Source organism: Reyranella sp. GW821-FHT12G01 (assembly GCF_058806575.1).
Window position 1 is genome coordinate 1,440,969 of sequence record NZ_JBXAPV010000001.1, and the last position, 55,473, is coordinate 1,496,441.

55 protein-coding genes (2 of these 55 running past the window's edge) are annotated in these 55,473 nt (G+C 66.6%); 42 read left to right on the plus strand and 13 right to left on the minus strand.

Annotation, left to right across the window (positions count from 1 at the left end):
- Positions 1 to 610 carry the 3' portion of a sterol desaturase family protein gene (locus tag AC1RP5_RS07140; protein ID WP_493109927.1) on the plus strand. The gene continues 542 nt to the left of window position 1, outside the view, so 610 of the gene's 1,152 nt are visible here — the last part of the coding sequence; the start codon falls outside the window, past its left edge; the stop codon is at positions 608 to 610.
- Here the strand turns inward: AC1RP5_RS07140 and AC1RP5_RS07145 are convergent.
- Positions 594 to 1,757 (minus strand): YbfB/YjiJ family MFS transporter, encoded by a 1,164-nt coding sequence (locus AC1RP5_RS07145; protein ID WP_493109928.1) that lies wholly within the window; start codon positions 1,755 to 1,757, stop codon positions 594 to 596. The genes AC1RP5_RS07140 and AC1RP5_RS07145 overlap by 17 nt on opposite strands.
- A 71-nt stretch (positions 1,758 to 1,828) precedes the next feature.
- On the opposite strand from AC1RP5_RS07145, the gene AC1RP5_RS07150 reads away from it, so the two are divergent.
- Positions 1,829 to 3,430, plus strand: a complete 1,602-nt coding sequence (locus AC1RP5_RS07150; protein ID WP_493109929.1) for a lysine--tRNA ligase — start codon at positions 1,829 to 1,831, stop codon at positions 3,428 to 3,430.
- 10 nt (positions 3,431 to 3,440) lie between these two features.
- Entirely contained in the window at positions 3,441 to 4,097 is a 657-nt protein-coding gene (locus tag AC1RP5_RS07155; RefSeq protein ID WP_493109930.1) for an ureidoglycolate lyase, read from the plus strand.
- Here the strand turns inward: AC1RP5_RS07155 and AC1RP5_RS07160 are convergent.
- Positions 4,072 to 4,719 (minus strand): TetR/AcrR family transcriptional regulator, encoded by a 648-nt coding sequence (locus AC1RP5_RS07160; RefSeq protein ID WP_493109932.1) that lies wholly within the window; start codon positions 4,717 to 4,719, stop codon positions 4,072 to 4,074. The two genes, AC1RP5_RS07155 and AC1RP5_RS07160, sit on opposite strands and share 26 nt — an antisense overlap.
- An 83-nt stretch (positions 4,720 to 4,802) precedes the next feature.
- Between AC1RP5_RS07160 and AC1RP5_RS07165 the strand changes: the two genes are divergently transcribed.
- Both AC1RP5_RS07165 and AC1RP5_RS07170 read left to right on the plus strand, forming a co-directional pair.
- Positions 4,803 to 5,729, plus strand: a complete 927-nt coding sequence (locus AC1RP5_RS07165; RefSeq protein ID WP_493109933.1) for a sterol desaturase family protein — start codon at positions 4,803 to 4,805, stop codon at positions 5,727 to 5,729.
- A 56-nt stretch (positions 5,730 to 5,785) separates the two neighbouring features.
- Positions 5,786 to 6,511: an SDR family oxidoreductase gene (locus tag AC1RP5_RS07170; RefSeq protein ID WP_493109934.1), complete on the plus strand. Its 726-nt coding sequence runs from the start codon at positions 5,786 to 5,788 to the stop codon at positions 6,509 to 6,511.
- Between the two features lie 175 nt (positions 6,512 to 6,686).
- On the opposite strand, the gene AC1RP5_RS07175 is transcribed toward AC1RP5_RS07170, so the two are convergent.
- Positions 6,687 to 7,655, minus strand: coding sequence for a ketopantoate reductase family protein (locus AC1RP5_RS07175; RefSeq protein ID WP_493109935.1), 969 nt, complete (start codon positions 7,653 to 7,655; stop codon positions 6,687 to 6,689).
- Between the two features lie 92 nt (positions 7,656 to 7,747).
- Between AC1RP5_RS07175 and AC1RP5_RS07180 the strand changes: the two genes are divergently transcribed.
- Positions 7,748 to 8,251 carry a pyridoxamine 5'-phosphate oxidase family protein gene (locus tag AC1RP5_RS07180; RefSeq protein ID WP_493109936.1) on the plus strand — a complete coding sequence of 168 codons (504 nt, stop codon included), beginning with the start codon at positions 7,748 to 7,750 and terminating at the stop codon, positions 8,249 to 8,251.
- A 27-nt stretch (positions 8,252 to 8,278) separates the two neighbouring features.
- Here AC1RP5_RS07180 and AC1RP5_RS07185 read toward each other — a convergent pair whose 3' ends face one another.
- Complete coding sequence (locus tag AC1RP5_RS07185) at positions 8,279 to 8,488, minus strand: YMGG-like glycine zipper-containing protein (RefSeq protein WP_493109937.1); 210 nt, start codon at positions 8,486 to 8,488, stop codon at positions 8,279 to 8,281.
- 91 nt (positions 8,489 to 8,579) lie between these two features.
- Here AC1RP5_RS07185 and AC1RP5_RS07190 point away from each other — a divergent pair, with 91 nt between their 5' ends.
- The 3 genes from AC1RP5_RS07190 to AC1RP5_RS07200 all read left to right on the plus strand — a co-directional run bounded on the left by AC1RP5_RS07190 (position 8,580) and on the right by AC1RP5_RS07200 (position 11,452).
- A complete protein-coding gene (locus tag AC1RP5_RS07190) occupies positions 8,580 to 9,155 on the plus strand; it encodes a hypothetical protein (protein ID WP_493109938.1) in 576 nt (191 codons plus the stop codon).
- A gap of 41 nt (positions 9,156 to 9,196) precedes the next feature.
- A complete protein-coding gene (locus AC1RP5_RS07195; RefSeq protein WP_493109940.1) occupies positions 9,197 to 9,490 on the plus strand; it encodes a hypothetical protein in 294 nt (97 codons plus the stop codon).
- Positions 9,491 to 9,799: 309 nt separating this feature from the next.
- Positions 9,800 to 11,452 (plus strand): flavin-containing monooxygenase, encoded by a 1,653-nt coding sequence (locus AC1RP5_RS07200; protein WP_493109941.1) that lies wholly within the window; start codon positions 9,800 to 9,802, stop codon positions 11,450 to 11,452.
- Positions 11,453 to 11,498: 46 nt separating this feature from the next.
- Here the strand turns inward: AC1RP5_RS07200 and AC1RP5_RS07205 are convergent, their stop codons facing one another.
- Positions 11,499 to 13,232 carry an N-acyl-D-amino-acid deacylase family protein gene (locus tag AC1RP5_RS07205; protein WP_493109943.1) on the minus strand — a complete coding sequence of 578 codons (1,734 nt, stop codon included), beginning with the start codon at positions 13,230 to 13,232 and terminating at the stop codon, positions 11,499 to 11,501.
- A 152-nt stretch (positions 13,233 to 13,384) separates the two neighbouring features.
- Positions 13,385 to 14,020, minus strand: coding sequence for a hypothetical protein (locus AC1RP5_RS07210; protein ID WP_493109944.1), 636 nt, complete (start codon positions 14,018 to 14,020; stop codon positions 13,385 to 13,387).
- 266 nt (positions 14,021 to 14,286) lie between these two features.
- On the opposite strand from AC1RP5_RS07210, the gene AC1RP5_RS07215 reads away from it, so the two are divergent.
- Positions 14,287 to 15,351: a type III polyketide synthase gene (locus AC1RP5_RS07215; RefSeq protein WP_493109945.1), complete on the plus strand. Its 1,065-nt coding sequence runs from the start codon at positions 14,287 to 14,289 to the stop codon at positions 15,349 to 15,351.
- Positions 15,348 to 15,851 (plus strand): isoprenylcysteine carboxyl methyltransferase family protein, encoded by a 504-nt coding sequence (locus AC1RP5_RS07220; RefSeq protein ID WP_493113305.1) that lies wholly within the window; start codon positions 15,348 to 15,350, stop codon positions 15,849 to 15,851. The genes AC1RP5_RS07215 and AC1RP5_RS07220 overlap by 4 nt, the downstream gene beginning before the upstream one ends.
- Here the strand turns inward: AC1RP5_RS07220 and glsA are convergent.
- From glsA to AC1RP5_RS07235, 3 genes are all read right to left on the minus strand, one after another.
- The gene (gene glsA / locus AC1RP5_RS07225) at positions 15,845 to 17,662 is read right to left on the minus strand and encodes a glutaminase A (RefSeq protein WP_493109946.1); all 1,818 of its coding nucleotides are present in this window, start codon (positions 17,660 to 17,662) and stop codon (positions 15,845 to 15,847) included. The genes AC1RP5_RS07220 and glsA overlap by 7 nt on opposite strands.
- 76 nt (positions 17,663 to 17,738) lie before the next feature.
- Entirely contained in the window at positions 17,739 to 20,732 is a 2,994-nt protein-coding gene (locus tag AC1RP5_RS07230) for an ATP-binding protein (protein WP_493109947.1), read from the minus strand.
- Positions 20,733 to 20,793: 61 nt separating this feature from the next.
- Complete coding sequence (locus AC1RP5_RS07235; protein ID WP_493109948.1) at positions 20,794 to 21,651, minus strand: branched-chain amino acid aminotransferase; 858 nt, start codon at positions 21,649 to 21,651, stop codon at positions 20,794 to 20,796.
- Positions 21,652 to 21,694: 43 nt separating this feature from the next.
- On the opposite strand from AC1RP5_RS07235, the gene AC1RP5_RS07240 reads away from it, so the two are divergent.
- The 25 genes from AC1RP5_RS07240 (at position 21,695) to AC1RP5_RS07360 (ending at position 45,830) form a co-directional block, all read left to right on the plus strand.
- A complete protein-coding gene (locus tag AC1RP5_RS07240; RefSeq protein ID WP_493109949.1) occupies positions 21,695 to 22,561 on the plus strand; it encodes an EamA family transporter in 867 nt (288 codons plus the stop codon).
- 123 nt (positions 22,562 to 22,684) lie between these two features.
- Positions 22,685 to 22,984: a hypothetical protein gene (locus AC1RP5_RS07245; protein ID WP_493109950.1), complete on the plus strand. Its 300-nt coding sequence runs from the start codon at positions 22,685 to 22,687 to the stop codon at positions 22,982 to 22,984.
- Between the two features lie 201 nt (positions 22,985 to 23,185).
- Entirely contained in the window at positions 23,186 to 23,653 is a 468-nt protein-coding gene (locus AC1RP5_RS07250; protein ID WP_493109951.1) for a hypothetical protein, read from the plus strand.
- Positions 23,654 to 23,746: 93 nt separating this feature from the next.
- Positions 23,747 to 24,643 carry a dihydrodipicolinate synthase family protein gene (locus tag AC1RP5_RS07255; RefSeq protein ID WP_493109952.1) on the plus strand — a complete coding sequence of 299 codons (897 nt, stop codon included), beginning with the start codon at positions 23,747 to 23,749 and terminating at the stop codon, positions 24,641 to 24,643.
- A gap of 121 nt (positions 24,644 to 24,764) precedes the next feature.
- Positions 24,765 to 26,276, plus strand: a complete 1,512-nt coding sequence (locus tag AC1RP5_RS07260) for a UxaA family hydrolase (RefSeq protein ID WP_493109953.1) — start codon at positions 24,765 to 24,767, stop codon at positions 26,274 to 26,276.
- A 229-nt stretch (positions 26,277 to 26,505) separates the two neighbouring features.
- A complete protein-coding gene (locus AC1RP5_RS07265; RefSeq protein WP_493109954.1) occupies positions 26,506 to 26,712 on the plus strand; it encodes a cold-shock protein in 207 nt (68 codons plus the stop codon).
- Between the two features lie 3 nt (positions 26,713 to 26,715).
- Complete coding sequence (locus AC1RP5_RS07270; RefSeq protein WP_493109955.1) at positions 26,716 to 27,174, plus strand: GNAT family N-acetyltransferase; 459 nt, start codon at positions 26,716 to 26,718, stop codon at positions 27,172 to 27,174.
- Between the two features lie 10 nt (positions 27,175 to 27,184).
- Complete coding sequence (locus AC1RP5_RS07275; protein WP_493109956.1) at positions 27,185 to 28,585, plus strand: amidase; 1,401 nt, start codon at positions 27,185 to 27,187, stop codon at positions 28,583 to 28,585.
- A gap of 79 nt (positions 28,586 to 28,664) precedes the next feature.
- Positions 28,665 to 30,779 carry an adenylate/guanylate cyclase domain-containing protein gene (locus AC1RP5_RS07280; RefSeq protein WP_493109957.1) on the plus strand — a complete coding sequence of 705 codons (2,115 nt, stop codon included), beginning with the start codon at positions 28,665 to 28,667 and terminating at the stop codon, positions 30,777 to 30,779.
- A gap of 3 nt (positions 30,780 to 30,782) precedes the next feature.
- A complete protein-coding gene (locus AC1RP5_RS07285; RefSeq protein WP_493109958.1) occupies positions 30,783 to 31,478 on the plus strand; it encodes a methyltransferase domain-containing protein in 696 nt (231 codons plus the stop codon).
- Between the two features lie 7 nt (positions 31,479 to 31,485).
- Positions 31,486 to 33,150, plus strand: a complete 1,665-nt coding sequence (locus AC1RP5_RS07290) for a transporter substrate-binding domain-containing protein (RefSeq protein WP_493109959.1) — start codon at positions 31,486 to 31,488, stop codon at positions 33,148 to 33,150.
- Positions 33,147 to 33,770 carry an ABC transporter permease gene (locus AC1RP5_RS07295; protein ID WP_493109960.1) on the plus strand — a complete coding sequence of 208 codons (624 nt, stop codon included), beginning with the start codon at positions 33,147 to 33,149 and terminating at the stop codon, positions 33,768 to 33,770. Before AC1RP5_RS07290 ends, AC1RP5_RS07295 begins: the two co-directional genes overlap by 4 nt.
- Positions 33,771 to 33,806: 36 nt before the next feature.
- The gene (locus AC1RP5_RS07300) at positions 33,807 to 34,790 is read left to right on the plus strand and encodes a tripartite tricarboxylate transporter substrate binding protein (RefSeq protein WP_493109961.1); all 984 of its coding nucleotides are present in this window, start codon (positions 33,807 to 33,809) and stop codon (positions 34,788 to 34,790) included.
- Positions 34,791 to 34,794: 4 nt separating this feature from the next.
- Positions 34,795 to 35,670, plus strand: coding sequence for an SDR family oxidoreductase (locus tag AC1RP5_RS07305; protein WP_493109962.1), 876 nt, complete (start codon positions 34,795 to 34,797; stop codon positions 35,668 to 35,670).
- A 33-nt stretch (positions 35,671 to 35,703) separates the two neighbouring features.
- On the plus strand, positions 35,704 to 36,231 hold the full coding sequence (locus AC1RP5_RS07310) for a superoxide dismutase family protein (protein WP_493109963.1): 528 nt from the start codon (positions 35,704 to 35,706) through the stop codon (positions 36,229 to 36,231).
- Positions 36,232 to 36,293: 62 nt separating this feature from the next.
- A complete protein-coding gene (locus tag AC1RP5_RS07315) occupies positions 36,294 to 37,331 on the plus strand; it encodes a D-cysteine desulfhydrase family protein (RefSeq protein WP_493109964.1) in 1,038 nt (345 codons plus the stop codon).
- A gap of 4 nt (positions 37,332 to 37,335) precedes the next feature.
- Positions 37,336 to 38,199 carry an SDR family NAD(P)-dependent oxidoreductase gene (locus tag AC1RP5_RS07320; protein WP_493109965.1) on the plus strand — a complete coding sequence of 288 codons (864 nt, stop codon included), beginning with the start codon at positions 37,336 to 37,338 and terminating at the stop codon, positions 38,197 to 38,199.
- Positions 38,200 to 38,216: 17 nt separating this feature from the next.
- Positions 38,217 to 38,915 carry a peptide-methionine (S)-S-oxide reductase MsrA gene (gene msrA, locus AC1RP5_RS07325; protein ID WP_493109966.1) on the plus strand — a complete coding sequence of 233 codons (699 nt, stop codon included), beginning with the start codon at positions 38,217 to 38,219 and terminating at the stop codon, positions 38,913 to 38,915.
- Positions 38,916 to 39,120: 205 nt separating this feature from the next.
- Positions 39,121 to 40,101, plus strand: a complete 981-nt coding sequence (locus tag AC1RP5_RS07330; RefSeq protein ID WP_493109967.1) for a Bug family tripartite tricarboxylate transporter substrate binding protein — start codon at positions 39,121 to 39,123, stop codon at positions 40,099 to 40,101.
- A gap of 106 nt (positions 40,102 to 40,207) precedes the next feature.
- Complete coding sequence (locus AC1RP5_RS07335) at positions 40,208 to 40,588, plus strand: DUF4345 domain-containing protein (RefSeq protein ID WP_493109968.1); 381 nt, start codon at positions 40,208 to 40,210, stop codon at positions 40,586 to 40,588.
- 38 nt (positions 40,589 to 40,626) lie between these two features.
- The gene (locus AC1RP5_RS07340) at positions 40,627 to 42,540 is read left to right on the plus strand and encodes an AsmA family protein (RefSeq protein WP_493109969.1); all 1,914 of its coding nucleotides are present in this window, start codon (positions 40,627 to 40,629) and stop codon (positions 42,538 to 42,540) included.
- 197 nt (positions 42,541 to 42,737) lie between these two features.
- A complete protein-coding gene (locus AC1RP5_RS07345) occupies positions 42,738 to 43,028 on the plus strand; it encodes a hypothetical protein (protein WP_493109970.1) in 291 nt (96 codons plus the stop codon).
- A gap of 20 nt (positions 43,029 to 43,048) precedes the next feature.
- Positions 43,049 to 44,083, plus strand: a complete 1,035-nt coding sequence (locus AC1RP5_RS07350; RefSeq protein ID WP_493109971.1) for a fatty acid desaturase family protein — start codon at positions 43,049 to 43,051, stop codon at positions 44,081 to 44,083.
- 42 nt (positions 44,084 to 44,125) lie between these two features.
- Complete coding sequence (locus AC1RP5_RS07355; RefSeq protein WP_493109972.1) at positions 44,126 to 45,343, plus strand: CaiB/BaiF CoA transferase family protein; 1,218 nt, start codon at positions 44,126 to 44,128, stop codon at positions 45,341 to 45,343.
- A gap of 22 nt (positions 45,344 to 45,365) precedes the next feature.
- Positions 45,366 to 45,830 (plus strand): nuclear transport factor 2 family protein, encoded by a 465-nt coding sequence (locus AC1RP5_RS07360; RefSeq protein WP_493109973.1) that lies wholly within the window; start codon positions 45,366 to 45,368, stop codon positions 45,828 to 45,830.
- On the opposite strand, the gene AC1RP5_RS07365 is transcribed toward AC1RP5_RS07360, so the two are convergent.
- Positions 45,831 to 46,457: a class I SAM-dependent methyltransferase gene (locus tag AC1RP5_RS07365; RefSeq protein ID WP_493109974.1), complete on the minus strand. Its 627-nt coding sequence runs from the start codon at positions 46,455 to 46,457 to the stop codon at positions 45,831 to 45,833.
- 133 nt (positions 46,458 to 46,590) lie between these two features.
- On the opposite strand from AC1RP5_RS07365, the gene AC1RP5_RS07370 reads away from it, so the two are divergent.
- The 5 genes from AC1RP5_RS07370 to AC1RP5_RS07390 all read left to right on the plus strand — a co-directional run bounded on the left by AC1RP5_RS07370 (position 46,591) and on the right by AC1RP5_RS07390 (position 52,134).
- Entirely contained in the window at positions 46,591 to 47,931 is a 1,341-nt protein-coding gene (locus tag AC1RP5_RS07370; protein ID WP_493109975.1) for an ABC transporter substrate-binding protein, read from the plus strand.
- 31 nt (positions 47,932 to 47,962) lie between these two features.
- On the plus strand, positions 47,963 to 48,871 hold the full coding sequence (locus AC1RP5_RS07375; protein ID WP_493109976.1) for a carbohydrate ABC transporter permease: 909 nt from the start codon (positions 47,963 to 47,965) through the stop codon (positions 48,869 to 48,871).
- A 4-nt stretch (positions 48,872 to 48,875) separates the two neighbouring features.
- Positions 48,876 to 49,718, plus strand: a complete 843-nt coding sequence (locus tag AC1RP5_RS07380) for a carbohydrate ABC transporter permease (protein WP_493109977.1) — start codon at positions 48,876 to 48,878, stop codon at positions 49,716 to 49,718.
- A gap of 161 nt (positions 49,719 to 49,879) precedes the next feature.
- Positions 49,880 to 51,175 carry a tetratricopeptide repeat protein gene (locus AC1RP5_RS07385; protein ID WP_493109978.1) on the plus strand — a complete coding sequence of 432 codons (1,296 nt, stop codon included), beginning with the start codon at positions 49,880 to 49,882 and terminating at the stop codon, positions 51,173 to 51,175.
- Positions 51,176 to 51,186: 11 nt separating this feature from the next.
- Positions 51,187 to 52,134 (plus strand): FecR family protein, encoded by a 948-nt coding sequence (locus AC1RP5_RS07390; protein WP_493109979.1) that lies wholly within the window; start codon positions 51,187 to 51,189, stop codon positions 52,132 to 52,134.
- Here the strand turns inward: AC1RP5_RS07390 and AC1RP5_RS07395 are convergent.
- The 3 genes from AC1RP5_RS07395 to AC1RP5_RS07405 all read right to left on the minus strand — a co-directional run bounded on the left by AC1RP5_RS07395 (position 52,131) and on the right by AC1RP5_RS07405 (position 55,183).
- The gene (locus AC1RP5_RS07395) at positions 52,131 to 53,276 is read right to left on the minus strand and encodes a sugar ABC transporter substrate-binding protein (protein WP_493109980.1); all 1,146 of its coding nucleotides are present in this window, start codon (positions 53,274 to 53,276) and stop codon (positions 52,131 to 52,133) included. The two genes, AC1RP5_RS07390 and AC1RP5_RS07395, sit on opposite strands and share 4 nt — an antisense overlap.
- Before the next feature lie 68 nt (positions 53,277 to 53,344).
- On the minus strand, positions 53,345 to 54,688 hold the full coding sequence (locus AC1RP5_RS07400; protein WP_493109981.1) for a sensor histidine kinase: 1,344 nt from the start codon (positions 54,686 to 54,688) through the stop codon (positions 53,345 to 53,347).
- 81 nt (positions 54,689 to 54,769) lie between these two features.
- Complete coding sequence (locus tag AC1RP5_RS07405) at positions 54,770 to 55,183, minus strand: RidA family protein (RefSeq protein WP_493109982.1); 414 nt, start codon at positions 55,181 to 55,183, stop codon at positions 54,770 to 54,772.
- A gap of 107 nt (positions 55,184 to 55,290) precedes the next feature.
- Between AC1RP5_RS07405 and AC1RP5_RS07410 the strand changes: the two genes are divergently transcribed.
- Positions 55,291 to 55,473, plus strand: partial view of a nuclear transport factor 2 family protein gene (locus AC1RP5_RS07410; RefSeq protein WP_493113307.1) — the 5' portion only. The gene runs 180 nt beyond the window's last position; the window shows 183 of its 363 coding nt (coding positions 1-183); its start codon is at positions 55,291 to 55,293; its stop codon lies beyond the right edge, outside the window.

Sequence of the window (55,473 nt, forward strand, 5' to 3'; positions counted from 1 at the left end):
GAACTTCGCCATCCATAGCCTGTTCGGCTGGTTGGTCTGGGCACCGTTGCAGAAATGGGTGGGCGGCCTGCCGTTTTTTGCGGCGCTGTTCCTCGTGCTGCTGGTCGCCGACCTGGTCCAGTACTGGACTCATCGCGCCTATCACGAGATTCCGTTTCTGTGGCGCTTCCATGCGGTGCATCACAGCGCCGAATACATGGACTGGATGGCGGGCTCGCGGCTCCATCTGTTCGAGCTGCTCACGACGCGCGTGTCGATCCTGGGCGTGCTCTACGTGCTGGGCTTCAGCCAGGCGGTCACCGACGTCTACATCGTGATCGTGGGCTTCCAGGCGGTGTTCAACCACGCCAACGTCCGCCTGCCCGCGATCTTCGGCAAGGCGCCGCTCAAGTGGCTGATCGTGACGCCCGACTTCCATCACTGGCATCACAGCTCTGAACGCGAGGCGATCGACCGTAATTACGCCGCCCATTTCGCCTTCATCGACTACATCTTCGGCACGGCGGTGAAGTCCGACCGGCGCTTCCCCGGCAAATACGGCGTGCTGGGCGACTACATGCCCAACGGCTTCGTGCGCCAGCAACTCTTCCCCTTCACGTGGAAGGGCTGAGCGCGCGCCGTTTCGCGTCGGCGACCAGCGACAGGATCGCCGCTGCCACGAGAGCGGCGACGGCTGCCAGCAGCGGCGTCGTGAGGCTGCCGGTCGCCTCGTAGATGTAGCCCGCGAAGGCGGGCCCGAAGATCTGGCCCAGGCTGAACGCCACGGTGACCAGCGCGATGCGGCCGCGCGGATCGCCGCCGCCGGTGCGAGCGGCGATCAGGCCGAGCGCCGTCAGCCCCATGAAGGTGCCGCCAACCAGCGCCGTCGAGATCAGGATGCTCGCCGGATGGAGCCACAGGGCGCTCGCCGCGACTCCGGCCGCTTCCATCAGGCTGACGATCGCGTAGATGCGCAGGACGCCCCAGCGCCGGCCGAGCCCCGTCCACAGCGCCACCGATGGCGCCGCGCAGAGGCCGAACAGCACCCAGACATAGGGTTCGAGATGGGCGATCGACGCCGTGCCGCGCACCATGTCGACGATGAAGGTCGCGGTGATGACGTAGCCGAAGCCGAACAGGCCGTAGGCGCCCAGCAGTGCCACGAAGTCCGCCGAGAGGCGCGTGCGGCCGCCCTGTTGTGCGGCCCCAGCCGCCGTTTCGTCGCGCGGCACCAGCCAGACCACGGCGAGGCTTGCGATTGCGGCCAAGGCGGCACTGGCGAACCACAGCGTCGTCCAGGCGGCGCCCGCTTTCACGAGCAGCGCCACGATGGCGGCCGAGACGGCGATGCCGGTCCCGACGCCCGCGAAATGCACGGCCGAGAGGGCGCTGTTGCCCGTCGCGGTGAGCCGGTCGATGACCAGCGCAGAGCTGAAGATCAGCGCGAAGGCGCTGGCCGCGCCCGCGACGAAGCGCAGGCCGAGAAAGACCGGCATGGCGGTCGTGAGGCCCATGCCGATCAGGCAAATCGCAGTGACCGCGAGCGAAGCCAGCAGCCAGGAACGTCGGCTGCCCGGCAGTCGCACCGCCGCCAGCACCGCGCCGAAGAGGTAGCCCATGAAGTTCGCCGAGGCGATCAGGCCGGCCTGCGACTTGGTGAGCGGGATTGCCTCGACCATCGGCGGCAGGATCGGCGTGTAGACGAAGCGGCCCACGCCCATGGCCGCGGCCATCGCCAGCAGGCCGCCGAAACTGAGCAAGAGTGCACGTTTGTTCATGGCAGGGCGCGGCACTTTGGGACGTTGGTGCAATTGACGCAAATCGCCCTCGCACCTAGTTTCCCCGATCCATGTCTCACATCGAACGCACACTTGCCGAGGCCGCACGCGCGTGGCCATTTGAAGAAGCCCGCAAGCTCGTCGCCCGTACCGGCGGCAAAGCGCCGGCGAAAGGCTATGTGCTGTTCGAAACCGGCTATGGGCCGTCGGGTTTGCCGCATATCGGCACGTTCGGCGAGGTCGTGCGCACGACGATGGTGCGCCAGGCGTTCCGTCGCCTGTCCGACGTGCCGGCCCGGCTGTTCTGCTTCTCCGACGACATGGACGGCCTGCGCAAGGTGCCGGACAACGTGCCGAACAAGGAGATGCTGGCGGCCCATCTCGGCAAGCCGCTGACCTCGGTACCCGATCCGTTCAGCAACGAGCATCCGAGCTTCGGCGCGGCGAACAATGCCCGGCTGCGGGCGTTCCTCGATTCGTTCGGCTTCGAGTACGAGTTCCAGTCGGCGACCGATTGGTACAAGTCGGGCCGCTTCGACACGATGCTGCTCGCCATGCTGCGCCACTACGACGAGGTGCAGTCGGTGATGCTGCCGACGCTCGGCGAGGAGCGCCGCGCGACCTACTCGATCTTCCTGCCGATCTCGCCCAAGACAGGCCGCGTGCTGCAGGTGCCGGTGATCAAGACCGACGCCGATGCCGGCACCATCGTCTATCGCGACGAGGACGGCACGATGGTCGAGACGCCGGTGACCGGCGGCAACGTCAAGCTGCAGTGGAAGGCCGACTGGGCCGGCCGCTGGTTCGCGCTCGATGTCGACTACGAGATGTACGGCAAGGATCTCATCTCCTCGGCCGAACTCTCCGCCAAGATCGTGCGCATCCTGGGCGGCAAGCCGCCGGAGGGCTTCAACTACGAGCTCTTCCTCGACGAGGAAGGCAAGAAGATCTCCAAGTCGAAGGGCAACGGCCTCTCGGTCGAGGAGTGGCTGCGCTACGCCTCGCCCGAATCGCTGTCGCTCTACATGCACCAGCAGCCGCGGCGCGCGAAGCGCCTGCACTTCGACGTGATCCCGCGCGCCATCGACGACTATCTCTCGCTGGTCGAGAAGCTGCCGAACGAGGAGCCGGCGCGCGCGCTGGAGAATCCGGCCTGGCACATCCATGACGGCACCGCGCCCGCCAACTCGGCGGCCGGCGTCACCTTCGGCATGCTGCTGAACCTCGCGGGCGTCGCCAACACCGAGGACAAGGACGTCCTCTGGCAATACCTGCGCCGCTACGTGCCGGGCGCCACGCCCGAGAACGCGCCCTATCTCGACCGGCTGCTCGGCGGCGCGGTCGCCTACTACCAGGACTTCGTGAAGTCCTCGAAGAAGTTCCGCCTGCCCACCGACAAGGAGCGGCCTGCGCTGCAGGATCTGCTCGATACTCTGCGCAAGACGCCCGAGGACGCGACCGCCGAGGTCATCCAGGACGAGGTCTACGAGGCCGGCAAGCGTCACTTCGCCAAGGAAGAACTGCGCCAGTGGTTCAAGGCGCTCTACGAGGTGCTGCTCGGCAGCGAGCAGGGGCCGCGCATGGGCGCCTTCATCAAGCTCTACGGTCGCGACAATGTCGTGAAGCTGATCGAGCGCGCGCTGGCCGGCGAGGATCTGGGCAAGGCTGCTTAGGACGAGCGATATGAGCGACGGCGTTGTTTTCGATTATCTCAATCCGGACATTCCCGAAGGGCTGAGGCTACTCGATGTACCGCTGATCCGCGCCAATCGCGACACGATCAAGGGTTACGGCGAGGTCGTGCGCGACCCCAAGAAGCAGAAGATCGAGATCGTGCCGTGGCCGCTCAACGGCTCGCGCAAGCTCGACGCCGGCACCGGCATCGAGGGCGGCACGACCGAGGGCATCTTCGCCTGCGAGTGGCGCGACAACGAGCTGATCGGCCGCAACGAAGCCGTGGGCGGCCACTATGTCATCGGCTTCCGCGACCTGCCCGAGATGGTCCGGCCCGGCGTGAAGCTGAGCAAAGGCCGCGTGCTGCTGTGGCATTGCAACTATCATCCCGACGGCGGGCAGCTCTTCTGGCCGCTCGACGGCAAGCCGTTCGTCGTGCCGGTCGCATTGCCGGGCGACGACCTGAAGCCCGAGACCTTCAAGGCCTTCTGGTCGGACGGCAGCGTCGGCATCTACATCCATCCCGGCATCTGGCACGAGGGCGTGTTTCCGGTGAACGAGACCGGCCGCTTCTTCGACAAGCAGGGCAAGGTGCATGCGCGGGTGAGCTGCGATCTCGCGCGCGAGTTCGGCGTGCTGCTCAACGTGCCTCTGCCGCACGGCTGATCGCGCCGAGATAGGCGACGATCATCCGCACGATCTCGTCCTCGAAGCTGCGGCTGGCGAGGAACGGCTGCTCCTCCAGCACCGCGGCGCGGACGACCCCCATGAGGGCGCGCGACACCACGAACACCTGTTCAGCCTCGAGCGGACCCAGCAGCGAGTTCGGCCCGCGTCCCACCATCTCGCCGGCGCGGGCGATGAAGGCGGCGACCGGCGCCATCAGGGTGATGCCGCCGTCCTGCGATAGGATCGCCTGGATAACCGCCTTTCGGGCGCGCTGGCGGCCGCGGAAGGCGTGGATGATCGCGCGCACCATGGCGCGGATGCGCCCTTCGATCGAGGGATCGACCTCGCCCTGCAGCGCGCGCGCCACTTCGGTCAGGGCCGTTTCCATCTCCCCGCGGGCGAGCGCCATCAGCAGTGCGTTCTTGTCGGCGAAGTACTGGTAGAGCGTGCCGATGCTCACGCCCGCCCGTTCCGCCACCGCGTTGGTGGTGAAGGCGGCGACGCCGCCCTTTTCCAGAACCTGAGCCGCCGCCTCGACGATCGAGGCCACGGTCTGCGCCGCGCGCGCCTGGCGCGGGTTTCTTCTTTTGGTTTCAACGGGTTGGCGGCGGCTGGGCATGGCGGCACCGGTCGGGGGAAGGCGAGTACGAGAATGTGAGCATCGCTCATATATTCGAGAGCGGCAAAGGCAAAGGAGTCGTCATGCAGGCCCTCGGCACTCTCTACCTCTTCATCCTGCCCCTGGTGATGGGCGCGGCGCTGGTCGAAGGCATCTGGCAGTCGCGCACGCGCGCCGGGGCCGCCGGAGCCTACGACTGGAAGTCGTGGGCCTGCTCGCTCGCTGATCTCGCCGGCCGCCGGCTGCTCGCCTTCATTCCCTATACGCTCGCGGCACCCTGGCTCGGCTGGATGTACGAGCATCGCCTGTTCACCCAGTCGCTCGACAATGTCGGCTCGGTGCTGCTGCTCTTCATCGGCCTGGAGTTCTTCTATTACTGGTTCCACCGCGCCAGCCACACGGTGCGCTGGTTCTGGTCGTCGCACTCGGTGCATCACTCGCCCAACCAGTTCAACTTCGCCGCCGCCTATCGCCTGGGCTGGATCGGCCGCTTCACCGGCACGTCGCTCTTCTTCACGCCGCTGGTGCTGCTGGGCTTCACGCCGGAGACCGTCCTGACGGCGCTGTTCCTGAACCTGCTCTACCAGTTCTGGATCCATGCCGACTGGATCCCGAAGCTGGGCTGGCTCGAATATGTGCTGAACACGCCCTCGGCCCATCGCGTCCACCATGCGCGCAATCCCGAGTATCTCGATGCCAACTATGGCGGCGTGCTGATCGTGTTCGACCGGCTGTTCGGCAGCTACGTTGCCGAGCGTGACGACGTGAAGTGCGACTTCGGCCTGGTCTCGCCGGCCGCCTCGTCGCGCAATCCGCTGGTGCTGAACTTCGGCCCGTGGATCGGCCTCGTGAAGGACCTCGCCTCGGCGCGGTCGGTGCGTGAGGCCTGGCTGTTCCTGTTCGGCCCGCCGGGCTGGCGGCCCGACGGCAAGGGTCTCACGGCCGCCGAACTGCGCCGGGCCCACGCCTTGCGGACCGAGGCGGCTCAAGCTCAGCCAGCCATGACTTAATCTCCCTTGAGTCGCCCGATCCTGCTCGACAGATTGGGCGGCAAAGGAGAAACGCCATGGCGAAGGACAAGGTCTGCGTCGTGATCGGCGCGGGCGATGCGACGGGCGGCGCCATTGCCCGTCGTTTCGCGCGCGAGGGCTACACCGCCGTCGTGACGCGCCGCAGCGCCGACAAGCTCCAGTCGCTGGTGGCGCGCATCGTGGAAGAGGGCGGCAAGGTCCATCCGTTCGGCTCCGACGCCCGCGACGAGGCCGAGGTCGAGCGGCTGTTCCGCCAGATCGAAACCGAGATCGGCGAGATCGAGGTCTTCGTCTTCAACATCGGCGGCAATGTCCGCTTCGACATCCGCGACACCACCCCGCGCGTCTATCGCAAGGTCTGGGAGATGACCGCCTTCGCGGGCTTCCTGACGGCGCGCGAGGCTGCCAAGGCGATGGTGCCGCGTGGGCGGGGCACGATGCTCTTCACGGGCGCGACGGCCTCGGTGCGCGGCGGTCGCGGCTTCTCGGCCTTCGCCGGCGGCAAGCATGCGGTGCGGGCGCTGGCGCAGTCGATGGCGCGCGAGCTGGGGCCGCAGAACATCCATGTCGCGCACGTCATCGTCGACGGCGCCATCGACACGGAATGGATCAAGACCAATTTCCCGGATCGCTACAATGCCGGCCCCGACGCGATCCTCAATCCCGACGACATCGCCGAGACCTACTGGCAGCTCCACCAACAGAAGCGCAGCGCCTGGACCTTCGAGATGGATATCAGGCCGTGGAAGGAGACGTGGTAGCTGCTCACGGAACGGCGAGAGCGGTTATATAAACTCCGTCGTCTCGACCGGAGCGCCGTAGGCGCGGAGTGGAGAGACCTTCTCTCCACCAAAAGCCGGCTTGTCGTCGAGAGAAGGTCTCTCCACTCCGCCTCGCTGCGCGAGGCTCCGGTCGAGACGACGGGCTGTACTTATTCTACGCCGCCGCCCGCAGCTTCAGCAGCGACAGCATCATGTCGATGGTCGGCGTCGCCACGCCGGCCAGTTCGCTGAGGTCGGCGATCGAATCGGCCAGCGCGTCGATCTCGAGCGGCTTGCCGGCCTGAAGGTCGGTCAGCATCGACATCTTGTGATCGCCGAGCCCGACCGTGAACTCGATGCGCTTTTCCATCGGCGTCGCCATGGTCGCGCCGAACTTCGCGGCGACCGCCTCGGCCTCCGTCATCATGCGGCGCGCGATTTCGACGGCGCCGGGGCTGCGGCCGATGCCGCCATTGTCGGCGAGCGTCAGCACCGCGATCGGGTTCCAGGTGAGGCTGTTGATCATCTTGGTCCAGATCTCGGCGCGGATATCGGCTTTCACCGGCGCCTTGAGGCCCGACTCGTTCATCGCCGCGCTGAGCGCAGTGACGCGGGCTGAGCTGGACCCGTCGGGCTCGCCCAGAGGCAGGTAGCAGACCTCGTTCTCGAGATGCGCCACGCCAGGCTCGGGCACGACGCCGCCCGCCCAATAAGCGCAGCCCAGTGCACGCTCGGGGCCGAACATCGACCATTGCCGGCCGCCCGGATCCATGCGCTTCAGCCGGCTGCCCTCGAACGCGCCGGCAAGCTTGTGAAAGAACCAGTAGGGCGCGCCGGTGGTCGGCGGGATCAGCGCGGTCTTCGGCCCCAGCAGCGGCGCGACCTTGTCGAGCACCGACAGATACTGGTGCGTCTTCAGGGTGATGAAGACGACGTCCTGCGGGCCGAGCTGCGCGGGATCGTCGGTCGCATTCACCTTCACGGTAAAATCCTGGTGCGGGGAGACCAGGCGCAGACCGTTTCTGCGGATGGCGTCGAGATGGGCGCCGCGCGCGATCAGGCTCACTTCGACGCCTTTCACGCGTGCGAGATGGGCGCCGATGATTCCGCCGATCGAGCCGGCGCCGTAGAGGCAGATTTTCATGGCGCCCAGCCTAGAGCCTTCACGGTCTGTGCGGAACTAGTGTCCCTTGCGGTCGTTGTGTCGCGAACCCCTGGGAGAGAGGAGGACCCGCCATGACCGCGCAGACCGTCGACACCAGCAAGCTCTGGGACATGATCAAGGATATCCGGTTCGGCATGCTGACCGTGCGCGGTGCAGACGGACGTCTCTACGCGCGACCGATGACGACGCAGAACGGCGAGGCCGACCGTGGCGGCGTCATCTGGTTCTTCATGTCGCGCTCGGGCCAGCCGGTGGCCGACATCGCGACGTCGCCCGACGTGAACGTGGCTTACGCCGATCCCGCGTCCGACAGCTATGTCTCGGTCTGCGGCGCCGCGCGCGTCGTCGACGATCCGGTGAAGAAGCAGGAGTTGTGGAGCGCGGCCGCCAAGGCCTGGTTCCCCGGCGGCGTCGACGATCCCGATCTGGCGCTGGTGGCCGTCCTGGTGGCCGAGGCCGAATACTGGGACGTGAAGGCCAACAAGGCCGTGCAGATCTTCAAGCTCGCCAAGGCCGCGGTGACCGGCGAGCCGCCGGCCAACCTCGCGGAGCACCGTCGCGTCCGCATGCGCTGACGCGACGGCTTTCGCTTTTTCGATCTTCTAGCGGCGCGGCGTCGTGGCCGCGCCCACGCCGGCGCCCACAGCGCCGCCGACCAAGGCACCTGGCAGTAGGCCGATCGGCGTCAGCGCGCCGATAAGGGCGCCGGTGCCGGCGCCGATGCCGCCGCCCGTTACGGCTCGCTGTCCCCACGTGTCGCCGCAGGCGGCGAGGCTGAGGGCCAGGACGGAAACGGCGATGACTTTCAGCATATTGAACTCCAGTTGCCACACGGGAACCCGGCCTCGCGGCATCGCGTTCGCCGCGCATACAACGAACCAGATTCGTGTAAAGCTCCCACAAATGGCTCGTTTCCGGTGTGTCCTCGTGGTGACCATCCTGCTGCTGGGAGCGGCCCTGCCGGCGCGCGCCCAGACGGTCGGTGGCTTCGACTACGCGCCGGAGTACGACTTTTCAGAATTCTGGGCGGCGACCGATGGCCGGCCGTTCCGGGTCGTCCTCGCCGGCAATCCTTTTCCGCAACTGCCCGTCGAAGAGGTGAAGCAGAGGCTGTTGCCGGTGATGCAGGCCAACAAGCCGCGTCCCGCGCTCACCTTCACCTACCAGCAGCCGGCCGACGAGCCGCGTCCCGACTACTGGTTGGCGCTGGTGTTCGATCCCGCCAACGATCTCACGGCGGCGCGGGTCTGTGCGCGGCAGATCTTCCTGAAGCCCGCCACCGCGCCGCGCACCCCAGGCCGCGTCTATGTGTTCGGGATCTACTGCCGCAACGATTTCCCGCTGTCGCAGACCACCGCCTGGACGCAGGCCAACGGCCCCGAGGATCCGCGGCTGGGGCAGATGTTCTCCCAGCTCTTCCTCACCCTGTTCGACGAGCGGCGGCGGCTGTTCCCGTTCAATCCGTGGTTTGCCCGCTAGCCGATCCGGCCTAAGAGAGAGGCAACTTCAGGGGGATCTCTTTGGGCACCGACGTTGAAATCTGGATGCTGTTCGCGCCGTTCTGGCTGCTCGGCATGTTCGCGGCGCTGGGCGCGCTCTGGCATTTCGTGCAGTTCCTGACGGTGCACGGCAAGGCCCATGCGGCGGGGCATGTCCCGAAGAAATATGCCGTCGGCACGCGTCTGCACCCGCATGAAATGACGGCGGAGGGCCGCCATCACTTCAATCGGGCGCAGGTCGCTTTGATGGTGTGCGTCGGACTGTGCGTACTGGGGCTGGTGGTCGGCGTTGCGTGGGCGCTATGGCGGGGCTAGGTCCCCACCATCAATCGGCCACCAGCCCCACGACCTCGTAATGGCCCGGATCCGCGGACGGACCTGCCACCAGGACTTGCTGGTCGCAGGCGCTCAGGACCAGAACGAGCAGACCGAGGGAAGCTAAGACCCTGCGGAACATGGTGAATTCCTCCAACTGCCAGAGGAACGCCGCCTTTCGCTGTTTGGTTGCCGGTATTTGCATCTTCCGCCTGTGGGCAGGTTCCTCCTGACGGTACAGTCGGTTACGGCCCGAAGCGCCACCGCCGTTCCCGCGCTATGATCGGGAAAATTCAGCGAGGAATCGTCATGAGCATCGCAGCCGAAGCGACACGCGCGCTTGAGACCGAAGGTACGGCCGAGCAGTGGGATGCCATCGTGATCGGCGCCGGCCTGTCAGGCATGTACCAGCTCCTCAAGTTGCGCCAGATGGGCTTCAAGGCGCGCGTCTACGAGGCCGGCGGCGGCGTCGGCGGCACCTGGTACTGGAACCGTTATCCCGGTGCGCGTTTCGATTCGGAGAGCTGGACCTACGGCTTCTCCTTCTCGCCCGAGGTGCTGAAGGAATGGGACTGGAAGGAGCATTTCTCCGGCCAGCCCGAGAACCTGCGCTACTGCGAATTCCTCGCCGACAAGTTCGACCTGCGCCGCGACATCACCTTCAACACCCGGGTGAAGTCCGCGCACTGGGACGACGCCGCCAACGAATGGGAGGTCACGTTCGAGAGCGGTGGCCGCGCCCGCGCGCGCTTTCTCATCACCGCGATCGGACCGCTGTCGTCGCCCACCATGCCGACCATTCCCGGCATCGAGGATTTCAAGGGCGAGTCCTGGCACACGGGCCTGTGGCCGCATCGCCCCGTCAGCTTCGAGGGCAAGAAGGTCGCGGTGATCGGCACCGGCGCCTCGGGTGTGCAGGCCATCACCGAGATCGCCAAGACGGTGGGCGAGCTCACCGTGTTCCAGCGCTCGCCCAACTGGTGCACGCCGCTGCGCAACAGCAAGATCGAGCCCGAGACGATGGCCGACATCCGCTCGCGCTATGACCAGATCTTCGCGCAGTGCCGGGAGAACTGGGGCTGCTTCGTCCACACCGCCGATCCGCGCCATTCGACCGACGTGACGCCGGAGGAGCGCGAGGCCTTCTTCGAGAAGCTCTACGCCATTCCGGGCTTCGCCTTCTGGCAGGGCAACTTCCGCGACGTGCTGATGGACCAGGCGGCCAACGACGCGCTGACCGAGTTCGTGACGAAGAAGATTCGCGCCCGCCTGAACGACCCGAAGATCGCCGACAAGCTGATCCCGAAGAATCACGGCTATGGCACGCGTCGTGTGCCGCTCGAGAGCGGCTATTTCGAAGTCTATAACCAGCCCAACGTGAAGCTGGTCGACATCCGCGAGACGCCGATCGAGCGCATCACCGAGACCGGCCTGCGCGTCGGCGGCGCCGATTACGAATTCGACATGATCATCTATGCGACCGGCTTCGACGCCATCACTGGCGCCTTCGATCGCATCGACTTCCAGGGCCGCAATGGCGAGAAGCTGCGCGACAAGTGGGCCGACGGGCCGCACACCTATCTTGGCCTCAACGTCACGGGTTTCCCCAACATGCTGACCCTGGTCGGCCCGCACAATGCCGCGACCTTCTGCAACCTGCCGCGCTGCATCGAGCAGAATGTCGAGTTCGTGTCCGACCTTTTGGGCTACATGCGCGACAAGGGCTTGAGCCGCATCGAGGCGACGCCGGAGGCCGAGACGGCCTGGACCGCCCATGTCTACGACACGGGCTCGCGGCTGCTGCTCACCAAGGTCGATTCGTGGATGACCGGCGTGAACAAGAACGTCCCCGGCCGTCTCAAGCGCACCTTCATGGCCTACGCCGGCGGCGCGCCGAAGTATCGCCAGAAGTGCGAGGAGATCGCCGCGAACGGGTACGAGGGGTTCAACCTATCATCCTGAGCGAAGCGAAGGATCCTTCGGCTTCGCCTCAGGATGACAAGAACTCCTACCGCGCGCCGCGTACCAGTCGTCCCGGTCGCGCGCCGGTGAACTCGCCGTCGCGGTACGTGACTTCGCCGCCCACGATCGTGGCACGATAGCCTTCGGCCTTCTGTTCCAGACGTCGTCCGCCGCCTGGCAGATTGTGTACGGGATGCGGGGCCGAGACCTTCAGTCTGTCGAGATCGATCACGTTGAGGTCGGCCTTGTAGCCAACTTGCAGCCTCCCGCGATCGCCGAGGCCCACCGCACGCGCGGGCACGTCGGTAAGCTGCTGGATCGCCCACGGGAGCGACCAGCGCTCGCCCTTGCGGTCGCGCGTCCAGTAGGTGAGGGCGTGCGTCGTGTAGCTGGCGTCGCAGATCAGGCCGTAATGCGCACCGCCGTCGCCCAGCGCCATCACCGTATGCTCATGGCGCAGCATGCTGGCCATGTTGGCGTCGGAGCAGTCGGTGTAGTTGGCGCCGGGATGGAACAGGATGGTGCGTCCGTCGCCGCCCACCAGCAGGTCGTAGGCGAGTTCCAGCGGCGTGATGCCGAGCTTGGCGGCGCGGGCGTCGAGGCGCTGGTCGGCCGGCGGCGTGTAATTGGGCGGATCGCCCAGTACGAACATGTTGGCGACGCTGCGCATGAAGGCCAGCATCTGCGGATTGCGATAGGTCGGCTGCTCGGCGAGGAGCTTCGCCTTCATCGCCGGATCGCGCAGCTTCGCGAGTTTGGCGTCGAGCGGCAGGCCTTCGACCTCGCGATAGCTGGGGCAGGTCGAGAAGGGATGGAACGAGAGTTCGAGCCCGTAGAGGATCGCGACAGGCCGCGCCGAGACCTGGCCACGGATCGGCAGGCCGTCACGATGGGCGCGCTCGATCTCGCGCAAAAGCGTCTGCCAGCGACCGGGATAGAGCGAGAGGTCGAGCAGGGTGAAGGAGAGCGGCCGGCCCGAGAGTTCGACCAGACGGCGCAGCATCGCGAACTCGGTCGCGCCTTCTGCGGTCGTATCGGAGAAATCGTCGAGAAGCTGGATCACGCCCTTGCCGGCGCGGCGCATGCCACGGGCGATCGCCGCCAGCTCTTCCTCGCCCGCGGTGATGGTCGGCGTCAGCGCGCCGTCGGGTGTGCGATGGAACAGCGAGCGCGAGGTCGAGAAGCCGAGCGCACCGGCGTTCAGCCCTTCCTCGACCAGCTTCGACATCTCGACCATGTCCGACGCGTTGGCCGGTTCGCGGTCGACACCGCGCTTGCCCATCACGAAGACGCGCAAGGGTGCGTGCGGCACCTGCGTGGCGAAGTCGATATCGCACTGCCGCTTCGCCAGCGCGTCGAGATAGTCGGGGAAGCTCTGCCAGTTCCACGGCACGCCTTCGCGCATCACCAGCTCGGGAATGTCCTCGACGCCTTCCATGACATTCATCAGCGTGTCGCGGTCCTGCGGCCGGCAGGGTGCGAAGCCGACGCCGCAATTGCCCATCAGCACCGTGGTCACGCCATGTCCCGACGAAGGCGAGAAGCGATCGTCCCAGGTGACCTGGCCATCGTAATGGGTGTGCACGTCGACGAAGCCCGGCGTCACCGCGAGACCCTTTGCGTCGATCTCCTCGCGACCCGAACCGTCGATGCGGCCGCCCTTTGACGCGATGGCGGCGATGCGTCCGTCCTGGACCGCGACGTCGGCGGTGGCCGGTTCAGCTCCCGTGCCGTCGATCACGGTGCCGTTGCGCACGATCAGGTCGTATGAGGCGGCCATGACATCCTCCCGCAAGAGTTGCCCCGGGAGTGTGCTTGCCCGCCGCAGCAACGGCGAGGGGAGAATGCGGATGGTTTTCCGCAGGTCGAAGTCCAAACGAAAACGCCGGGACCTCTCGGTCCCGGCGTCGTCGCAACGATTTGCGGAAATCGTTAGCGGATGATCGTGACCTTCAGCGCGGTCTGGACGCTGTAGACGGTCGTGATCTGGGTGCCCGGCTTGATGGTCTTCAGAGCGGCCTTGCCGGCCTCGGAGACGATCTGCGGCATCTGGATGACTTCGCCGCTGTCGGGCGAGGGCTTGTCGGGCTCGCCACCCGACGCGTTGATCAGGAACACCGTGTTGGTCGCGAGATCGACCTTGGTGCACATGCCGCTCATCGACCACAGGCGGATGCGCTCCTGCGCGCCCGGGATGCCTTCGATGCGGGCGCCCTGCGCCATCATCGCCTTGGCGCGCTCGGTCACGGCGGGCGAGCTCGGGGCGATCAGGAAGTCGACATAGTCGTACCACTGCACGTCGACGATCTGGCCGACCTTGAGCGAGGCGTAGTTGGTGACCAGATCGGCCGCCTTCATCTTCACCCGGCCGAGATCTTCCCAGATGATGACGAAGCCGCGCGTCTTGGGATCGAGGCTATGGATCGTGCCGCGCTTGAAGTTCTGGTAGGTCGACGCGACGTAGAGGTCCTGCTGGGCCATCGCGGTGAACGGCAGGGCCGGCAGAACGGCCACCGCCAACGCGGTGCCTCCGAGCAGCTTCAGTGTCGAACGACGATCGGCGTGCATCAAATACTCCCCCTTCTCACCGCACGGGATGTTCGGCTCCGTACGCGATAAATGGTTCGCCTCCGAACAGACCAGCGCCTTATGCCGAGGAAATTTTTTCCCGGCAACTCCATTTGCATCACTCGTGCGCATCGCTAAGTGTCTAAAAACAATGATATTTCTCGAAAGATGAAGAAAGATCGACCTGCTGCGTGAGGCGCGGTCATCGCGGCAGTGTCAGGAAAACGTGACTTTGTTTGCCGGCAGGCCGGGCGCGTTATGGCCCGATGGATCACCCGTCACGCCCTCCCGTCGCCGTGCTGTCGGTCGCCCACGCCCTGCCGCCACATCGTCTGCTGCAGACCGATGCAGCCGAGGCGGCGCGCGGGATCTTCGCGCATCGTTACGCAGCCTTCGAGCGCATGGCGCCGGTCTTCACCAATTCAGGCATCGACGCGCGTCATACGGTGAAGCCGCTCGACTGGTACCTCTCCACCCTGGGCTGGCCCGAGCGCAACGCCGCCTACCTCGAAGGCGCGCAGGATCTGTTCGTCGCGGCCGCCACGCGGGCGCTCGCGGCGGCTGGCTGTGCCGCCTCCGACGTCGACACGATCGTCACTATCTCCTCGACCGGCGTGGCGACACCCAGCCTCGAGGCGAGGGTCGCGGGCCGCATGGGCTTTCGCGCCGATGTCGAGCGCGTGCCGGTGTTCGGTCTGGGCTGTGCGGGCGGCGTGTCGGGCCTGGCGCTCGCCACGCGCCTGGCCGCGGCGCGGCCGGGTTCGACCGTGCTGATGGTCGCGATCGAGATCTGCACCGCGGCGTTCCGTATGGACCAGCTCACGCCGGCCAACATGGTGGCGACCGCTTTGTTCGGCGATGGGGCCGCGGCTTGCGTCGTGCGTACGGGTGAACAGGGCATCGCTGTCGTCGAAGGCGCGGGCGAGCATATGTGGCCCGACACGCTCGACATCATGGGCTGGAAGGTCGACCCGACCGGACTGGGCGTCGTGTTCGACCGGTCGATCCCGCCCTTCGCCGAACAGCAGGTCGGGCCCGCGGTCGACGGCATCCTGTCGCGCATCGGCGTGGCGCGCGATTCGGTCGATCGCTTCGCCTGCCATCCCGGCGGCGCCAAGGTGATCACCGCGCTCGAGACGACGCTGCGCCTCGAGCAGGGCACGCTCGATCACGAGCGCGAAGTGTTGCGCCAGTACGGCAACATGTCGGCGCCGACGGTGCTGTTCGTTCTCGAACGCCTTGCGGCGGCCGGACTTCCCCGGCGCACCGTGCTGACGGCGCTGGGGCCGGGCTTCACCTGCAGTTGCCTGTCGCTGGCCCGCGCCGCGTGAGCTGGGCCGCGCTGATCCTGGCGTTCGTCACGGCGCAGCGTCTCGGCGAACTCGTCCTCGCCCGCCGCAACACACGCCGCCTGCTGGATGCGGGCGGATATGAAATGGGCGCGGCGCACTATCCGCTGATCGTGGCGATGCATGCCGCCTGGCTGCTCGGCCTCTGGTATCTCGCGGTGTTCCGCGCGCCGGCGGGCCAGGAGGTGAGCCTGCCCTGGCTCGCCCTCTTTGTCGTGCTGCAGTTGGCGAGGGTCTGGGTGATCGCCTCGCTGGGCGGGCGCTGGACGACGCGCATCATCGTGCTGCCGGGCGCGCCGCTGGTGCGGCGCGGGCCCTATCGCTTCGTATCGCATCCGAATTACTGGGTGGTGGCGGGCGAACTCCTCGCGCTGCCGCTCGCCTTCGGCCTGCCGGTTTTCGCGCTCGTCTTCTCTGTGCTCAACGCCGCGATGATGTGGATCCGGATCAGGGCGGAAGCGGCGGCGCTCAGGCCTCAGTAGGAGGCCAGAACCTCGATCTTGTTGTTGGCGACGATCAGGCGCTTGGCGAGCAGCCGCGCGAGATTGGCCATGATCTTCTCGCCGGCGCGCGGATGGCTGTCGCGGAAACCGGAAAAGGCGTCGAGCGAGAGTTCGAGGCAGGCGACCTTGGTGTCGGCCCAGACGTCCGCCGATCGCGTCGTTTCCAGCAGCGCCATCTCGCCGACGGCCATTCCCCCGGACAAGGTCGCCAGTCGGACGCCGCTCTGCAGCCGGACACTGATGACGCCGCTGCAAACGAACATCAGCGACGATGCCAGTTCGCCGGTTGAGATCAGCCGGGTGCCGGTCAGATACTCGCGCTTGGCCATCAGGCTGGCGAGAGTTGCCAGCTCTTCGGTGTCCAGTCCGGCCAGCAGTTCCTGCTCGGAAAGATCGACCGATTTCCCGATGTCCAGGTCGCCGGTCTGGCTGTGGATGATGTAGTCTTCGGCCCATTCGATGGCTTCATCCAGCAGCGCGATGCTGCGCACGCTGGAGCGGTCGGGCAGGCAGGCCGAGAGAGACCGCGCGACGGGCGTTCCCTTGGGGGCGCCGCTGAAGACCACCTCGACATTTCCGCGCGCCAGATCTTCGAGGATATCGGTCAGCAACCGCAGGGCCGCGTCGCTCACGGACGGCACGCGACGAAAGTCGAGGATGAGATACTTGAGGCCCGCGCGAAGATTGCCGATGCGCCGCGAGATGTATTCGATGTTGGCGAAACTGAGCGCGCCGGTGAGTTCGACGATGGCGCCCTCGGCATGGTGCGCTTCCAGGATGGCCTGCTCGCGCGGCGGCCGGCTGCGGCGCGATGAGACGCTGCCGACGTCATAGGTGGCGGCGATGCAGGTATGAACGTCGCCGACGCGGTTGAGCATATGCAGCCCGAAATGCGTCGAAAGGGCCTCGCAGGTACGCAGGCCGCGCACGCTGTTGCCCTGGTCGTCGATGCGCGGCGAATAGGTGCCGAGGCCGAGCTGTGAGGGCAACGACGCGACGATGCCGCCGCCGACGCCGCTCTTGGCCGGAATACCGACGCGATAGACCCAGCTGCCCGCCGAATCGTACATGCCGGAACTGGTCATGATCGAGAGAGTGCGGGCCACGGCATAGGACGAAGCGACCTGCTCGCCGGTCAGCGGATTGCGGCCCTTGTGCGCGAGCGTCGCCGCCATGACCGACAGGTCGCGCGCCGACACGCGCAGCGAGCACTGGCGGAAATAGACGTCGAGGACCTGGTCGACGTCACCCTTCAGGACGTCATGGTTCCGCAGCAGATAGGCGATCGCCCGGTTGCGGTCGCCGCTTTCGCGCTCTGACCGGAACGTGGGCTGGTCGACTTCGAGCCGGCGTCCGGCAAAGCGGCTGAGAGCGTCCAGCAGCCGCTCGAAAGCACCGTGGCCCTCGCTTTCGCAGATCAAGCCGGTGCAGGCGATCGCGCCCGCATTGACCATCGGGTTGAAAGGCTTGTTGTCCGCGCGCAGGCGGATGGAATTGAAGGCATCGCCACTCGGCTCGACGCCCACGAGCGCCTCGACACGCTCGGCGCCGACCAGTTCGAGAGCTACCGCAAAGACGAACGCCTTCGAGATCGACTGGATGGTGAATTCTACCGTGCTGTCGCCGATCTCGTAGACGAAGCCGTCGACCGTCGTGACGGCGACGCCGAAATGCGACGGGTCGGCGAGCGAGAGCTCGGGAATATAGGATGCGATCTCGCCGCTATCGTCTTTCGAGAATTCTGCATGGCAGCGTGCCAGGAAGCGGGCGAAGGGTAGCTCGGAGGACATCTAAGGCTGATCCAATCTATATGACGTCTGAATTTCTTGTTTCCCGCGGCCTTCTGCAATGGAGCAAGCATCGTGCCTATTTCATTTCGATGATCTCGCGCACGCGGGCCGCCAGCGCATCCATGACGAAGGGCTTGGTGATCATGGTCATCCGTGCATCGAGCGAGCCGGCGGCCAGCGCGGCGGTCTCGGCATAGCCCGTCATGAACAGAACCTTGAGGTCCGGCCGTAGCGCGCGGGCGGCATCGGCCACCTGGCGGCCGTTCAGCCCGGGCAGCCCGATGTCGGTGATCAGCAGGTCGATGCGCTGCGGCGATCGCACGATCTCGAGCCCGCCCGGCCCGTCGACGGCCTCGATGGCGCGATAGCCGAGATCGGCCAGCACCTCGACGACCAGGCCGCGCACCACCGGCTCGTCCTCGATCACCAGGACGGTCTCGCCGGTTTCCGCCGGCAGGGCCTTGGCGACATCCGCTGCCGCCGCATCGTCGTCGGCCTGGCCCTCGAAGCGCGGCAGGCAGAGATGGACCGTGGTTCCGCGGCCGGGCTTGCTCTCGATCTCGGCAAAGCCCTCGGACTGGCGGGCGAAGCCATAGATCATCGACAGGCCGAGGCCGGTGCCCTGGCCCATCGGCTTGGTCGTGAAGAAGGGTTCGAAGGCGCGGGCGATGGTCTCGGCGTCCATGCCGGTGCCGCTGTCGGTCACCGAGATGCAGACATAGTCGCCCGCCAGCCGATCGGCATGGAGGGCGGCCGTGCCGCCGTCGATCGCGCGGTTGCGGGTCTCGATGGCGAGGTGGCCGCCTTCCGGCATCGCGTCGCGCGCGTTGATGGCGAGGTTGAGGATCGCGGATTCGAGCTGGTTGGCGTCGCAGCGCGTCAGCCAGAGACCGTCCGCCAGCTTGAGGTCGAGTTCGATCCTCTCGCCCAGGGTCCGCCGCAGCAGCTCTTCCATCGAACCGACCAGCGGGTTCGCGTGCACGGGGCGCGGGTCGAGCGGCTGGCGGCGCGAGAAGGCCAGCAGCCGGTGGGTGAGGGCGGCGGCGCGGTTGGCCGAGGTGATGGCGCCGGTGATGAAGCGGTCGAGATCGCCCAGCCGGCCCTGGCCGATACGGCGCTGCACCAGGTCGAGGCTGCCGGTGATGCCCTGCAAGAGGTTGTTGAAATCGTGCGCGATGCCGCCGGTGAGCTGGCCGATCGCCTCCATCTTCTGCGCCTGGCGCAGCGCATCCTCGGTGGCGCGCAGCTCCACGGTGCGCGCCTCGACCCGGGCTTCGAGCGTGGCGTTGAGCGAGCGCAGCGCCGTCTCGGCCTCGCCGCGCTCGATCACCTGGCGGGTGCGCTCCGCAACCTCTTCCATGAAGGCGACTTCGTCGGGCCGCCAGTGACGAACGGGGCGGTCGTTCAGATAGACGATGGTGCGCAGGCGGCCGGCGCGCACGAAGGGCACGACCAGGATGGCGCGCGTGTCGACGGCACGTGCCGTGGCGCGCGTCTCCTCCTCGTCGCTCAGCGGATCGCTCAGCAGGTCGCCCACCACGACCGTCTCGCCGGCGCCGAGCTTGTTCACGATCTTGACGCCGAAGGCATGGGCGGGAACGCGACCGAGCAGCGGCTGGGCGCGCCCGTCGGTCCAGCACACCGAATAGTCGAACACGTCCTCGACCGGATCGAGATGGCCGTAGCCGACGCGGCAGACGCCGAAGAAACGTCCCATCAGCGCGCACGCTTCGTTCAGCGCCCTGTCGGTGTCGTTGCCGCGCAGCACGTCGCTCAGTTCGAGCATGAAAGCGTGGCGGGCGTCGGCGACCTTGCGTGCGCTGATGTCGATGGCGGTGCCGACGGCGCGGTAACACCTGCCATTGTCGTCGAACAGGCCCTTGCCCTTGGCCGCGACCCAGCGGACCACGCCATCGTCGTGACCGACGGTGCGATACTGCACGTCGTAGGTCGCACGCACGGCGGGATCGAGGGCGGCGGCAAAGGCGCGGGTCGTCGTGTCGCGATCCTCGGGATGGAGGCCCGCGTAGAAATCGTCGAGCGTGCAGACCGCGTCGGGCGCGAAGCCGAACATCGCCTTGGTGCGCGTCGTCCAGGTCAGCTTGTTGGTAATGAAGTCGACGTCCCAGGTGCCGATCTCGGCCGCCTCGGTGGTCAGCCGCAGCGATTCCTCGTTCAGCAGGGATTGCGATTCGGTGTCCCGGTGGGCGGTGATGTCGTGGCCGCCCACGAAGATGCCGTAAACCGCGCCGGTCTCGTCGAGCATCGGCTCGTAGACGAAGTCGACGTAGCGCGTGCTGTCGTCGGTCGTGAGACGGACCGGCATGGACCGGGCGATGTAGCGCTGTCCCGTGCGGTAAACATCGTCGAGCAATTCATAGTAGCCCTGGCCCGCAATCTCGGGCAGCACCGCGCGCACGCTGCGGCCGATATAGTCGCGCGGGCCGGCGAGCGCGACATAGGCCTCGTTCACATATTCATAGACATGGTCGGGGCCGGTCAGAACGGCGATGAAGCCAGGCGCCTTCTGGAACATGCGGCGCTGGCGCTCGATCTCGCCCATCAGCCGCTTTTCGGTCAGCACCTTCTGCGTGGTCTCGCTGCACACGACCAGCACGCCGCCCACGCCATGGGGCGAAGCGGCATCGTCGATCGGGCTGTAGCTGTAGGTCCAGTAGACGTCCTCGCGCCGGCCGTTGCGCGTGATCGGCACGAGATGGTTCTCGTTCCAGGTGGCGCCGCGCCCCGACATCACCTGGTCGATCTGCGGGCCGATGATGGGCCAGATCTCGTCCCATACGGCGCGTCCCGGCTGGCCGAGCGAGGACGGATGCCGCTCGGGTCCGATCGATTGACGGTAGGCGTCGTTATAGAAACAGAGGAGGTCGGGGCCCCACCAGATGTACATTGGGTGGCCGCAGTTCAGGATCAGACGGACCGCCGTGCGTAGCGATTGCGGCCAACCCGAGGGGTGACCCAGCGGAGAGGACGACCAGTCCCGTGCGCGCATCAACGCGCCCATCTCGCCGCCGGCGGCGAGAAAGTCCGTGTCGCGCTCCCCCGAATTCATCAGGGGACAGTATCGATTCGCACCGGTCCCGCAAGCACAGCGGGGTGGTTGTGCGGCGTGCTCAGATCACTCGCTGTGTACGGGCGAAGGCCATGTAGAGGTCATGCGCACGGGCGGCGATCGGGCCGGGCTGCAGGCTGCGGTCCTCGTAGCGGCTGACCGGCTGCACCTTGCCGGCATTGCCGGTGGTGAACATCTCGTCGGCGTCCTCGAGTTCGGCCGGACGCACCGTGCGCTCCTCGACGGTGATGCCGGCCGAGCGCAGCAGCTTGATCGTGCGGTTGCGCGTGATGCCGGCCAGGAAGCTGCCGTTCGGCACCGGCGTTGCGACCACGCCGTTGCGGGCGAGCAACAGGTTGGAGCTGCAGGTCTCGGCCACGTTGCCGAGCGGGTCGAGCACGACGCCGTTGTCGAAGCCGCGCTTCGTCATCTCGGCGACGCCGCGCGAGGAGTTGGGGTAAAGGCAGCTCGCCTTGGCATCGGTCGGCGCGGTCTCGGGCGCGGGCCGGCGGATGCTGCGGCAGAGGCCGAGCGCGAGCGGCGTGCCGGCGCGCATCGGTGAGATATAGGTGCAGAGCAGGAACTGCGCGGAATCGGGATCGACCGAGATCGGGCCCGCGCCGCCCTTGCCGGCCCAGAACATCGGGCGGACGTAGAGCTCAGCCTTGGGACCGAAGCGGCGCACGCTCTCGTGCATAAGCTTGAGGATCTCTTCCGGCGTCTTGCTCGGGTTCAGGCCGATGGCGCGGGCCGAGCGCACGACGCGTTCCGCATGGAGGTCGAGGTCGGGGCCGCAGCCCTCGAAGGCGCGCCCGCCGTCGAATACCATGGAGCCCAGCCAGAAGGCGTGGTCGCGCGGGCCCAGGATTGCCGGGTTGCCCTCGTGCCAGGTGCCGTTCCAGTAGGTGAGCGTGTCCATTATTCCCTCGTCCGTCCTTAGAAGCCGGCGGACATAGCAGACGATGAGCGGCGCGGCCATCCTGGCTTTAGGTGCGGCATTCTGCTTCGCACTGGCGCTGATCCTGACGCAGTTCGGGCTGCGCACGATGCCGTCCTGGCGCTCGCCGCTCTATTCGATCGGCGGCGCACTGGTCGTGGCCTGGATGGCCGCGATCGTGTTCGTGGACTGGAGCACCTTCAATCTCGACGCGGCGCTGATCTTTGCGGCCGTGGGCTGCATATTTCCCGTAGTGGTCTCGATCCTCTCGGTGCGCTCGAACGAACGGCTGGGCCCGGCGGTGGCGGGCGCCGTCGGGAACGTGACGCCGATCTTCGCCGTGCTGGGCGCGGTGCTGTTCCTGGGCGAGCATCTCGGCCTGCTGCAACTCGCCGGCCTCGCGTTGGTGGTGGGCGGCGTGGCGCTGCTGGCGCTGCGCGGCGGCACCGGCGGGCGACACTGGTCGGTCTGGGTGCTGGGCCTGCCGCTCGCCGCGGCGCTGGTGCGCGGCGCGATCCAGCCGGCGATCAAGACGGGCCTCGCCCTGTGGCCCGAGCCGCTCGCCGCCGCGGCGATCGGCTATGCGCTGTCGACGGTCGTGATCCTCTCGCTGGTCGGCCGGCGTGCGTTGCGCGAGGGACCCGCGATCCGCAGCGGCGTGTTGTGGTTCCTGGGCGTGGGCTTCGCCAACGGCAGCGCGACGTTCCTTCTCTATGCCGCGCTCGGCCTCGGCTCGATCACGGTGGTGGCGCCGCTGGTCGCGCTCTTCCCGCTGATGGGCGTGATGATGAGTTGGGTGTTCCTGCGCGGCGAGAAGCTCCACGTGATTGGCCTGCTGGGAATCATGGTGAGTGTCGCTGGCGTAATTCTTTTGCTGGTGGGCGGAACCTGACCGGTGACGGAAAAGCGGCCGAATAGGTGCGCGAATTCCTCAGGTAAGACGGCCACTTTCAAGGGTGCCAATGCGTATCTCTGTATGACGCGGCGTTGCTGCCGCTCAGAACGGAGGCAGATCATGTTGAAGCGTATTGCTCTCACCACCCTTGCCGCCGCCGCCACTTTCACGACGGCGGCGCTTGCACCCGCGGCCGTCACACCGGCAGCCGCCCAGTCGTTCGGCGTCTATATCGGCGCACCGCCGCAGCCGCGCTATTACGCGCCGCCGGTACAGCGCGTTTGGGCGCCGGGCTACTGGACCTGGCATCACGGCCGCCAGGTCTGGGTCGATGGCCGCTGGGTGAACCAGCACAACCACGCGCCGGGCTGGGGCCAGGGCTGGCAGCCGGGCTGGAACCAGGGCTGGTACCCGGGTTGATGTGAATGCATCGGGAAAGAACGGGGCGCTTCGGCGCCCCGTTTTTTGTGGCCCGTTTTTCTCATCGACTGCGAGTTAGCGTGTTCGAAAAGCGGCGGAATGCGCGCCGCAATTCCCCGAGTGTAAAGGCAACGGCAAGGGTATCGGGGACGTAATACCTCTCATGGCGCGGGCGATGCCGCGCGAAAACGGAGGTACGTTATGTTGAAGCGAATTGCTCTCACGACCCTCGCCGCGGCCGCCACTCTCGCCACCGCAACGATCGCAACGGCGCCTTTCCAGGCCGCCAACGCGCAGGTGACCATCACCTTCGGTTCGGCACCGCCGCCGCCGCCCTATGAGGCGATCCCGGCGCCTCGACCGGGTTACGTCTGGGCGCCTGGCCAGTACAGGCTGGTGAACAACCAGTATGTCTGGGCGCCGGGTACCTGGCAGCAGCAGCGCGCGGGCTACCGCTACGTTCCCGACCGCTGGGAGCGCTACAGCGACAACGGTCGTGAGCAGTGGCGCTATCAGGCCAGCCGCTGGGACAAGGATGGCGATGGCATTCCCAATCGCGTCGACAACCACGACAATCGCCGCGACCAGGCGAATGCCCCGTGGGGCGACAAGGATCGCGACGGCATCCCGAATGCCGTCGACCCGGTGAACAACAATCGCCACCGCTAGGACGCGAGTCCGAACGGTTGAGTGAGGATGCGGGGCGCTTCGGCGCCCCGCTTTCTTTTGCTATCGTGCACGGCAACGAAAAGGGGAAACGCCGTGCCGCTCCGATCCAACCGCTTTGGCCTGTCCGTCGCTCTCGCCACGCCGTTCGCGGAGGACCGGTCGATCGACCTGCCGCGTTTTGTGGCGCATGGACGCCAGTCGCTGGCGGATGGCTGCGGATCGCTGACAATTTTCGGGACGACGGGCGAGGGCGCTTCGCTCGGCCTCAACGAACGCAACCGCGCCATCGGCGCACTGGTGGGAGCGGGCGTCGATCCCGCGACGCAGCTCGTGATCGGCATCGCGGCCGCGTCCGTCGAGGATGCGATCGCCCAGGGTCGCGCCGGATTGATGGTCGGCTGCACGAGCTTCCTGCTCGCGCCGCCGTTCTACTTCAAGGCGCCGGGTGACGAGGGCCTGTTCGACTGGTTCGCCGCCGTGCTGCGCGGTCTCGGCCCCAAGGCCAGCAACGTCATCCTCTATCATATCCCGCAGGTCACTTCGGTCGGCCTGTCGATCGATCTGGTCGATCGCCTCAAGAAGGCATTCCCCGAACAGGTGAAGGGCGTGAAGGATTCGTCCGGCGATTGGGACAATGCCCAGGCGCTGCTGAAGCATCACAACGAACTCCACATCCTGATCGGCGACGAGCGGCTGCTTGCGAAGGCGATGAACCTCGGCGCCTCGGGCGCCATCACCGGGCTGGCCAACATCGCGTCCGACCTGATGCGGCCGCTGATCGACGGTGTCGAGGAGCCGCGGGTGAACGCGATGGTCGAGGCGGTGCTGCCTTTCGCCGTGACGGCAGCCGTCAAGGCGCTGGTCGGCCATCGCCGCAAGGATCCGGTGGCATGGTCGCGCATGCGCGCTCCGCTGAGGTCGCTGGGCCAGGCCGAGTGCGTAAAACTGTTCGCGGCGATCGATGCGATCCGAGCGCAGCGCGCCGCGTAACGGCGAGCTGATCCTGCACCGAACAGGAAGCAGTTGCCGCGGGCTGGCGGCGTACTAAGGTCTGCCGAGGAATGTCGCCCGGAGGGAAAGCCACCGGGCGACGACCCAGGAGGAAACAACAATGACGGCCCCGCTCACCATTCGCCTGCACCCCGCCGACAACGTCGTCGTGGCGCGCATGGACATCCTGCCCGGCACCAAGGTCGAGGGTGAGGTCGCGGCGGCCACGCGCGTGCCGCCCGGTCACAAGATTCTCACCAAAGCGGTGAAGACGGGCGAACCGCTGCGCAAGTACAACCAGATCATCGGCTTCGCGACCGAGGACCTGGCGCCCGGCACCCACATCCATACGCACAACTGCGTCATGGGCGATTTCGAGCGCGACTACGCCTTCTGCGCCGATGCCCATCCGACCGATTTCATCGTCCCGCCCGCGACCTTCCAGGGCTATCGCCGCGCCGACGGCCGCGCGGCCACGCGCAACTACATCGGCATCGTGACGACGGTGAACTGTTCGGCCGCGACCAGCCGCATGATCGCCTCGCGTCTCGAGCCGCTGCTGAAGGAATTCCCGAACATCGACGGCATCGTGCCGCTGACCCATGGCGGCGGCTGCGGCATGGCGGCGTCCGGCCTCGAGATGGACGTGCTGCGCCGCACGCTCGCGGGCTACACCAAGCATCCCAACATGGCAGCCGTCGTGGTGCTCGGCCTCGGCTGCGAGACCAACCAGATCTCGGGCCTGATGAACGCCGAGGGTCTCAAGGAAGGACCCAAGCTCATTCCGATGGCGATCCAGGACGAGGGCGGCGTCTCCAAGACCGTGATGCGCGCCGTCGGTTTCCTGAAGGACATCCTGCCCGAAGCCAACGACGTGAAGCGCGAGGCGATTCCGGCCAGCGAACTGATCCTCGCCCTGCAGTGCGGCGGCTCGGACGGCTATTCCGGCATCTCGGCCAATCCGGCACTGGGCGCGGCGGTCGATCTGCTGGTGCGCAACGGCGGCACGGCGGTGCTGTCGGAGACGCCGGAGATTTACGGAGCGGAACATCTGCTGACGCGTCGCGCCGTCACCAAGGAGGTCGGCGAAAAGATCGTCGAGCGGATCCGCTGGTGGGAAGATCATTGTGCCCGCACCGGCGGTGAGATGAACAACAACCCATCGCCGGGCAACAAGGCCGGCGGTCTCACCACCATCCTCGAGAAGTCCCTGGGTGCGGTTGCGAAGGGCGGAACGACCAACCTCGTCGACGTCTACAAATATGCCGAGCCGATCACCGCGAAGGGCTTCGTATATATGGACTCGCCCGGCTACGACCCGGTTTCCGCGACAGGACAGGTCGCGGGCGGCGCCAATGTCCTGTGCTTCACGACGGGCCGCGGCAGCGTGTTCGGCTGCAAGCCCACACCGTCACTCAAGCTTGCGACGAATACCTCCCTCTATCGACGCATGACTGACGACATGGACATCAATTGCGGAACGGTCGTCGACGGCGAGGAAACGATCCAGGAAAACGGCCGCCGCATCTTCGACCTTATTCTTGCCACGGCCTCGGGGCAGAAAACCAAGTCTGAGGTTTTGGGAATCGGGGACGACGAATTCGAGCCATGGAAGATCGGCGCAACGATGTGATCGACAATTATATGAAGGATCATACGCAGCCATTTTGATGTGGCCGCGTTACGTCCCTCATATGCGATCCTGCGACTCCGAACTTGGCCATGCTTTGGCGGCCCAGCCCACAGCGGCCACGGACTTCCCCACGAGCTTCCACCCAGATTCCAGGTTGTCGAAGGCGGTTGCTGCGAGCGCTCCGCCAGCGCGCATTTGCTTGCTCGTTTAACTGCCCCAGGAGAGAGAGATGGCTACAGGCACGGTCAAGTGGTTCAACGCCACGAAGGGATTTGGGTTCATCCAGCCGGACGACGGCGGCAAGGACGTGTTCGTCCATATCAGCGCCGTCGAGCGCTCGGGCATGAACGGCCTGAATGAAGGTCAGAAGATCGGCTTCGAGATCGCGACCGAGCGTGGCCGTTCGGCCGCCGTCAATCTCAAGGCTGCCGGCTAGACTGTGAGAATCGTTCCCCTCGTCGAACGTCCCGACCTGGCCGAGCAGGTCACCGTCTGGGGCTTCGACGAGTGGGGACACCTCAATCCCGGCCAGACGCTCGAGCTGCGTCGGGCCGAGATCCAGGGCTCGATGAATGTCGATCGCGCGCCGATCGTCTTCGTGGCCCTCGGCGATGACGATGGCATCGTGGGCACCGCGTCGCTGATCTTCGACGATCTCGAAGGCGATCCGCGTAACCCCTGGCTGGCCAGCGTCTTCGTCCCCGCCGAACACCGCAAGAAGGGCATCGCGTCGGCGCTGGTCGGCACCGTCGAGGATGCCGCGCGGCGTATCGGCTACGACCGCCTCTATCTTTTCACGAGCACCGCCCCCTCGCTTTATGCGGGCCTGGGCTGGAGAGCGCTTGAGCAGCGCGACTATCGCGGCGAGATTATCCAGGTCATGGATAAGTCGCTGTGAGGGAGTCCGCATGCCAGCCGATCTGCACTATCTGTCGCTCGACGAGGTCGCGCGGCGCCTGAAGGCGCGCAAGCTGTCGTCCGTCGAATTGACCGGCTCGATGCTGGATCGCATCGGCAAGGTCGATCCCAAGCTCAAGAGCTACGCGACCGTGACCGCCGAGCGCGCGCTGGCCGATGCCGCGCGCCTCGATGCCGAGACCGCGGCCGGCACGTCGCGCGGCCCGCTGCATGGCGTGCCGATCGCCGTGAAGGATCTCTGCAACACGGAAGATGTTCCGACCGCGGCCGGCATGGCCATTCATCGCAACAACGTGCCGTCGCGCGACGCAACGGTCGTGGCGCGGCTGAAAGCGGCCGGCGCGGTGATCCTGGGCAAGCTGCAGATGACCGAGGGCGCCTATGGCGCCCATCACCCGACCATTCCCGCGCCGCTCAATCCGTGGAACGAAGCCTACTGGACGGGCTCGTCCTCGTCGGGCTCGGGTGCGGCTACGGCGGCGGGTCTCTGCTTTGCCTCGCTGGGTTCGGACACCGGCGGCTCGATCCGCTTCCCCTCGACGATGAACGGCCTGTCGGGAATGAAGCCCACCTGGGGCCGCGTGAGTCGTGCCGGCGTCTTTGCGCTGGCCGAATCGCTCGACCATATCGGCCCGATGACCCGCAGCGCGCTCGATGCCGCGATCGTGCTGGGCGTGATCGCGGGCGAGGATCCGGATGACCCGACCGCGGTCGGCCTGCCGGTGCCGGATTATGCCGCCTCGATCGGCGCCGGCGTGCGCGGCAAGCGCATCGGCCTCGCGACCAACATGCACGGGATCGACGACGATGCGCGCCGTGCGCTCGACGGCGCGGTCGAGGCGATGAAGAAGGCGGGCGCCCTCATCGTCGAGGTGAAGCTGCCGGACAATTTCGACCAGGGCGCGCGGGACTGGGTGCCGCTGTGCGGTGTCGAGGCCGCGGTGGCGCACGAGGCCACCTATCCGTCGCGGGCCGCCGAGTACGGTCCCGTGCTCACCGGCCTGATCGATCATGGCCATCGTCTCTCGGCGGTGGAGCTTGCCCGGCTTCAGCTTCGCCGTGCCGCGCTGACCGGCGAACTCAACAAGCTGCTGGCGTCGGTCGACCTGTTGCTGATGCCGGTGATGGGCAAGGCGGTGTGGTCGACGGAGGCACTGCTGGCGGCCGGCCGCGATCCCGAGGCCGTCGCAGCCCGACTGCGTTACACGGCGCCGTTCGATCTCAGCGGCCATCCCACGCTCACGCTGCCGGGCGGCATGTCCAAGGAGGGCGTGCCGCTGGGCTTCCAGATCGTCGGCAAGGCCTTCGACGAGGCCGCGATCCTGGCGGCGGGTCATGCCTATCAGCAGCAGACCGACTGGCATTTGAAGCGGCCGCCGCTCCAGGAGTAGCGGCAGGCGGGCGCGTGGACGCTGAAACTCCTTTCATTTATGATGCTTCTACCGCCTTCAGGACGTTCCCCGCAGCGCAATGACAAGCCTCTTCGCGAAAAATCTGCGGCTGCGCCCGAGCATCCTGACGATGTTCGTCCTGCTGACGGTGCCGGTCTTTTTCGCGATCGTCGCCGTCAACTACGTCTCGAACGAAAAGATCGCGCGCGATAACGCCGACGAGCTGGTCGAGCGGTTCGGCGTCGAGGCCATCGAGAACATCCAGCACCTGTTCGATCCCATAAAGTCGCTGGTGCGCAGCGCTGCCTCGATCGGCGCCGAGGTGCCGGACTTCTATGAGGAGAACCGGTCGCTGAAGTATCTCTTCAGCGTCCTGCAGCACAGCGACCGCATCATCAGCGTTTATGTCGGCCTGAGCGACGGCGGCTTCCGCCAGGCGCGGCAGATCGATCCCACGATCGAAATCCAGGGCAAGTTGCCGCCCGTGGGCACGGCCTATGCCGACCGGTGGATCACGCCGCAACGCGGCGGCGCGCCGGTCGACCACTATCTCTTCCTCGACAAGGATCGCAAGGAACTGGGCAGTTCCGAGCAGACCACGTCGTACGATCCGCGCTCGCGGCTCTGGTATCGCACCGCGCAGCAGAGCGGCGAGCTTTCGGTCAGCGACGTCGATGTCTTTGCCGCGCTGGGCCTCGTCGGTTTCACCGTCGGCGCGCCGTTCTATGCCGACGGGATGCTGCGCGGCGTCGCCGCGGCCGACATCACGCTCGACGGGCTCTCGACCTATCTCGCCGAGCGCAAGATCAGCCCCGGCACGCTGTCCTACATCATCGACCATCAGGGCCGGGTGATTGCCAACTCCGAGCGCGCCAAGACCTATGCCACCCAGAACGGCCGGGTCGAGCTGCAGCACATCACCTCGCTCGGCAACGAGCTGCCGGCCGTCGCCTTCAGCTTCCGCCCGCGCGACAACGAGAAGATGTACAACTTCCAGCACGGCGGGAAGAACTACATCGCCAGCCTGACGACCCTGCCGCCGGCCTTCGGCAAGAAGTGGCAGCTCTTCGTCATCACGCCGCTCGCCGACTTCACCTCGGCCTTCGACGAACAGAACAAGCGGCTGGCGCTGTTCGGCGTGATCGCCATCCTGCTGCAGATCTGCATCATCTATTTCCTGTCGAGCGTCGTCTCCGCACCGCTCGAGCGGCTCGCGCTCAAGGTGACCAGGATCCAGGACCTCGAGGGCGAGAACCTGCCGGCGGTGCAGTCGCCGATCCGCGAAGTGGCCGTGCTGTCGAAGGCGATCGACACGCTGGATGCCGCGGTGAAGTCGTTCGCCGCCTTCGTGCCGGTCGGTCTCGTGCGCGAGCTGCTCGATTCCGACCAGAAGCTGGAGCTGGGCGGACACGGTCGATTCCTCACGATCTTCTTCTCCGACCTCGAAGCCTTCTCCACCATGTCGGAGGAGATCCCGTCGCAGGAACTGCTGATGCGGGTGTCGGCCTATCTCGGCGTGGTGACCCGTGCCGTGAACGAAGAGCACGGTACCATCGACAAGTTCATCGGCGACGGCGTCATGGCTTTCTGGGGCGCGCCAGCGCTGCTCGACGACCATGCGCAGAAATCCTGCTTCGCGGCGCTGCGCATCCGCGAGGGCATGAAGGAACTGAACGCCCAGTGGGAAGCCGCCGGCACCAAGCCGCTCAAGGTCCGCATCGGCATCCACAGCGACGCCGTGCTGGTGGGCAACATCGGCTCCAAGGAGCGCATGAGCTACACCGTCATGGGCGATGGCGTGAACATCGCCGCGCGCCTGGAAGGCATCAACAAGGAATACGGCACGCGCATCTGCATCAGCCACGCCGTCTTCAAGGAAGCCGGTGAGCGCCTGTGTGTGCGGCCGATCGACGACGTCACCGTGAAGGGCCGCCGCTCCAAGATCCCGATCTATGAACTGGTCGGCGCCTACGGCATGGGGCCGGAGTTCGAGCCGGACGAAGCGACCGTGCGCCTCTGCAAGCTCACGCGCACCGCCTATGCGGCGCTGGTCGCCGAGGACTATGCCCTGGCGCTGGCGCGCTATCAGGAGATCGTGGCGGAGTATCCCGAGGATCCGGTGGCGGCCGAGATGGCGAAGCGGCTGGCCGCGGTCGATCCCTCGCGCCTCGTGCCGCTGCAGATGTCGCGCTGATCGATGTTCGACGCCGGCAAGACGTCTCCCGCGATCGCAACCTTGCGGCCCAGTGAATACACGGCCGCGCTTGTCCATGCGCTGCGCGCCGAACCGTCGAGGGTGCGCGGCGCGCGGGTGCTCGAAATGGGCTGCGGCAGCGGCGTGGTGCTGGCGGTGCTGGCCGGCATGGGCGCGGTCTCGCTCGCCGGTGTCGACATCGAGGACGATGCCATCGCCACCGGCCAGTCGCTGCTGCGCGATCTCGGCCACGACGCCGAACTCTTCCGGGGCGACATGTGGCAGCCGGTGGCCGGGCGGCGCTTCGACCTCATCGTCGCCAACCTGCCGCATTTCCCGATGGAGCATTTCGAGGTGATCGGCCGCCTGCCGACCTGGAGTTCGGGCGGCGCCGACGGTCGCGAGCTGCTCGATCCCTTCCTCGAAGGGCTGGCGGATCACTTCGCAGCCAACGGCCGCGCCGTCATCACGCACAATGCCTTCGTGGGCGTCGAACGCTCGCGCCGCATCCTCGAACGGCACGGGCTTGCGATGCACATCGTGCGGACGGTGCTGGTCCATGTCGCCAACGAGAAGATCGATCTGATGACGCCCACGATCCTGCAAGCGGAAGAGGGGCGTTCGATCCATCGCTACGGGCCGCACGTCTTCGCCGACATGCACATCGTGGAAATCGCCGCGGCGGGGACTCACGGCTGACATGACGATGCGGCGCGTAACGTTCGTTCTCCTGGCCTTGCTTGTCGCCTTCGCGTCGCTACCCGCGCGCGCCGAGACGCCCGATGCGGCGCTGGCGAAGCTGCTCGACGAGGCGAAAGCGGCCGCCGCGGTGCCCGGCGCCTGCGCGCAACCCGGCCTCGACCGGCTGGTGAAGATCTACTGCGACGGCAAGTTCCGCATCGGCGTGCGCGAATACTATCCGCTGTTCGGTACGCGCGAGGGCAATGTCCGCTCGGGCTACGATGTCGACGTGGCGCGCGGCATGGCAAAGCATCTCGGCGTCGAGCCGGTGTTCACCCGCGTCAATGCCGCGAGCCGCATCCCGCTGCTGGCCGACGACAAGATCGACCTCACCATCGCCACGATGGGCCACAATGCCCAGCGCGACAGCCAGGTCCGCTTCATCCGCCCGCACTATTACCAGTCGGAGACGGTGATCGTCGGTCCGAAAGGCCTGTCGATCAAGGATTGGCCGGACGTCGCCAGCCGGACGATCTGCGTCACCATCGGCAACGGCTCCAACGCCCAGATCGTCTCGCACAATGCCCGCCTGATGCTGTTCGACGAGGCGGGCCTGCTGCCGGACAAACTGCGCGACGAGACCTGCACGCTGGCGGCGCAGGACGACAGCTTCTTCGACTACTATTTCACCGAGCCCGCTTTCGCGAACGCCTACGACAAGAAGTTCGGCTTCGCTCAGCTTCCCTGGGGCATGGCGGTGGCGCTGAGCGGCAGCGACAAGCTCGCCAAGGCGCTCGACCTCACCAGCCAGATCTTCCATCGCGACGGCACCTTCCTCGACATCGCGAAGGAGAACCGCATCGGCCTCGGCTTCCTCGAGCGCCAGCGCGCCGTGTGGAACCGGCCCGAGTGCAACACCGACACCGGTGCCACCAATCCCGCCTGCGTCCTGCCGGCGCTCAGCGCCGTGCTGGAGCCGACGCCGGTCGCGGCCCAGGTGACGGCCTTCGAGAACTGGATCGAGAAGCACACCGGCGTCGCCGTGCAGCTGCCGATGTTCAAGACCATGCCGGCCTGGCTGCTGTTCAAGGCCGGCATCATCAACTCGCTGATCCTCGTCGCGGGCGCGCTCGTGGCGACCCTGCTGTTCTCGCTGGTGCTGGGCGCGCTGCAGAGCTCGCGGTCGTTCCTGCTGCGCTGGCCGGCGCGCGCGCTGACCGTCGTGCTGCAATCCTCGCCGGTCGTGCTCACCCTGGTCATCTCCGCGGCCGTCGCGCTGGCGCTGTTTCCGTATTCTTCTGCCGTGGCGATTGGTGCCGCCATCGTGGCGCTGGGCCTGATGAACGGTGCCAATGCGGGCCAGGCCATCGCCGAGGCGATGCACACCTTGCGGACGGAGCGGGGCGGGCCACCGGCGCCGACCGCCGAATTGTTCGGCCGCGCGGTCAGCCGCTCGGCGACGCAGATCGTGTCGTTCCTGATCAATGCCGCCAAGGGCACGCCGATCGCGAGCTTCATCGGTGCGCCGGAGCTCCTGAGCGCGCTCACCGACATCACCTCCTTCGCCAGCGGCCGCGCCAGCACCTATTCGCTGCTGCTGGTGTTCTATGTCTGCGTCGTGATCATGGTGGTCTGGCTGTGCGGCAAGCTGCGGCTGTGGCTGGAGCGCCGGCAGGTGGTGGCGGCATGAGCAGGATCTCTCCCGATTTCGTCCCGCAGCTTCTCGCGGGCATGGTGGTCAACTTCGAGATCGCGGCCATCGCGCTGCTGATCGGGCTGGCGGTCGGCGGCCTGCTGACCTGGATGAAGCTGGCGGGCGGTGCGGCGGGCGCGATCGCCACGGCGCTGATCGGCCTGATGCGCGCGGCGCCGACCTTCGTCGTCATGTTCTTCCTGCTGAACATCATCCCCTCGGATGCGACCCTGTGGGGCGTCCACGTGGCGCCGTCGGGCATCATGACGGTGGCGCTGTCGCTCGTGCCCTATGCCGCGGCCTATGTCGCCGACAATGGCGGCGAGGCGCTCAAGCAACTGCGCGACGGCTCGCCGCTCGGTGCGCTGCTGTTCCTGCCCAACGTCACCCGCGCCTTCTTCGTACTGGTCATGTCGTCGAGCGCCGGTGCCGCCATCGGCGTGCCCGAGGGCATCGCCGTCATCCTGCGCGAGGCCGAGCCGATGCCGACCCTGGGCGACAAGATGGTCCTGTTCGCCATCGGCATCCTCTGCTTCGGCATCACGCTGCAGGCGGGATTTGCCCTGATGCGCCTGCTGCAACGCCATCTCGGCCGCCTCGCGCTGCGCGCCCGCTAGGGTGTAGGCTCCGCTCCAAGAAGCGCGGAGGAAACAATGAAACTCTCACGGCGGCGCACGCTCGCGGCGACGGCGGCCCTGGCCCTGCCGCCAGGAATCGCACCGGGAATCGCCCGCGCGCAAGCCTATCCCTCCAAGCCGGTGCGATTGATCGTGCCCTATTCGGCCGGCGGCGGCGCCGACACGACGGCCCGGCTGATTGCGCCCAAGCTGCAGGAGGCGCTGGGCCAGACCATCGTCGTCGAGAACAAGCCCGGCGCGGGCGGCATGATCGGCGACGAGATCGTGGCCAAGGCCACGCCCGACGGGCACACCCTGCTGATCGGCGCCTTTGCCCATGCGGTGAACCCGGCGCTCGTCGCGAAGATGCCGTTCCGCACGCCCGAGGATTTCGCACCTGTGTCGCTGCTGGTGACGGTGCCGGAGCTGATGGTCATCACGCCCTCGCATCCGGCCAAGACCGTGGCCGAGCTCGTGGCGCTGGCGAAGGCCGAGCCCGGCAAGCTCTCCTATGCCTCGTCGGGCAATGGCAGCGCCCAGCACTTGGCGGCCGAACTGTTCAAGATGCGCACCGGCACCGACATTCAGCACGTGCCCTACAAGGGCGGTGCACTGGCGGTGGCCGACGTGGCGGCAGGCCACGTGCCGTTCTACTTCGGCAACATGAGTGCCGCGCTGCCGCAGGCGCGCGGCGGTCGCGTGCGACCGCTTGCGGTCACCAGCGCGACGCGTTCGCCCGCGGCGCCCGAGGTGCCGACGCTCGCCGAAGCCGGCGTGCCCAATTGCGAGATCTCCGAATGGAACGCACTGATCGCGCCGGCCGGCACGCCGCCCGCCGTGATCGCGCGCCTGCACACCGAGATCGCGAAGATCATGCGCACCGACGAGATGAAGGCGAAGTTCGCCGATCTCGGCGCCGATGCGATCGGCTCGACGCCGGACGAACTCGCGGCCTTCCTGCGTGCCGAGATGGCCAAGTGGGCCGAGGTCGTGAAGGCCGCCAATATCAAGATCGAGTAGGTCGATGGCTCCCAGCGTGCGTTACGACTCCGTGTTTCGTCCCGGCCTGTTCGCCGGCAAGACCATCATCGTCACCGGCGGCGGCTCGGGCCTCGGCCGCTGCACCGCCCACGAGCTGAAGTCGCTGGGCGCCCGGCTCGCGCTGCTCGGCCGCACGATGGAGAAACTCGAGCGGGTTAAGGAGGAGCTGGGCGATCCCGACACCTTTCTCTACTCCGCCGACCTGCGGCGCGAGGAGGAGGTGAAGGCGGCCATCGCCGGCGTGATCGACTGGAGCGGCGGTCGCATCGACGGGCTGGTGAACAATGCCGGCGGTCAGTTTCCCGCGCAGCTCAAGGACATCTCGCTGAACGGCTGGAACGCCGTGGTCGCCAACAACATGACGGCGACGTTCCTCGTCTCGAAGGCGGTCTATCTCGCCTCGATGGAAAAGCATGGCGGCGCGATCGTGAGTGTCGGTTCCGACTTCGAGATGGGCAATCCCGGCATGGGACATAACGGCGCCGCGCGCGCCGGACAGACCAATTTCACCTACACCGCCTCGGTCGAATGGGCCCATTCCGGCGTCCGCGTGAACTCCGTACTGCCGGGCTTCATCGCCTCCTCGGGCCTCGACCGCTATCCCGAGCGCGCGCACGAGGTGCTGCGGTCGGTGAAGGACCGCATTCCCGCCAAGCGCCACGGCACCGAATCGGAGATCGCTGCGGCCATCGTCTACCTGCTGAGCGACGCCGCGGCCTATGTCACGGGCACCTCGCTGCGGGTCGACGGCGGATTGCACAACTATGGCAAATCGACCTTCTATCAGGTGCCCGATCACAATAATTCGAAGCCGTTCAACGGCTTTCCGCTCTACCGGCCGCCGAAGGTCCTGGAGTAGGGTGGCGCCCCCATTTCAACAACGGAGGAACCGATGCGTATCGCCCGACTGACGTGCGGCCTGGTGGCTGCAGCCGGACTCGCCGCCTTCTCCCTCTCGGCATATGCGCAGAGCCCGACCGCCAAAGCCGCACTCAAGGACGCCTCCGGCAAGGATGTCGGCAGCGTACAATTCGTCCAGACGCCGCACGGCGTGTTGCTCAAGCTGTCGCTGAAGGGCGCCGTCCCCGGCGAACATGCGTTCCACGTGCATGCCGTCGGCAAGTGCGAGGCGCCGTTCACCAGCGCGGGCGGCCACTTCAATCCGGCCTCGAAGAAGCACGGCATGGAAGCCGCCGAAGGCGCGCATGCCGGCGACATGCCCAATCTGCACATCCCGGCCAACGGCGAGCTGATGGTCGAGATCGCCAATCCCATGATCTCGCTGGTCAAGGGACAGCCGAACTCGGTGTTCGACGCCGACGGCTCGACCCTCATCATCCATGCCGGGGTCGACGACTACAAAACCGATCCCACGGGCAATGCCGGCGATCGCATCGCCTGCGGCGTCATCACGGAGTGACCTCAAGACTTCGTCCGCTGCGGCGGGCGAGGGCGCGCATTTTCAAAGCTGGAGCTGATTGAATGGACCTGTCTCGTTATCCGCGTCGTATCTACACCAACGCGCCCACGCCCATCGAACACCTGCCGCATTTCACCAAGGCGCTCGCCGCGAGCTGCCCGGGCGGCGTCGGTCCCGACATCTGGATCAAGCGTGACGACATGCTGGGTCTGTTCCCCGGCGGCAACAAGACCCGCAAGCTCGAGTTCCTGGCGGGCGACGCGATCGCGCAGGGCTGCGACACGCTCGTGACCTGCGGCGCGCCGCAGTCGAACCATTGCCGCATCACGCTTTCGGCGGCGGTGAAGGAAGGGCTGAAGTGCCGCTTCGTGATCGAAGAGCGCGTGCCCGGCTCCTACAAGAAGGAAGCCGGCGGAAACAACTTCATGTTCGAGCTGATGGGCGTCGAGGCGATCACGGTCGTTCCCGGCGGCACCAACATGGGCGAGGCGATGTCGCGCGTTGCCCAGGAAGTCGCCTCGCTCGGCCGCAAGGCCTACGTGATCCCCGGCGGCGGCTCCAATGCTGTCGGCGGCCTGGGCTACGTCGCCTGCGTGCAGGAGATGCAGGTCCAGTGGATGGACATGGGCTTCTCGCCCGACGCGGTGATCGTGGGCTCGGGCAGCTCGGGCACCCATGGCGGCATGGTCGCGGGCTTCCTCGGCAACAACATCAAGGTCCCGCTGATCGGCGTCGGCGTCAGCCGAGATCCCGCCGACCAGGAGCCGCTGGTGCTGAAGGAAGCACAGGCGGTTTGCGACCTGCTGGGCCTCGGCATCAAGGTGCCGGCCTCGGCGGTGAAGAGCTTCGGCGGCTACTGGCAGCCCAAGTATTCGGTGCCCAACAAGAAGATGGTCGAGGCCGTGCAGATGCTGGCCCGCACCGAAGGCATCCTGCTCGACCCGGTCTATACCGGTAAGATCATGGCGGGCCTGATCGGCCTCGCGCGCCAGGGCCACTTCAAGCCCAACGCCAAGGTGCTGTTCATCCATACCGGCGGCCTGCCCTCGCTGCACGTCTACGAAGACGTGGTGCTGGGCCGCACCGAACTGGCGGACTGAGACCGTGACCACCCATCCCGCGCTCGCCGCCGGCCGCGTTGCCGTCATCACCGGGGCGTCAAGCGGCATCGGCCTCGCGGCCGCCCGCCGCTTCGCGACGATGGGTATGAAAGTCTGCCTCGCCGATCTTTCGGCCGAGGCGCTGGAGAAGGCGGCGGCGGACGTCGCCGCCGTCGCGCCCAAGGGTAAGGACTCCGTCCTCGCGGTGCCGACCGATGTCAGCAAGCTGGAGCAGGTGCAGGCGCTGAAGGATCGCGCCTATGCCGCCTTCGGCGAAGTGGCCGTGCTGATGAACAATGCGGGCACCGCGCCGGGCGGCGGTCCGTGGGATCACATCGACCGCTGGCGCAAGGTGCTCGAGGTCAATCTCTGGGGCGTCATCAATGGCGTGCAGACCTTCGTGCCGGCGATGCTGGCGCAGAAGACGCCGGGCGCGATCGTCAACACCGGCTCGAAGCAGGGCATCACCTGTCCGCCGGGCGACACCGCCTACAATGTCAGCAAGGCCGGCGTGAAGGTGACGACGGAAGCGCTGGCGCACAGTCTTCGCAACGAACCCGGTGCGCTGATCTCCGCGCATCTGCTGATCCCCGGTTCGACCTTCACCGGCATGACCAGCCGAGGCCGCACCGAGAAGCCGGCCGGCGCGTGGACGCCCGACCAGGTGATCGACATGCTGGTCGACGGGATGGCGAAGGGCGACTTCTACATCCTCTGTCCCGACAACGAGGTCACGCGCGACACCGACAATCGCCGCATCCTGTGGGCGGCGCGCGACATCGTCGAGAACCGGCCGGCGCTGTCGCGCTGGCATGCCGACTACAAGGACGACTTCGAAGCCTTCCTCAAGGCGCCCGACGTTCGATAACCGAACAGGAGCACGCGATGCCTAAAAGCCTGCTGTCCCTCGCCCTCGTTCCGCTCGCCGCCCTGTCGATGCTCGCTACGGCAAACGCCGAGCAGGCCGTCGTCATCCCGGCGCCCGCCATCGACCAGCCGGCTGCGCAGGCCGGCAAGAGCGAGACGGCGGTGCTGGCGGGCGGCTGCTTCTGGGGCGTGCAGGCCGTGTTCCAGCACGTGAAGGGCGTCAGCCGCGCCGTCTCGGGCTATTCGGGCGGCACCAAGGAAAGCGCCACCTACGAGGTCGTGTCCTCCGGCCGCACCGGCCATGCCGAGGCCGTCGAGGTGACGTTCGATCCGTCGGTCGTCAGCCTGGGCCAGATCCTGCAGATCTATTTCTCGGTGGCGCACGATCCGACGCAGCTCAATCGCCAGGGGCCCGACACCGGGACGCAGTACCGGTCGGCGATCTTCGTCGCCAACCCCGAGCAGCGGAAGATCGCCGAGGCCTATGTCGCGCAGCTCGACAAGGCCGGTGTCTACAAGAAGCGCATCGTGACGAAGATCGACGATCTCGCGGCCTTCTATCCGGCCGAGGGCTATCATCAGGATTACGCCACGCTGCATCCCAGCGAGCCCTACATCTACATCCACGACCGGCCCAAGGTGGAGAACCTGAAGCGAATGTTTGCGGCGCAGACGCGCGCCGCGCCGGTATTGGTGAACGCTTCCGCGCCCAAGTAGGCGCGTAGAAGTTTCGTTCGCGTTCGTTCGCCAAATCGACGAACTCGTTTCATTGATTCTGAAGCGTCGCGCCGCCAGTTTTGGCGGATGATCGTTCACGCCTTGCTCCACCCTTCGTGTCGACGCTGACGCGCGACACTTTCTGATTCCCGAAAAATTCATCGAACCAACGCCCCGCGTTCTCGCGGCGGCGAACGGAGAAGTCATGCTCAAGCGACGTCACCTGATCGCCGGCCTTGCCGGCGCAACCCTTGCTGCGCCGTTCGTTGCGCGCGCGCAGGACGCCTATCCCAGCAAATCCGTGAAGATCATCGTGCCGTGGCCACCGGGCGGCGGTGTCGATCTCTTCGCGCGCGTGATCCAGGCGCCGTTGGGCGCGCAGCTCGGCCAGACCGTCATCGTCGAGAATATCGGCGGCAGTTCCGGTCGCGTCGGCACGCTCGCCGCGGCGCGCGCGCAGCCCGACGGCTACACCTTCGCACTGGTCAACGACACGTTCGCCGCGACCGAAGCGCTGCCGATCCCGGGCTCGCCCGCGCTCTATCCATCCTTCGTGCCGGTCTCGCTCGCGATCTCCGGACCGCAGGGCCTGTTCACGCATCCGCGTTCGGGTCTCGCCACCGCGCAGGCCTTTGCCGCTGCGGCGAAAGCCAATCCCGGCAAGCTCAACATCGGCGTACCCGGCCTCGGCAGCAGCCAGCATCTCACCAGCGAGCTGCTGCTGCGCGCCGCGGGCGACCTGCGCGTGACGCACGTTCCCTATCGCGGCGGCGGGCCGGCTCTGCAGGACCTGATCGCGGGCAACATCGACGGCGTCGTGGTCACCTTCGCCGCCGCCGCCCAGCAGGCGCGCGCAGGGCAACTCGTGGCGCTGGCCGTGACTGGTGCGCAGCGTTTCCCGACCTTCCCCACGGTGCCGACGGCCGCCGAGACCATTGCACCCGGTTTCGTGCAGACGACCTGGCAGGGCTTGCTGGCGCCCAAGGGCACGCCGCCCGCCGCGCAGGCGCGTGTCCACGCGGCCTTGGTGGCCGTGCTCAAGGACAAGGCCGTTGCCGATCGTCTCGCCGAACTGGGCTTCGATCCTGTCGGCCAGGACGGCAAGGAGTTCGGCAAGCTGTTCGACGGCACGGTCGACACGTTTGCGGGCATCGCCAAGGAACGGAACATCGCCGCCGGCGACTGATCGGCCCCAGTGATCGGCCGCCACTGATCGGCCCTACTGATCGGCTTGGCCGGTTCCTGCGTATGAGTTCAGGAACCGGCCTTTCGCCGGGAAAGGGATGGGCCGGATGGACGCCGCTGCTTCCGTCGAGAAGCGTGCTGCGCAAGTGAGCTTTGCTGTGGCTGGCATCGTGCCGGTCGCTGCGGGACTTTGGGGTGTGTTTCATCCCTTCATGGGTTCCGTGGGTTCGCTGCTGAACCATGGCCGCTATCTGTCGGGCCTTCTGCTCGCCATCGGTCTCGCCTTCTGGGCGGCGATCCCCGACATCGAGCGGCGGACGACACGAATTCGTGTCCTGACGGCGGTCGTCGTGATCGGCGGCGTCTGCCGGCTGCTTGGCGTCGTCATGGGCGATCCCCTGTCGCCCTCGGTCGCGGGCGCGCTGGTGATGGAATTGGCCGTCACACCGCTTCTCTGCTTCTGGCAGTCTCGCCTGATACCCCTTTAGGTCACGCAACCCGGGCCGGGGCGCGCCGTTTCGCCTGAATGAAACGCGCCGCCAAAATCCTGGGCTGGACGGCCGGCATCGTGCTTGGCCTTTTGGTGATCGCCGCCGGTGCGGTGTATTTCATCGCGACCTCCGATTACCTGCGCGGCCAGCTCGAAGGCCAGGCCAGCGACTACACCGGCCGCAAGACGAAGATCGCCAAGGTCGCCGTCGACTGGGGCTGGGTCGCGAACGTCAAGCTGGAGGGCGTCGAGGTCGCCAACGCCAAGTGGGGCAAGGAGCCCTATATGCTGAAGGTCGACCAGGTCGACTTTGACATTCGCCTGTGGCCATTGCTGGGCGGCCGTCTCGTCCTGCCACGCCTCGTGCTGCGCAAGCCCGAGGTGCAGGTCGAAGTGGGCGACAAGGAACAGCTCAACTGGAGCATGGGCGAGACGCCCGTCGTGACGGGCGCGGCGAAGGCGCTCGAACCCGACAATCGCTACGAAGCGCCGCTGATCGGCAAGTTCGAGGTTACCGACGGCAAGCTCGGCTACCGCGACACCAAGCGCAAGCTGGAGCTCGATGGCACGGTTTCGACCGCGGCCGGCAAGGCGGGCGGGGGACCGGAGGCCGAGTTGTCGCTGAAGGGCAAGCTCGAAGGCCAGCCGCTCGACGTGAAGTTCGTGGGCGGCTCGGTGTTGATGCTGCGCGACACCGAGCAGCCTTATCCGCTCGACCTCAATGTCAGCTTCGGCGCCACCAAGTTGAAAGCCAAGGGCACGGTGCAGGATCCGTTCAAATGGACCGGCGCCAACGTCGATCTCACGCTCTCCGGCCCCAACATGTCCGATATCTATCCGCTGCTCGGCATCCCGGGTCCGCCGACGCCGCCCTACACGATCACCGGCAAGCTCGAGCGCGATCCCGGGCTGTGGAAGTTCGTGCAATCCAAATGGCGCGTCGGCGAGAGCGACCTGACGGGTGAAGTGACGATCGACGAACGCCGCAAGCCCGAGTTCCTGACCGCGAAGCTCGTGTCGCAGAAGCTTCTCTTCGAGGATCTGGCGCCGCTGGTCGGCGCGACACCTGCACGCAAGACCAACGTGTCGCCCAAGCAGGCGCAGACGCAGGCCCAGCTCGAAGCGTCGGGCGATCTCTTCCCCAACGTGCCGCTGCATGTCGAGAAGTTGCGCGCCATGAACATGGACGTGACGCTCGACGCGAAGCGGGTCATCGCCCCGGCGTGGCTGCCGGTGCAGGCGCTGGCGTTCCGGGTGCTGATCCAGGACGGCAACGCGACGGTGAAGCCGCTGACTTTGTCGGTGGTGGGCGGCGGTGCGATCGCCGGCGAACTCGGCATCGATGCCCGCACCGACGATCCCAAGGTGCGCGCCAACCTGCAGCTCACCGACATCGAGCTCAAGAATTTCTTCCGCGAGTCGCGCTACTTCGACGCCACGCAGGGCAAGATCCAAGGGCGGGTGCAGCTTGCCGGCAACGGCCGCTCACTTGCTCACGTCATGGGCACGGCCAACGGACACATGGCCTTCGCTCTGGGCGGCGGTTCTGTCAGCAGCCTGATGGTGAGCCTGGCCGGACTACAAATCTTCGACGCGCTGGTGATCTACGTGACCGGCGACAATCGCATCCCGATCAAGTGCGCGGTCGGCCGCCTCAACTTCCAGCAGGGCAATGTGATGTTCGACCGGACCCTGCTCGATACCCAGAAATCGGTCCTGACCGTAAAGGGCCAGCTTTCGCTCAAGAGCCAGGCGCTGAAGGCGGAGGTCGATGCCAATCCCAAGAGCTTCGATCTTCTCGACCTGCATGGCGCGGTGATGATCGAGGGCAAGCTGCGCACGCCGCAGATTTCGCTGGGCCGCGTCATCCCGATCCCGACGCCGGTCTTCGGCAATGCCAAGGACGTGCCCTGCGCCAGCCTCTCGCAGGAACTTCTCGCCTCGCAGTGACCGCTCTGCGCGCGCAGGGGGAATGAGTCCTTGTCGCGGTCGCCTGGAGCGCCCATGTAGTAGTGGTATCGGCGACGTCTGCGTCGGCGCCTCCTGATTCCGAAAAGTATCCTCGCTGTGCCTGCCTGCCGCCTTCCAAGCCGGCAGCGATTTTCTGCACTCGCGGGATGCATCGAAGCGCCAGACGAGGATGCGACATGACCGTTGAAAGAAGAGCCGAATCGCCGCGTACACCTGCCGTCGTGCTTACGCCCGACGAGGAGGTGACCTTGCGGCGTGTGGCTTTTGGCCAGTCGGATGTGAGGGCGATGCGGGCGCAGGATCTGACCCGGCTCCGCAAGTTGCGCCTGATCGAGGACGGGAAAGACGGACCGTGTCTAACCGTTAGCGGACGGCAGCAGTTCGATCAGCTGCCCAAGCCGGTGCTGATGGACAGGGGTTCCAAGGACCTCATGTCGGCGATGATGAAGCTGCGCAAGGAAAACTAGCCTGAGCCTGGAGGTGGTCCATGGAATCTCAGCCTTCCGCGACACCCTCCGACAGGGAGCTGCGCAAGGCGGCCGCATCGTTCGCGCGGCCTGTTCCGTGGCGAAGCATCCTGCAGCTCATGACGTCGTTCGGCCCTTTCCTTGCGGGCTGCGCGGCAATGTATCTCGCTTGCGATATCTCGACCTGGCTCGCCCTGGCGTTGGCCATACCGACTGGCGCGCTGATGGTGCGGGTGTTCATCGTCCAGCATGATTGCGGCCACGGCTCGTTCTTCGCGTCGCGCCGCGCCAATGTCATCGTCGGCCGGCTGTGCAGCCTCTGCACCTTCACACCCTTCCTGAGCTGGAGCCGTCAGCACGCGCAGCACCATGCCGAGTGGAACAATCTCGATCGCGGCGATCGCGGCAGCGACATCTATTCCTCGTGCCTCACCGTGCGCGCCTATCTGGCTCTGACGCGCCGGGAGAGGCTCTTTCACCGGCTTGTGCGTCATCCGCTGATCGCCAATTTCCTCCTGCCGCCGCTGGTGTTCGTGCTGCTCTACCGCCTGCCGTTCGACACGCCACGGGCGTGGGTGCGTGAGCGTCGCTCGGTCCTTCTCACCAATGCGAGTCTCGTCGCCCTGCTTGCGACACTGGTTCTGCTGCTCGGCTGGCGCGACGTGCTGCTGGTGCAGGCGTCGATCATGGTCGTCGCGTCGATCCTCGGCGTGTGGCTGTTCACGCTGCAGCACCGCTTTCCCGGCGCGCAATGGACCGGCAGCGGCGCGTGGCGCTATGTTGATGCCGCGATGGACGGTTCTTCGTGGTTCGATCTGCCGCCCGTCCTGCGCTGGTTCACCGGCAATATCGGCTTCCATCACGTCCATCATCTCAATCAGCGCATTCCCAACTACCGCCTGCCGGCGGCGCACGAGGTCGCGCAGGAGGTGCGCGCCGTGCCGCGCCTCGGCCTGCGTGCGGGCCTGGCCGCGCCGCGGCTGACATTGTGGGACGAAACGTCGAGCCGCCTGGTCCGCTTCTGCGACGTTGCGCGGCGGGAGACGCCCGCCTGATCTTGCTTTAGCGTGGCGCTCCTCACAGAGGAGCCCGCGTCGATGTCTGTTCCCCACGGCCCGCTTCAGGGCGTCAAGGTCGTCTCCTGCTCTACCGCGCAGGCGGGCACCGTGCCCTGGATGCTGATGGCCGATCTCGGCGCCGACGTGATCAAGATCGAATCGCCGCAAGGCGGCGACCCGTCGCGCCGCATGACCGTCCTGCCGGGAATGGGCAGCACCTTCTTCGAGACCAACAATCGCGGCGTGAAGAGCGTGACGCTCAACCTCAAGAGCGAGGAGGGGCAGGCGATCCTGCGCAAGCTGGTCGCCGAGGCCGACATCTTCGGCCAGAACTTCCGCCCGGGTGCTGCCGAAAAGAACGGCTTCGGCTGGGAGGATCTGCGCAAGGTCAATCCGAAGCTCGTCTACGTCTCGATCTCGGGCTACGGCCCCAACGGACCGCACGCTCATCTGCCGGGCACCGATTCGATGGCGCAGGCGCTGGGCGGCATCGCCGAGGCCTATTCGTCGGCCGGCCAGAAGATGAAGACCGGCGTCGTGTCGGTGGCCGACGAGACCTGCGCCATCCTGGCCTTCGGCGGTGCGCTCGCGGCACTGACGCACGCGCGCACGACCGGCGTCGGCCAGAAGATCGACCTGTCGCTGCTGGGCGGCCAGATCCGCCTGATGGGCTGGACCCTGCAGACGGCGATGTGGCGTGACCGCAATCCCGTGACGGGACAGGCGCGCATCACCGGGACGCGCGAGCGGCCGGGCATCAGCGCAAGCTTCGACGATCGCGACGGCAAGCCGCTGGTCTTCCAGCTGACCGGCCCGGACAACTGGAAGGACGCGATGACGTCGCTCGGCTTCTACGAGCATCTCGAGAAGGCAGGCTTCGCCGATCTCGGCGTCATCATCGACAACGATCCCAAGCGCATCGAGCTTTTAGCCACGCTCGACGGCCTGTTCGCCACCGGCACGCGCGACGACTGGGTCGCAAGGCTGCGTGGCGCGGACATCGTCTCGGCGCCGATCAATACACTGCTCGAAGCTTCCAACGATCCCGACGTCGTGGCCAATGGCTATGTCACCGAGGTCGAGTACCCGAAGCTCGGCAAGAAACTGAAGGTGCACGGCACGCCGTGGCAATTCTCCGAGACGCCCGCCAAGCCCGGCGTCGCGCCGGAACTGGGCGAGCACAACGACGCCGTGCTGGGCAAGCTGGGCTACAGCGCGACGGAACTCGCGGACCTGCGCGCGCGCAAGATCATCTGACGTCACGTCGAGGAGGCCTGCGATGTCCCGCCCACCCTTGCCGCCCTTCACCGAACAGACGGCAACTGAAAAGGTTCGTCTCGCCGAGGATGGCTGGAACGGCCGCGACCCTGCCAAGGTCGCGCTCGCCTATACCCCCGACAGCCAGTGGCGCAATCGCGCAGAGTTCATCAACGGGCGTGCCGCCATCGAGGCGTTCCTCACGCGCAAATGGGCGCGTGAACTCGACTATCGCCTGATCAAGGAACTCTGGACCTTCGCCGGCAACCGCATCGCCGTGCGTTTCGCCTACGAATTCCACGACGACAGCGGCTCCTGGTTCCGCGCCTACGGCAACGAGAACTGGGAGTTCGACGCCGACGGGCTGATGAAGCGGCGTCTCGCCAGCATCAACGAACATCCCATCGCCCCGGCGGAGCGCAAGTTCCACTGGCCGCTGGGCCGCCGGCCCGACGACCATCCCGGGCTCAGCTCCTTTGGCTTCTGATCAGGCCTTGCGCGCGACGAGCTGAAGGCCTGTCGCCGGATTGCCGTGCATGGTCGTGAGCTCGATGCGCTTGCGGCTGATCGGCTCGAAGCCCGCCAGCCAACCCTCCATGTGATCCCCGGCATGATGGCGCACGATGCCGCCGTCGCCAGTGTCGAACGTGCCGTAGGGACCATGGGCGACTCCTGCGGCATAGCGGGCCCGATTGCGCTCATCCTCCTGCAGCGGCATGTCGCTGATGAACAGCACGCCGCCCGGTTTCAGCAGCCGGTGGAGTTCCTGCAGCACGGCGTCCTGCTGCGCGTCATCGACGATGCAGGTGAGGACCGCGAGGATCAGCACTGCGTCGAAGCTGCCGTCGGGTTCATCGACCACCGTCTGTGTGACGTGACGCAAGTCGAAGCCGGGCTGCTCGCGGCGGCCACGCGCGATCATCTCGCCCGAAAAGTCGACGCCGACATTGTTGCCGAATCCGAGGCGGGCGAGTTCAGCGAGGCTGCGTCCGTAGCCGCAGCCGTAATCCAGGATCCGGTCGCCGGGCTTCAGGGCCGCCAGGAAGTCGTCGCTCAGCGGATGGGTAAATGTCTTGCCGGCGCCACGATCCCAATAGCCGCTCTGGTCCGGCATTCGCACAACTCCTGAAATGCATCGTTGCAGGGCACCTTAGCGCTTTTCTGCCGATGACGCCGCGTGCGTGTTCCTCTAGGCTTCGCGCAACGCAGGGGAAAACCCGCGACTGAAAAGCGTCTGGAGGAAGCAAATGGTTCGTTCGATCACGCGTCGCCGTGCGTTGCAGAGCGTTGCCCTGGGCGGGCTTGCCGCGCCGATGCTCAATACCGTCACCGCCTATGCCCAGAGCGGCGCCTTCAACTGGCAGCGCTTCAAGGGCCAGACGGTCGAGGTGCTGATGGAGACCGGCCCGCGCGCCGATCTCATGAAGAAGCATCAGAAGGAATTTCTGGACCAGACCGGCATCAAGCTCGGCATCGAGGTCATCCCCGAGCAGCAGGCGCGCCAGAAGGTGGCGATCGAGCTGAACTCCGGCAAGCCGAGCTTCGACCTGTTCAACTTCGCCTTCCACGTCCAGAAGCGCCAGTTCGAGAAGGCTGGCTGGCTGCTCGAGCTGACCGACTGGATCAAGGATCCGCAGATGATGCCGGCCGAGTACGAGCTGGGCGACATCTCCAAGCTCGGCATGAGCTTCGCCACCACTTCGGACGGCAAGGTCAACGCGCTGCCGATCCTCTGCGACTACTTCATGGTCTATTACAACAAGGACCTGTTCGCGAAGAAGGGCATCGCCTTCCCCAAGACGCTCGACGAGATGATGGTCGCGGCCGCCGCGCTCAACGATCCGTCGGCCGGCGTGTCGGGCTTCGTCGGCCGCGGCGTGCGCAACGCCAACGTCGTGCTGTGGACGCAGCTCCTCTCGGGCTGGGGCCAGGAGACGGTCACCGGCAAGCCGCTGCGTCTCATCACCGATTCGCCCGACGCCATCGCCTCGGCCGAATACTACAAGAAGCTGCTCTCGTCCTACGGCCCGGCGGGCATCGCCGGCTTCAACTGGAACGAGGCGCAGGGCCTGTTCATGCAGGGCAAGGCCGCGATGTGGATCGACGCCACGGGCTTTGCCGCGCCGGTCGAGGACAAGACCAAGAGCCGCGTCGTCGGCAAGGTCGGCTACGGCCTGCCGCCGTCGGGCCCGAAGGGTCACGGCTCGGTGACATTCGGCAGCGGCATGGCGATCCCCAAGGCCGCCGCGCACAAGGAAGCCGCCTACTACACGATGCTCTGGATGACCGGCCGCACCATGGCGGGCCGCATGCTGCAGGTCGGCGGTGGCATCCCGTTCCGCACCGCGCCGCTCAAGGATCCGGCTGTGCTGTCGACGCTTACCATCCCGCGCGAGTGGGCCGATTGCGCCGCCGGCTGCGCGCCGATCAGTATGCCGGGGCTGCCGGTGATCGTGCCGGTGACCGAGTTCCGCGACGTCATCGGCACGGCGCTCACCAACCTGCTGGGCGGCGCCGATCCCGCGGCCGAGATGAAGCGCGCCACCGCCGAGTTCAAGCCGGTGCTCGACAAGAGCGAGGCGAGCTGACCGGAGCGGCGCAATCGGACGGGCGTAGCGTATGGCGGGAGCTGACGTAACGATAGCGGCGGGGACGCGGGCGGCGGGAGAACGCCGGCTGCGTCCTTACCTGTGGTTCATCTGGCCGGCGCTGATCGTCAGCTCCGCGGTGATCATCTTCCCGTGGCTCTTCACGGTCTGGATGAGCCTCAACGACTGGCACATCGGCAGCAAGCAGGTCTTCATCGGCCTCGACAACTACGTGGCGCTGGCGACCAACCGGCGCTTCCTCGAATCGATCGGCCACACTGTCTATTTCACGATCCTGGCCGTCGCCCTGCCGATGGTGCTGGGCACGATCTCCGCTCTGGTGTTCCACAAGAAGTTCCGCGGACGCGGTTTCTTCCGAACCTTGTTCATCATGCCGATGATGGCGACGCCGGTGGCGGTGTCGCTGATCTGGACCATGATGTTCCATCCGCAGCTCGGCGTGCTGAACTACTTCCTGAGCCTGGTCGGCCTGCCGCCGTCGGAATGGGTCTATTCGCCCAACACCGTGATCCCGAGCCTGATCCTGGTCGAGATCTGGCTGTGGACGCCGTTCGTCATGATCATCGTGCTGGGCGGCCTCGCCTCGCTGCCGACCGAGCCCTACGAGGCGGCGCTGATCGACGGCGCCAGCCAGTGGCAGATGTTCTGGAAGATCACCTATCCGCTGGTGCTGCCGTTCCTCGTCGTGGCGCTGATCGTGCGTACCATCGATGCGCTGAAAGTCTTTGAGACCATCTGGGTAATCTGCAACGGCGGGCCGGGCACGGCCTCGGAAGTGCTGAACGTCTATCTCTACGCCCAGGCCTTTGCCTACAACCAGGTCGGCACTGCGTCCGCGGTCGTGGTCGTGTTCTTCGCCATCATCGTGGCGCTCTCGCTGGTGCTTCTATGGGCGCGCCAGAAGGCCAAGTGGAACTGAGCCGATGGCCCTGACGCTCCGCACCAAACGCAAGATCCGCAAGGTCGTCGACAAGGTGGCGCTGGCGATCTCGGTCGCCGTGCTGCTGGCGCCGTGCCTGTTCGTCTTCTTCTGGATGCTGTCGCTGTCGCTGAAGTACGACATCGACAACACCGCTTGGCCGCCGGTCTTCTGGCCCGAGGAACCGACCCTCGCGAACTTCGCCAAGGTGTTCGAGGAAAGCCCGATGTTCCTCTACTTCTGGAACTCGGTGCAGGTGACCGGCTCGGCGACGCTGGTCGCCCTGCTGCTGGGCGTGCCGGCGGGATACGGCATCGCCAAGGCGCGGGCGCACAAGATGGCGGCGGTGCTGCTGCTCAGCCGCATGACGCCGGGCCTGTCCTACCTGATCCCGCTCTTCACCCTGTTCCAGGTGCTGGGCATGATCGGCACGGTCTGGCCGATCGCGCTCACCCACATGGTGATCACTCTGCCGATCGTGGTCTGGATCATGATCGGCTTCTTCGAGACCCAGCCGCACGAGCTTGAGGAGGCGGCGCGCATCGACGGCGCCACGCTCTGGCAGGCCTTCCGTTACGTCGCGCTGCCGCTCGCGCGGCCGGGCATCGTGGTCGGCGCGATCCTGGCGTTCATCTCCTCGTGGAACAATTTCATCTTCGGCGCCGTCTTCGCCGGCCGCACGACGCGCACCATGCCGGTCGCGGTCTACAACATGCTGACCTTCGAGAGCTTCGCCTGGGGTCCGCTCGCCGCGGCCGCGATCATCGTGATGCTGCCGGTCATCGTGCTCACGATCATCATCCAGAAGGAGATCGTGCAGGGCCTGTCGGCGGGCGGCGTGAAGTAGCGCACACACAAACGCGGGCGCGCGCTCCGTTCGATCTGCAGAAAGAATGCAGGTTATGCTTTCCGTTCGGCGCGGCGCCGTTCACAATGCTGCAGGGGAGAGGGACTAGAGTCGGAGTATCGTTGTTGTCGATGCGCCTCCCCACGCTTGCGTCGTTTTCGTTGGCGATACTGGCTCTGTCGAGCCCCTCCTTTGCACAAGTCACCGACGCCAAGCGTGCGTCGTACAGGGCGGCCTTCGAGGAAACCCTGCGCCAGCCCGACAATGCCGACGTCCTGTTGAAATACGCGCAGGCCGCGACCGCCGCCGAGGATTACGAAGGCGCGATCACCGCCTACGAGCGCTTCCTCGTCCTCGATGCCGACCAGCCGAGGGTGAAGTTCGAACTGGGCGTCCTCTACTACAAGCTCAAGTCCTACGATGCGGCGCGCACCTATTTCGACCAGGCACGCAACTCCGGGAAGGCGAGCAAGGAAGTCGCCGAGCGCTCGTCCGAATTCATTCGCGACATCGACCGGCGCTGGGGCACGTCGCGTCTCACCGGCGAGTTCGTGGCCGGCATCCGCTATTCCGACAATCCCGCCAGCCTGCCCACGGGGACCTTCCAGTCCTTCGGCGCGACCGTCGTTCCCAACCCGACCTTCCAGCGCAAGGGCGACTTCGCCTTCATCGGCGCAGCGTCGCTCAACCATCGCTACGATTTCGGGCGCCAGGACAACGGCACGCTGGAGACCGACTTCTCCTTCTATACGGCCAAGCAGTTCCAGGTGACCGACGCCGACATCCTGCTGCTCGATCTCGGCGTCGGCCCGCGCATGGAGCTGATCGACGGTCCGTTGAGCGGTGTGCAGTTGAAGCCTTTCGTCAGCGGCCGCTACATCAGCGTGGGCAACCTGCCGACCTATTGGGCGTGGGGTGCCGGGCTCGAGGCCTCGGTGCCGGTGACCGAGAAGGTGCGGGCGGGAGTCGTGGTGGCGGGGCAGCGGCGCGATTTCGTCGACAGCGCCGCCGTGCCGTTCAATTCCCAGAATTCGGGCAACAATGGGACTGTGGCCGCCAACATCCGCGCCGACCTGACGCCCAACCTGGAAGCGTCGCTGGGCGGCAACTACACGCGCTACATCGCGATGACCGGCTTCCAGAGTTACGGCGAGGCGGGCTTTGGTGGCACGCTGACGCTCCGTTTCGAGGACCCGGCCGGCATAAACGGCCGCAAATGGACCCTGGCGGGCAATGCCGGAATGGCGTTCGCGACCTACGACCAGCCCGATCCCTTCGTCCAGCCGGGCACCGTTCGAAGCCAGACAGACGTCAATCTCGGCCTGCTCCTGTCCGTACCGCTGGACGATCGCCTGACCCTCGTCGGCCAGACCACGTATTTCCAACGTTCCGCCTCAATCAATAACTACAGTTTCAACTCGTTCAGCAGCCTTTTAGGCATTGGCTGGCGATTTTGAGGAGCGGTGAGATGTCTTCGCGGAAATCGCGCGTTGTCTTTCTGTCGGTCCTGCTGCCGGTGGCTTTCGCCACGGCGACTTCCATTCCGGTCTTGGCGCAGAACGTGGGCGTGACCACGGCGGCGAGCGGCGATCCGCGCGGCACGCCGCCGGCGCAGCCCACGCGGACCCTGCGCGTCGGCATCGACGTCGTCGGCAACGAGCGCGTGACGACGGGCGCGAATGACCGTGCACATCTCGTCTTCCTCGACGGCTCCGGCCTGACGGTCGGCGCCAACAGCGAACTGGTGATCGACAAGTTCGTCTACGATCCCAATCGCAGCGCCGGCGATCTCACGATCAACGCGACCAAGGGCGCGTTCCGTTTTGTCGGCGGCGCGATCAGCAAGAAGGCCGACGTCATCATCAACACGCCGAGCGCCCATATCGGCGTGCGCGGCGGCATCGCGACCGTCACCGTGGGCGCCGATGGCTCGACCACGGCGACGTTCCTGTTCGGCGATCGCATGACCGCGAGCAATGCCGCGGGCACGCAACGCGCCGTCCGTTACGGTTCGCAGATCTTCGTTCCGGCCGGCGGCGCGCCGTTCGAGCCGGTGATCCTGCCGCCCAACACGCTGCAGGGTTACCTGGCGCTGTTCGAGCAGACCCAGACGACCGGCAACGTCATCGGCCCGGGAGACAAGGTGCTGATCGAGGCGGCGGTGAAGACGCTGAACGCCCAGGCGCTGCCCTATGCCGATCCCTCGTCGAAGCTGGCGCCGTGGCTGGCGTACCTGCAGCTCGTCTCGACACAGGCGGTCACCACCACCAACGCCTCGCGTCCGGTCGGCGGCACGCCCACCACTTCGGGCTCCACCGGCTCGTCGACGGGCGGCAACACCGGCCCCGGCACGGGTCCGGGCACCGGCCCCGGTTCGGGCAACTCCGGCGGTTTCAGCTCCGGCGGCGGCGGCTAAGGCCGCCGCTCGGACGACCAGGGGAAGTTCACGTACTGGTCGCGCGTATCGTAGCAGATGTTGCCGTACATCCTGAGATAGGCCGCGCGGCGCACCGGATCGCGATAGACGCTGCCGGGATCGGCGATGTCGGCCTCGTACTGCGCGATGTTGGCGAGCGACAGCGCGGTCGGCAGGATGTCCATCGCCTGCGGTACGCTCTTGCCCTCGAGCCAGTCGGCGGCGTGCTGGCCCAGCGCATAGGCGAAGATCGGCGAGGCGAGGCTGATGCTCGCCTTGTAGGGCCCGCCCTTCTTGATCTCGGCGACCGCCTCGGGCTCGCCGTCGATGCCGCCCAGGAACTGGTCGTTGCGGGCCTTGCCGGCGGCTCGCAGCGCTTCGAGCGCGCCCAGCACGACCGTGTCCGCGCCCAGCACGACGTCGACCGTGGGATGGGCGAGCAGGATGGTGCGCATCGCGGCGTTGCCGCCGGCCTTGGTCACTGTCTGCGGCGACAGGTCGGCCACGATGGTGACGCCCGGCATGCCCTTCAGTGAATCGCGCATGGCGACGAAGCGCGGGGCGAGGAACTGCAGGCTGTCGTGGGTCAGCAGCACGACCTTGGCCCGTCCGCGCAGCCGGTCGCGGATATAGGCGGCCGCGGCGTCGCCCAGCACCTTGCCGGTGAGGTACTGCGGCGCGTTCAGGATCTCCGTCGCGGGCGGCGGGACGACGGCGCCGACATAGACGCCGCCCCACATCAGTTGCTGGAGGCTGGGCGCCAGCGAGGGCGGATCGACCGGCGCGGTGACCACGGCGCCGATGCCGGCGCCACGGAACTGCTGCACCTGTTCGATCATCAGCGCCGCATCGTTGCGGGCGAGGGCGATGCGGTATTCGAGGCCGCGATCCCGCGCCGCCAAAGCAAGGCCCCGCGCGACGCCCTGGATGAATTCACGCTCGTTGTCCTGCGCGAAGCCCAGCGCCTTGCGCAGACCGGGCGGGGGCGTACAGGCCGGCGCGTTGGCGTTGAACGGCGGGAAGACGGTCGGCGCGGTGATGCCCGGCGGTCCCGAAGGCGGCACGCCCTGGGCAAACGCCGCCGGGCTGCTTGCCAGCAGGCAAGCCGCGAGAGCCGCCGGCAGGTTCGGCCACGAGATCATGCTTGAAAGTGCCCCCCGTACGCCGCGGTTGGTCGGCGGCGGCGCGTATTCCCTCCAGCGACTGTAGGTCAGTCCAGGGAGAGCGGGAAGATCAGTTGGGCGGCCATGCCGGGCTGGCGTGTCAGGTACCGCACCTCCGCACGCATGGTCTGGGCGATGCCCTTGACCACCCGCGTGCCGAGGCCGGTGCCCTTGGCGGGACCGCCTTCCTGCCGTCCGACGCCGTCATCCTCGACCACGAGTTCGCCGCGCCCGTCGGCCAGGCGGGTGAGGCGGATGCGGACCTCGCCGGTGCCCTCGGGGTAGGCGTACTTGAAGGCGTTGGTGATCCATTCGGCGACGACCACGCCCAGGTTCACGCTGGCGTCGGTCCGGAGCTTCAGCGGCTCCAGCTCGTGGCGCACCGAGATGCCGCCATGGCCTTCGGCCCGCATCGACGTCTCGAGGTGCTCGAGCAAGGTCGCGAGATATTCATTGAGTTCGACGAAACGCACGTCGCCCGAACTATAGAGCCGCTTGTGGACCAGCGAGATCGCCAGGATGCGCCCTTGCGTCTCTTCGAGCGCGGCGCGAGCGGCGGGGTCGGTCAGCGCATTGGCCTGCAGCCGCACCAGCGACGCGACCAGGGTCAGGCTGTTGGCGACGCGGTGATTGACCTCGGCCAGCAGCACCTCGGCGCGATCACGCGCCTGGGCGAGATCGGCAGTGCGTCGCGCCACGCGATCCTCGAGGGTGGAGTTCAGCACGCGCACCTCGTCGCGCGCCTGCGCGATCTCGCGGGCATAGCGCACCACGGTGAGCGCGACGCCGGCGACCACGAGGATGATGACGAGGCCGCCGATGATCGAGACCCAGCGCAGCATGGATGCGTTCTCGCGCTGCTCGGCGATGCCCTCGGCCAACCGTTCCTCGGCGGCGCGCACGATGCCCGAGAGGAAGACGTTGGCCTCGTCCATCAGCGCCTTGCCGCGATTGGTCCGCAGCAGCGCCATCGCCTCGGCATCGCGCAGGCCGGAGCGGAGCGCGATCGTATCGTCCATCTCCTTGATCTTCTCGCCCACGACCGTGGAGAGCCGCTGCATCAGCGGCTCGGCGCTCGCATCGGCGGTCATGGCGCGCTGCAGAGTTTCGAGATGCCGCTCTGCCAGCGCCTTGGCGCTGTCGTAGGGGGCGAGATAGATCTCGTTGCCGCTCACCAGATAGCCGCGCTGGCTCGACTCCGCGGTCTGCAACGCACTGCGCAGTTCGACCGCGGCCGTCCGGGTGGTGCGCGCCTCGGTGACGAGGGCGAAATAGACCTGCGCCCGCTCGCCGAGCCAGATGGTCGTGCCCACGATGCCCAGCAGAGTCAGCAACCCGACCCCCAGCAGGAGGATCGTGGAAGTGACGACGAAGCGACTTGAAATCGGCATGCCCAAAAAGGCGATGCCTGCTTTTCAGGGGCGGCACAAGGCCGCCAGCGTTCGGTTCCGAACGTTGGCGGCCCCGATGCCTCAGGGAAGGATTGCGTCGCCCTCGATCTCGACCTTGGCGTTGGGATCGATCAGTGCCGAGACCTGCACCAGGGTCATGGCCGGAAAATGCCGGCCGAGCGTGGCGCCCCAGGCGGCGCCGACCGCCGCGCCGGCGGCATTGAACTCGGCGATGTCGGTCACGTAGGCACGCAGTGCCACGAGATGCTGCGGCTCGCCGCCGGCCGCCTTCAGCACGGTCACGAGATTGCCCAGCGCGATGCGCCATTGGGCGCCGGCATCGGCGTCGGCGGGAATGTGCGCTTGCGCCGGCTCGCGTCCGATCTGTCCGGCGATGCGCACGCTGCGCGTGCCCGCGGCGACGACGGCGTGGGAGAAGCCACGCGGGCGCGGCCAGCCTTCGGGCAGGATCGGCGTGTAGGCGATGTCGGACATGTCTCGTGTCTCCCCCGGAATTCTGTTGGCGTCATTGTAGCCCTTGCCTCGCTCCGCAGGCGAGCCAACACTGGCCTCAACGAGAAACGGAGGAAGCCTTGGCCGGAATGACACTGGAGCGCGCCACCGAATTCGGCGGCGCCTGGAACAGCCACGATCCCGATCTCGTCGCGAGCTTCTTCGCCGACGACGGCGTCTATCACGCCTCGGTCGGCATGGAACGGCTGGGCAAGACCTATGTCGGCAAGAAGGCGGTGCGCGACGGCGTGAAGGCCTTCTTCGAGCGCTTT

Bases quoted from the DNA above. Each gene is read 5' to 3' on its own strand.
- AC1RP5_RS07180 (WP_493109936.1), top strand. From the start codon at position 7,748: ATGACCGCGCAGACCGTCGACACCAGCAAGCTCTGGGACATGATCAAG.
- AC1RP5_RS07205 (WP_493109943.1), bottom strand. From the start codon at position 13,232: ATGGCCGCCTCATACGACCTGATCGTGCGCAACGGCACCGTGATCGAC.
- AC1RP5_RS07350 (WP_493109971.1), top strand. From the start codon at position 43,049: ATGGAATCTCAGCCTTCCGCGACACCCTCCGACAGGGAGCTGCGCAAG.
- AC1RP5_RS07355 (WP_493109972.1), top strand. From the start codon at position 44,126: ATGTCTGTTCCCCACGGCCCGCTTCAGGGCGTCAAGGTCGTCTCCTGC.
- AC1RP5_RS07400 (WP_493109981.1), bottom strand. From the start codon at position 54,688: ATGCCGATTTCAAGTCGCTTCGTCGTCACTTCCACGATCCTCCTGCTG.
- AC1RP5_RS07335 (WP_493109968.1), top strand. From the start codon at position 40,208: ATGGACGCCGCTGCTTCCGTCGAGAAGCGTGCTGCGCAAGTGAGCTTT.
- AC1RP5_RS07215 (WP_493109945.1), top strand. From the start codon at position 14,287: ATGGATCACCCGTCACGCCCTCCCGTCGCCGTGCTGTCGGTCGCCCAC.
- AC1RP5_RS07275 (WP_493109956.1), top strand. From the start codon at position 27,185: ATGCCAGCCGATCTGCACTATCTGTCGCTCGACGAGGTCGCGCGGCGC.
- msrA (WP_493109966.1), top strand. From the start codon at position 38,217: ATGCCTAAAAGCCTGCTGTCCCTCGCCCTCGTTCCGCTCGCCGCCCTG.
- AC1RP5_RS07360 (WP_493109973.1), top strand. From the start codon at position 45,366: ATGTCCCGCCCACCCTTGCCGCCCTTCACCGAACAGACGGCAACTGAA.
- AC1RP5_RS07175 (WP_493109935.1), bottom strand. From the start codon at position 7,655: ATGAAAATCTGCCTCTACGGCGCCGGCTCGATCGGCGGAATCATCGGC.
- AC1RP5_RS07280 (WP_493109957.1), top strand. From the start codon at position 28,665: ATGACAAGCCTCTTCGCGAAAAATCTGCGGCTGCGCCCGAGCATCCTG.
- AC1RP5_RS07235 (WP_493109948.1), bottom strand. From the start codon at position 21,651: ATGGACACGCTCACCTACTGGAACGGCACCTGGCACGAGGGCAACCCG.
- AC1RP5_RS07290 (WP_493109959.1), top strand. From the start codon at position 31,486: ATGCGGCGCGTAACGTTCGTTCTCCTGGCCTTGCTTGTCGCCTTCGCG.
- AC1RP5_RS07230 (WP_493109947.1), bottom strand. From the start codon at position 20,732: ATGAATTCGGGGGAGCGCGACACGGACTTTCTCGCCGCCGGCGGCGAG.
- AC1RP5_RS07315 (WP_493109964.1), top strand. From the start codon at position 36,294: ATGGACCTGTCTCGTTATCCGCGTCGTATCTACACCAACGCGCCCACG.
- AC1RP5_RS07185 (WP_493109937.1), bottom strand. From the start codon at position 8,488: ATGCTGAAAGTCATCGCCGTTTCCGTCCTGGCCCTCAGCCTCGCCGCC.
- AC1RP5_RS07210 (WP_493109944.1), bottom strand. From the start codon at position 14,020: ATGCACGCCGATCGTCGTTCGACACTGAAGCTGCTCGGAGGCACCGCG.
- AC1RP5_RS07300 (WP_493109961.1), top strand. From the start codon at position 33,807: ATGAAACTCTCACGGCGGCGCACGCTCGCGGCGACGGCGGCCCTGGCC.
- AC1RP5_RS07190 (WP_493109938.1), top strand. From the start codon at position 8,580: ATGGCTCGTTTCCGGTGTGTCCTCGTGGTGACCATCCTGCTGCTGGGA.
- AC1RP5_RS07245 (WP_493109950.1), top strand. From the start codon at position 22,685: ATGTTGAAGCGTATTGCTCTCACCACCCTTGCCGCCGCCGCCACTTTC.
- AC1RP5_RS07395 (WP_493109980.1), bottom strand. From the start codon at position 53,276: ATGATCTCGTGGCCGAACCTGCCGGCGGCTCTCGCGGCTTGCCTGCTG.
- glsA (WP_493109946.1), bottom strand. From the start codon at position 17,662: ATGTCCTCCGAGCTACCCTTCGCCCGCTTCCTGGCACGCTGCCATGCA.
- AC1RP5_RS07330 (WP_493109967.1), top strand. From the start codon at position 39,121: ATGCTCAAGCGACGTCACCTGATCGCCGGCCTTGCCGGCGCAACCCTT.
- AC1RP5_RS07240 (WP_493109949.1), top strand. From the start codon at position 21,695: ATGAGCGGCGCGGCCATCCTGGCTTTAGGTGCGGCATTCTGCTTCGCA.
- AC1RP5_RS07250 (WP_493109951.1), top strand. From the start codon at position 23,186: ATGTTGAAGCGAATTGCTCTCACGACCCTCGCCGCGGCCGCCACTCTC.
- AC1RP5_RS07365 (WP_493109974.1), bottom strand. From the start codon at position 46,457: ATGCCGGACCAGAGCGGCTATTGGGATCGTGGCGCCGGCAAGACATTT.
- AC1RP5_RS07170 (WP_493109934.1), top strand. From the start codon at position 5,786: ATGGCGAAGGACAAGGTCTGCGTCGTGATCGGCGCGGGCGATGCGACG.
- AC1RP5_RS07305 (WP_493109962.1), top strand. From the start codon at position 34,795: ATGGCTCCCAGCGTGCGTTACGACTCCGTGTTTCGTCCCGGCCTGTTC.
- AC1RP5_RS07375 (WP_493109976.1), top strand. From the start codon at position 47,963: ATGGCGGGAGCTGACGTAACGATAGCGGCGGGGACGCGGGCGGCGGGA.
- AC1RP5_RS07345 (WP_493109970.1), top strand. From the start codon at position 42,738: ATGACCGTTGAAAGAAGAGCCGAATCGCCGCGTACACCTGCCGTCGTG.
- AC1RP5_RS07265 (WP_493109954.1), top strand. From the start codon at position 26,506: ATGGCTACAGGCACGGTCAAGTGGTTCAACGCCACGAAGGGATTTGGG.
- AC1RP5_RS07405 (WP_493109982.1), bottom strand. From the start codon at position 55,183: ATGTCCGACATCGCCTACACGCCGATCCTGCCCGAAGGCTGGCCGCGC.
- AC1RP5_RS07150 (WP_493109929.1), top strand. From the start codon at position 1,829: ATGTCTCACATCGAACGCACACTTGCCGAGGCCGCACGCGCGTGGCCA.
- AC1RP5_RS07310 (WP_493109963.1), top strand. From the start codon at position 35,704: ATGCGTATCGCCCGACTGACGTGCGGCCTGGTGGCTGCAGCCGGACTC.
- AC1RP5_RS07340 (WP_493109969.1), top strand. From the start codon at position 40,627: ATGAAACGCGCCGCCAAAATCCTGGGCTGGACGGCCGGCATCGTGCTT.
- AC1RP5_RS07260 (WP_493109953.1), top strand. From the start codon at position 24,765: ATGACGGCCCCGCTCACCATTCGCCTGCACCCCGCCGACAACGTCGTC.
- AC1RP5_RS07200 (WP_493109941.1), top strand. From the start codon at position 9,800: ATGAGCATCGCAGCCGAAGCGACACGCGCGCTTGAGACCGAAGGTACG.
- AC1RP5_RS07390 (WP_493109979.1), top strand. From the start codon at position 51,187: ATGTCTTCGCGGAAATCGCGCGTTGTCTTTCTGTCGGTCCTGCTGCCG.
- AC1RP5_RS07155 (WP_493109930.1), top strand. From the start codon at position 3,441: ATGAGCGACGGCGTTGTTTTCGATTATCTCAATCCGGACATTCCCGAA.
- AC1RP5_RS07160 (WP_493109932.1), bottom strand. From the start codon at position 4,719: ATGCCCAGCCGCCGCCAACCCGTTGAAACCAAAAGAAGAAACCCGCGC.
- AC1RP5_RS07370 (WP_493109975.1), top strand. From the start codon at position 46,591: ATGGTTCGTTCGATCACGCGTCGCCGTGCGTTGCAGAGCGTTGCCCTG.
- AC1RP5_RS07380 (WP_493109977.1), top strand. From the start codon at position 48,876: ATGGCCCTGACGCTCCGCACCAAACGCAAGATCCGCAAGGTCGTCGAC.
- AC1RP5_RS07295 (WP_493109960.1), top strand. From the start codon at position 33,147: ATGAGCAGGATCTCTCCCGATTTCGTCCCGCAGCTTCTCGCGGGCATG.
- AC1RP5_RS07285 (WP_493109958.1), top strand. From the start codon at position 30,783: ATGTTCGACGCCGGCAAGACGTCTCCCGCGATCGCAACCTTGCGGCCC.
- AC1RP5_RS07165 (WP_493109933.1), top strand. From the start codon at position 4,803: ATGCAGGCCCTCGGCACTCTCTACCTCTTCATCCTGCCCCTGGTGATG.
- AC1RP5_RS07145 (WP_493109928.1), bottom strand. From the start codon at position 1,757: ATGAACAAACGTGCACTCTTGCTCAGTTTCGGCGGCCTGCTGGCGATG.